The 57671-nt window shown below is 72.9% G+C and carries 53 protein-coding genes and 1 pseudogene (1 of these 54 running past the window's edge); 27 read left to right on the forward strand and 27 right to left on the reverse strand.

Annotated elements, in window-relative coordinates:
* From DY240_RS33135 to DY240_RS00775, 11 genes and pseudogenes are all read left to right on the forward strand, one after another.
* Positions 1–180, forward strand: a 180-nt coding sequence (locus DY240_RS33135; RefSeq protein WP_233552555.1) for a hypothetical protein, incomplete at its 5' end; no start/stop codon positions are given.
* 459 nt (positions 181–639) lie between these two features.
* On the forward strand, positions 640–1287 hold the full coding sequence (locus tag DY240_RS00730) for a DUF4389 domain-containing protein (protein WP_119658065.1): 648 nt from the start codon (positions 640–642) through the stop codon (positions 1285–1287).
* Between the two features lie 45 nt (positions 1288–1332).
* On the forward strand, positions 1333–2013 hold the full coding sequence (locus tag DY240_RS00735; RefSeq protein ID WP_119658066.1) for a response regulator transcription factor: 681 nt from the start codon (positions 1333–1335) through the stop codon (positions 2011–2013).
* The gene (locus DY240_RS00740) at positions 2010–3431 is read left to right on the forward strand and encodes a sensor histidine kinase (RefSeq protein WP_119658067.1); all 1422 of its coding nucleotides are present in this window, start codon (positions 2010–2012) and stop codon (positions 3429–3431) included. The genes DY240_RS00735 and DY240_RS00740 overlap by 4 nt, the downstream gene beginning before the upstream one ends.
* A gap of 76 nt (positions 3432–3507) precedes the next feature.
* Positions 3508–4062 (forward strand): hypothetical protein, encoded by a 555-nt coding sequence (locus tag DY240_RS00745; RefSeq protein ID WP_119658068.1) that lies wholly within the window; start codon positions 3508–3510, stop codon positions 4060–4062.
* Positions 4059–5198 (forward strand): efflux RND transporter periplasmic adaptor subunit, encoded by a 1140-nt coding sequence (locus DY240_RS00750; protein WP_119658069.1) that lies wholly within the window; start codon positions 4059–4061, stop codon positions 5196–5198. The genes DY240_RS00745 and DY240_RS00750 overlap by 4 nt, the downstream gene beginning before the upstream one ends.
* Positions 5195–5899: an ABC transporter ATP-binding protein gene (locus DY240_RS00755; protein WP_119658070.1), complete on the forward strand. Its 705-nt coding sequence runs from the start codon at positions 5195–5197 to the stop codon at positions 5897–5899. Before DY240_RS00750 ends, DY240_RS00755 begins: the two co-directional genes overlap by 4 nt.
* Positions 5896–7089 (forward strand): ABC transporter permease, encoded by a 1194-nt coding sequence (locus DY240_RS00760; RefSeq protein WP_119658071.1) that lies wholly within the window; start codon positions 5896–5898, stop codon positions 7087–7089. Before DY240_RS00755 ends, DY240_RS00760 begins: the two co-directional genes overlap by 4 nt.
* A gap of 89 nt (positions 7090–7178) precedes the next feature.
* Positions 7179–8663, forward strand: a complete 1485-nt coding sequence (locus tag DY240_RS00765) for a carboxypeptidase regulatory-like domain-containing protein (protein ID WP_147375151.1) — start codon at positions 7179–7181, stop codon at positions 8661–8663.
* Between the two features lie 21 nt (positions 8664–8684).
* Positions 8685–9035: pseudogene (locus DY240_RS00770) on the forward strand (DNA polymerase ligase N-terminal domain-containing protein); the annotation flags it as partial.
* A gap of 80 nt (positions 9036–9115) precedes the next feature.
* Positions 9116–9598 (forward strand): VOC family protein, encoded by a 483-nt coding sequence (locus DY240_RS00775; RefSeq protein ID WP_119658074.1) that lies wholly within the window; start codon positions 9116–9118, stop codon positions 9596–9598.
* On the opposite strand, the gene DY240_RS00780 is transcribed toward DY240_RS00775, so the two are convergent.
* From DY240_RS00780 to DY240_RS00850, 15 genes are all read right to left on the reverse strand, one after another.
* Complete coding sequence (locus tag DY240_RS00780) at positions 9595–9930, reverse strand: HipA domain-containing protein (RefSeq protein ID WP_158602682.1); 336 nt, start codon at positions 9928–9930, stop codon at positions 9595–9597. The two genes, DY240_RS00775 and DY240_RS00780, sit on opposite strands and share 4 nt — an antisense overlap.
* A complete protein-coding gene (locus DY240_RS00785) occupies positions 9927–10751 on the reverse strand; it encodes a HipA domain-containing protein (protein WP_119658076.1) in 825 nt (274 codons plus the stop codon). Before DY240_RS00785 ends, DY240_RS00780 begins: the two co-directional genes overlap by 4 nt.
* A complete protein-coding gene (locus DY240_RS00790; protein ID WP_119658077.1) occupies positions 10738–11010 on the reverse strand; it encodes a type II toxin-antitoxin system Y4mF family antitoxin in 273 nt (90 codons plus the stop codon). Before DY240_RS00790 ends, DY240_RS00785 begins: the two co-directional genes overlap by 14 nt.
* 88 nt (positions 11011–11098) lie before the next feature.
* Complete coding sequence (locus tag DY240_RS00795; protein ID WP_119658078.1) at positions 11099–12232, reverse strand: zinc-binding dehydrogenase; 1134 nt, start codon at positions 12230–12232, stop codon at positions 11099–11101.
* 2 nt (positions 12233–12234) lie between these two features.
* Positions 12235–13071, reverse strand: a complete 837-nt coding sequence (locus DY240_RS00800) for an amidohydrolase family protein (protein ID WP_119658079.1) — start codon at positions 13069–13071, stop codon at positions 12235–12237.
* A gap of 138 nt (positions 13072–13209) precedes the next feature.
* Positions 13210–14079 carry an IclR family transcriptional regulator gene (locus tag DY240_RS00805; RefSeq protein ID WP_119658080.1) on the reverse strand — a complete coding sequence of 290 codons (870 nt, stop codon included), beginning with the start codon at positions 14077–14079 and terminating at the stop codon, positions 13210–13212.
* Entirely contained in the window at positions 14076–15680 is a 1605-nt protein-coding gene (locus tag DY240_RS00810) for an N-acyl-D-amino-acid deacylase family protein (protein WP_158602683.1), read from the reverse strand. Before DY240_RS00810 ends, DY240_RS00805 begins: the two co-directional genes overlap by 4 nt.
* A complete protein-coding gene (locus DY240_RS00815; protein WP_119658082.1) occupies positions 15677–16726 on the reverse strand; it encodes an ABC transporter ATP-binding protein in 1050 nt (349 codons plus the stop codon). The genes DY240_RS00810 and DY240_RS00815 overlap by 4 nt, the downstream gene beginning before the upstream one ends.
* Positions 16723–17736: an ABC transporter ATP-binding protein gene (locus tag DY240_RS00820; RefSeq protein WP_119658083.1), complete on the reverse strand. Its 1014-nt coding sequence runs from the start codon at positions 17734–17736 to the stop codon at positions 16723–16725. The genes DY240_RS00815 and DY240_RS00820 overlap by 4 nt, the downstream gene beginning before the upstream one ends.
* The gene (opp4C, locus tag DY240_RS00825) at positions 17736–18686 is read right to left on the reverse strand and encodes an oligopeptide ABC transporter permease (protein WP_199700554.1); all 951 of its coding nucleotides are present in this window, start codon (positions 18684–18686) and stop codon (positions 17736–17738) included. The genes DY240_RS00820 and opp4C overlap by 1 nt, the downstream gene beginning before the upstream one ends.
* Complete coding sequence (locus tag DY240_RS00830; RefSeq protein WP_119658084.1) at positions 18683–19642, reverse strand: ABC transporter permease; 960 nt, start codon at positions 19640–19642, stop codon at positions 18683–18685. The genes opp4C and DY240_RS00830 overlap by 4 nt, the downstream gene beginning before the upstream one ends.
* Positions 19643–19676: 34 nt before the next feature.
* The gene (locus DY240_RS00835; RefSeq protein ID WP_147375152.1) at positions 19677–21332 is read right to left on the reverse strand and encodes an ABC transporter substrate-binding protein; all 1656 of its coding nucleotides are present in this window, start codon (positions 21330–21332) and stop codon (positions 19677–19679) included.
* Between the two features lie 53 nt (positions 21333–21385).
* Positions 21386–22258, reverse strand: a complete 873-nt coding sequence (locus tag DY240_RS00840; RefSeq protein WP_119658086.1) for a fumarylacetoacetate hydrolase family protein — start codon at positions 22256–22258, stop codon at positions 21386–21388.
* A complete protein-coding gene (locus DY240_RS00845; protein WP_119658087.1) occupies positions 22255–23196 on the reverse strand; it encodes a Gfo/Idh/MocA family protein in 942 nt (313 codons plus the stop codon). The genes DY240_RS00840 and DY240_RS00845 overlap by 4 nt, the downstream gene beginning before the upstream one ends.
* Positions 23193–24197 (reverse strand): Gfo/Idh/MocA family protein, encoded by a 1005-nt coding sequence (locus DY240_RS00850; protein ID WP_158602684.1) that lies wholly within the window; start codon positions 24195–24197, stop codon positions 23193–23195. The genes DY240_RS00845 and DY240_RS00850 overlap by 4 nt, the downstream gene beginning before the upstream one ends.
* 228 nt (positions 24198–24425) lie before the next feature.
* On the opposite strand from DY240_RS00850, the gene DY240_RS00855 reads away from it, so the two are divergent.
* Positions 24426–25778: an aspartate aminotransferase family protein gene (locus tag DY240_RS00855; protein ID WP_119658089.1), complete on the forward strand. Its 1353-nt coding sequence runs from the start codon at positions 24426–24428 to the stop codon at positions 25776–25778.
* On the opposite strand, the gene DY240_RS31545 is transcribed toward DY240_RS00855, so the two are convergent.
* From DY240_RS31545 to DY240_RS00875, 4 genes are all read right to left on the reverse strand, one after another.
* On the reverse strand, positions 25775–26560 hold the full coding sequence (locus tag DY240_RS31545) for a helix-turn-helix transcriptional regulator (protein WP_158602685.1): 786 nt from the start codon (positions 26558–26560) through the stop codon (positions 25775–25777). The two genes, DY240_RS00855 and DY240_RS31545, sit on opposite strands and share 4 nt — an antisense overlap.
* A gap of 206 nt (positions 26561–26766) precedes the next feature.
* Positions 26767–29004: a discoidin domain-containing protein gene (locus tag DY240_RS00865; RefSeq protein ID WP_119658090.1), complete on the reverse strand. Its 2238-nt coding sequence runs from the start codon at positions 29002–29004 to the stop codon at positions 26767–26769.
* A 38-nt stretch (positions 29005–29042) separates the two neighbouring features.
* Complete coding sequence (locus tag DY240_RS00870) at positions 29043–31073, reverse strand: glycoside hydrolase family protein (protein WP_119658091.1); 2031 nt, start codon at positions 31071–31073, stop codon at positions 29043–29045.
* Positions 31074–31137: 64 nt separating this feature from the next.
* Positions 31138–33384 (reverse strand): alpha-amylase family protein, encoded by a 2247-nt coding sequence (locus DY240_RS00875; RefSeq protein ID WP_147375153.1) that lies wholly within the window; start codon positions 33382–33384, stop codon positions 31138–31140.
* A gap of 72 nt (positions 33385–33456) precedes the next feature.
* Here DY240_RS00875 and DY240_RS00880 point away from each other — a divergent pair, with 72 nt between their 5' ends.
* From DY240_RS00880 to DY240_RS00905, 6 genes are read left to right on the forward strand one after another with little or no spacing between them, the layout of a single operon-like run.
* Complete coding sequence (locus tag DY240_RS00880; protein ID WP_147375154.1) at positions 33457–35565, forward strand: alpha-galactosidase; 2109 nt, start codon at positions 33457–33459, stop codon at positions 35563–35565.
* 15 nt (positions 35566–35580) lie between these two features.
* Positions 35581–36423: a PIG-L deacetylase family protein gene (locus DY240_RS00885; RefSeq protein WP_119658094.1), complete on the forward strand. Its 843-nt coding sequence runs from the start codon at positions 35581–35583 to the stop codon at positions 36421–36423.
* Positions 36424–36428: 5 nt separating this feature from the next.
* On the forward strand, positions 36429–37583 hold the full coding sequence (locus DY240_RS00890) for an alanine racemase (protein WP_119658095.1): 1155 nt from the start codon (positions 36429–36431) through the stop codon (positions 37581–37583).
* A gap of 18 nt (positions 37584–37601) precedes the next feature.
* Positions 37602–39170 carry a hypothetical protein gene (locus DY240_RS00895; protein ID WP_119658096.1) on the forward strand — a complete coding sequence of 523 codons (1569 nt, stop codon included), beginning with the start codon at positions 37602–37604 and terminating at the stop codon, positions 39168–39170.
* A 39-nt stretch (positions 39171–39209) separates the two neighbouring features.
* Positions 39210–39500: a hypothetical protein gene (locus DY240_RS00900; protein WP_147375155.1), complete on the forward strand. Its 291-nt coding sequence runs from the start codon at positions 39210–39212 to the stop codon at positions 39498–39500.
* A gap of 1 nt (position 39501) precedes the next feature.
* Positions 39502–39915, forward strand: a complete 414-nt coding sequence (locus tag DY240_RS00905) for a type II toxin-antitoxin system VapC family toxin (protein ID WP_119658098.1) — start codon at positions 39502–39504, stop codon at positions 39913–39915.
* 47 nt (positions 39916–39962) lie between these two features.
* Here the strand turns inward: DY240_RS00905 and DY240_RS32670 are convergent, their stop codons facing one another.
* The 7 genes from DY240_RS32670 to DY240_RS00940 all read right to left on the reverse strand — a co-directional run bounded on the left by DY240_RS32670 (position 39963) and on the right by DY240_RS00940 (position 47515).
* Positions 39963–40352 (reverse strand): hypothetical protein, encoded by a 390-nt coding sequence (locus DY240_RS32670; RefSeq protein WP_199700555.1) that lies wholly within the window; start codon positions 40350–40352, stop codon positions 39963–39965.
* Positions 40352–41359 carry an EamA family transporter gene (locus DY240_RS00915; protein WP_199700556.1) on the reverse strand — a complete coding sequence of 336 codons (1008 nt, stop codon included), beginning with the start codon at positions 41357–41359 and terminating at the stop codon, positions 40352–40354. The genes DY240_RS32670 and DY240_RS00915 overlap by 1 nt, the downstream gene beginning before the upstream one ends.
* Positions 41360–41373: 14 nt before the next feature.
* Positions 41374–41985, reverse strand: coding sequence for a mismatch-specific DNA-glycosylase (locus tag DY240_RS00920; protein ID WP_119658099.1), 612 nt, complete (start codon positions 41983–41985; stop codon positions 41374–41376).
* Between the two features lie 66 nt (positions 41986–42051).
* Positions 42052–44703, reverse strand: coding sequence for a M64 family metallopeptidase (locus DY240_RS00925; RefSeq protein WP_119658100.1), 2652 nt, complete (start codon positions 44701–44703; stop codon positions 42052–42054).
* Between the two features lie 165 nt (positions 44704–44868).
* Positions 44869–45273, reverse strand: a complete 405-nt coding sequence (locus DY240_RS00930) for a type II toxin-antitoxin system VapC family toxin (RefSeq protein WP_199700557.1) — start codon at positions 45271–45273, stop codon at positions 44869–44871.
* The gene (locus tag DY240_RS00935) at positions 45270–45503 is read right to left on the reverse strand and encodes a FitA-like ribbon-helix-helix domain-containing protein (protein WP_119658102.1); all 234 of its coding nucleotides are present in this window, start codon (positions 45501–45503) and stop codon (positions 45270–45272) included. The genes DY240_RS00930 and DY240_RS00935 overlap by 4 nt, the downstream gene beginning before the upstream one ends.
* A gap of 35 nt (positions 45504–45538) precedes the next feature.
* A complete protein-coding gene (locus DY240_RS00940) occupies positions 45539–47515 on the reverse strand; it encodes a primary-amine oxidase (protein WP_119658118.1) in 1977 nt (658 codons plus the stop codon).
* Between the two features lie 304 nt (positions 47516–47819).
* On the opposite strand from DY240_RS00940, the gene DY240_RS00945 reads away from it, so the two are divergent.
* The 3 genes from DY240_RS00945 to DY240_RS00955 all read left to right on the forward strand — a co-directional run bounded on the left by DY240_RS00945 (position 47820) and on the right by DY240_RS00955 (position 50299).
* Positions 47820–48443, forward strand: a complete 624-nt coding sequence (locus DY240_RS00945; protein ID WP_158602686.1) for a GOLPH3/VPS74 family protein — start codon at positions 47820–47822, stop codon at positions 48441–48443.
* A gap of 61 nt (positions 48444–48504) precedes the next feature.
* Positions 48505–49995 (forward strand): APC family permease, encoded by a 1491-nt coding sequence (locus tag DY240_RS00950; RefSeq protein ID WP_407659263.1) that lies wholly within the window; start codon positions 48505–48507, stop codon positions 49993–49995.
* A gap of 100 nt (positions 49996–50095) precedes the next feature.
* Positions 50096–50299: a hypothetical protein gene (locus DY240_RS00955; protein ID WP_119658105.1), complete on the forward strand. Its 204-nt coding sequence runs from the start codon at positions 50096–50098 to the stop codon at positions 50297–50299.
* A gap of 6 nt (positions 50300–50305) precedes the next feature.
* On the opposite strand, the gene DY240_RS00960 is transcribed toward DY240_RS00955, so the two are convergent.
* A complete protein-coding gene (locus DY240_RS00960; protein WP_119658106.1) occupies positions 50306–50695 on the reverse strand; it encodes a winged helix-turn-helix transcriptional regulator in 390 nt (129 codons plus the stop codon).
* Between the two features lie 105 nt (positions 50696–50800).
* On the opposite strand from DY240_RS00960, the gene DY240_RS00965 reads away from it, so the two are divergent.
* The 6 genes in view from DY240_RS00965 to DY240_RS00990 are tightly spaced (at most 56 nt apart) and all read left to right on the forward strand, a layout consistent with a single transcriptional unit that may run on beyond the window.
* Positions 50801–51613: an NAD(P)H-binding protein gene (locus DY240_RS00965; RefSeq protein WP_119658107.1), complete on the forward strand. Its 813-nt coding sequence runs from the start codon at positions 50801–50803 to the stop codon at positions 51611–51613.
* Between the two features lie 56 nt (positions 51614–51669).
* A complete protein-coding gene (locus DY240_RS00970; RefSeq protein WP_158602687.1) occupies positions 51670–54081 on the forward strand; it encodes an ATP-binding cassette domain-containing protein in 2412 nt (803 codons plus the stop codon).
* Positions 54074–54775 carry a response regulator transcription factor gene (locus DY240_RS00975; protein WP_119658109.1) on the forward strand — a complete coding sequence of 234 codons (702 nt, stop codon included), beginning with the start codon at positions 54074–54076 and terminating at the stop codon, positions 54773–54775. The genes DY240_RS00970 and DY240_RS00975 overlap by 8 nt, the downstream gene beginning before the upstream one ends.
* A complete protein-coding gene (locus tag DY240_RS00980; RefSeq protein ID WP_119658110.1) occupies positions 54772–55866 on the forward strand; it encodes a substrate-binding domain-containing protein in 1095 nt (364 codons plus the stop codon). The genes DY240_RS00975 and DY240_RS00980 overlap by 4 nt, the downstream gene beginning before the upstream one ends.
* Entirely contained in the window at positions 55863–57014 is a 1152-nt protein-coding gene (locus tag DY240_RS00985) for a sugar ABC transporter permease (protein ID WP_199700558.1), read from the forward strand. The genes DY240_RS00980 and DY240_RS00985 overlap by 4 nt, the downstream gene beginning before the upstream one ends.
* Positions 57015–57056: 42 nt before the next feature.
* On the forward strand, positions 57057–57671 hold the 5' portion of the coding sequence (locus DY240_RS00990; RefSeq protein WP_119658111.1) for an ROK family transcriptional regulator. Its footprint extends 573 nt past the window's final position; 615 of the gene's 1188 nt are visible here — the first part of the coding sequence; it begins with the start codon at positions 57057–57059; the stop codon falls past the right edge of the window.

The following is a 57671-nucleotide window of genomic DNA, read 5'->3' on the forward strand; positions in this document are numbered from 1 at the left end:
GAAGAAACTCAACCCCAGCAACAACGACAACCCCCGGTAAGAGGCCATCGCGTCACCAAAGGAACCCCAAAACCAACACCCCACAAAGAAGATGTCAGCCCGAGGACACAAACAATTGGCATCAACCAAACATCATCAGGCACACTGTTGAGTTCTCAAAAATCGGACGCACCCACTTGATTTCCTCTCGGAAATCTCCGCGAGACGCTGGTGTTACTTTAGGTTTTCCCGGTCTTCCGAGTCAAATTCGCGTCTTTCTCGAATTCGACTGGCTGTCGATCGAACGATCCTCGCCCGGGCAACCCCGCTAGCTTACCTCACCGCTCTCACCGGATCAAGCCGTCAGGCTGATCTGTTTCGCTCGGCTGGGTGGCCAGCACCCCATGCTTGCGGCACCGGCAGTGGACGCGAGTCCACCGCGGTGGCCGTTCGTACGGGGTGACTCCGTGAGTCCGGGCCGCCTTGCGGCGTCCCGCGCTCTCACGAGCCGACGGAGAACTTACAAAGATCGGCGGCGCCGAGTCAAGTCGAACGCCGCCACTCTCTTCGGCCGAACCGGCCGCCCCCTGGCGGGAAGCGGAGTAGACCTGGTGAGAGCCCTGATCACGGGCTCACGACGCCGACTCTGGATGGTGCGCCATGCAGCAGCTGCAGCCAACCGACCCGCCGCCCTACCCCGTCACGTTCTCCGTCGACTACCCCGACCGCCAGTTGGACCGGGTGACCACGTTCTTCCGCCTCATCGTGGCGATCCCGATCCTCATCGTGCTCGGCAGCGTGGCGGGCGGCACGTGGCAGTGGAGCTACGACGACGGTGAGGCCGCCGCCGCGGGCGCCGGCGGCCTGCTGTTCTTCGGCCCGCTGCTGCTGATCGTCGTCCGGCGGAAGTACCCGCGGTGGTGGTTCGACTGGAACCTCGAACTACAGCGCTTCGCCAACCGGGTCGGGTGCTACCTGGCACTGATGAACGACCGCTACCCCTCCACCGACGACCACCAGACCGTCCACCTGGACTATCGCTACCCGGACGTCCCGACCGAGCTCAACCGGTGGCTGCCGCTGGTGAAGTGGCTGCTCGCCGTTCCGCACTACGTCGTGCTGTTCTTCCTCCACCTCGGCGCGATCGTCGCGGTCGTCGTCGCCTGGTTCGCGGTGCTGTTCACCGGGCGCTACCCCCGCGGCTTGTTCGACTACGTCGAGGGCGTCATCCGCTGGCAGAACCGGGTCACGGGCTACGCGGTCACGCTGGTCACCGACCGGTACCCGCCGTTCCGGCTGTCCGCCTGAGCCCTTCTCAGGCTGTTCTTAACCTCGCGCCGCACACTGGCCGTCGTGCGGGTCCTTGTCGTCGACGACGAGCCGGTGCTACGGGAGTCCCTCGCGCGATCGCTGCGCTTCGAGGGCTATGCCGTCACGACCGCGGCCGACGGGGTCGAGGCGCTGCGTCGGTTCCCCGACGTGCGTCCGGACGTGCTGGTCGTGGACGTGGTGATGCCGCACCTGGACGGCATCGAGGTGTGCCGGCGACTGCGCGGCGACGGCGACCGCACCCCCGTCCTCATGCTCACCGCGCGCGACGCCGTCCGCGACCGCGTGCTCGGGCTGGACGCCGGCGCCGACGACTACCTGGTCAAACCGTTCGCCCACGAGGAACTGCTGGCCCGGCTGCGGGCGATGCTGCGGCGCACCGCGGCGACGGGCGACGAGGCGCCGCTCGTGGTGGGCGACCTGCGGCTGGACCCGCAGACCTGGCAGGTCCGCCGCGGCGACCGGGAGATCTCGCTGACCCGGACGGAGTTCGGCCTGCTCGAGCTGCTCATGAGGCATCCCCGCCAGGTGCTCACGCGCGCCCAGCTGTACGAGGGCGTCTGGGGCTGCGACCTGGACGGCTCCACGAACTCCCTCGACGTGTACATCGGCTACCTGCGCAAGAAGCTCGAGGCCGGCGGCGAGCCGCGGATGCTGCACACCGTCCGCGGCGTCGGCTATACGCTGCGCGCCGCCGAGCCGTGACGCTCCGGGCGCGGCTGGCCCTGCTGACGTCGGCCGCGGTGGCGCTGGCGGTGGTCGCGGCCTCCGTCGCCGCCTGGCTGCTGATCCGCTCCAGCCTGCTCGACGAGATCGACCAGCGGCTCCTCGCACGCGTCCCCGACATCGAGGAGATGGCGCAGACCGCCGAGAACCTGCCCGACGGCTCCCGGCAGCGGATCTCGCTGGTGGCGGGCAACGAGCCGCTCGGCCTGCAGACGATCACCCCGGACGGATCGGTCGAGCCGGGGCTGCCGCCTGGTAACGAGCCGGACGCGCTGGTCCTGGACGAGGAGGAGCGGCGCATGCTGGACGGCGAGATCGAGAGTCCGCTGCTGCGCAACGAGGTCGTCGACGGCGTCGACGTCCGGGTGATGACCGCGGCGCTGGAGCGGGGCGGCGCGTTGCGGCTGGTGCAGCCGCTGGACGGGGTGGAGCGGACGCTGACCCGGATCGCCTGGCTGCTGGCCGGCATCACCGGCGTCGGCGTGGCCGCGGCCGCCGCGCTGGGCTGGACGACGGCCCGCACCGGGCTGCGTCCCATCGACCGGCTGGTGGACGCCGCCGAGCAGGTCGCGACGACGAAGGACCTCGCCCACCGCATCGACCCGCCCGGCAACGCGCGCGACGAGGTCGCGCGGCTGGCCGGCTCGGTGAACGCGATGCTGGCCGCGCTCGAGGACGCCCGGACCCAGCAGCGGCAGCTGGTGGAGGACGCCGGTCACGAACTGCGCACCCCGCTGACGACGCTCCGCAACGACCTGGGCGTCCTGTTGCGCAGCGAACAGCACCCGGACCGCACGCTGACCCCGTCCGACCGGGCCGGACTGCTGCGCGACCTGGAGGCCGAGGCGGCCGCGCTGTCGGACATGGTCGGCGAGATCGTCGAGCTGGCGCGCGGCGGCACCGAGCCCGAACCACCGCTGGAGACCGACCTGCGCGCCCTGGTCGAGCGCGCCGTCGCCCGCACCCGCCGGGTCGACCCCGCCGTCACCGTCACCGTCGCGGGACGTCCGTTCGAGGCGGTCGTGCGCCCGGTCGTCCTGGAACGGGCGGTCGCGAACCTGGTCCGCAACGCCGTCCAGGTCAGCCCGCCGGGCGGCGTCGTCGACGTGCTGCTGGACGAGACCGCCCTGGGCGCGCGGATCCGCGTCCTCGACCGCGGGCCGGGCATCTCGGACGCCGACCTGCCACGCATCTTCGACCGGTTCTACCGCGGCCAGGCCGCCCGCGAGCGGCACGGTTCCGGCCTCGGCCTGGCCATCGTCGCTCAGGCCGCCGACCTGCACGGCGGCAGCGTCACGGGGTCGCGACGCAAGGGCGGCGGCGCCGCCTTCACGCTGGTCGTGCCGGTTCGCCAGGCCGAACCCGCGATTCTCAGCCCGCTCTTAGACCGGCCCTAAGGACGTCTCATCCCGCGCCGGGAACGTGGCGGATGCACGGCAGGAACACCGACATCCACTCGTCCCGGAGGACATCATGACCCGATCCACCCGGCGCGGTACCCGACTGCTGCCGGTCATCGCCCTTCTGCTCACCGCGACGCTGACGGCCTGCGGCTCCGACGGCGGCGACGACGACGTGGCCGCGGCCGGCACCGGCGGCGGCGACAGCACGTCGGACAGCGGCGGCGGAGGCGGCACGACCGACCAGGAGCAGGCCGAGCTGGACTTCTACGAGTGCATGCGCGAGAACGGCGTCGACCTGCCCGACCCCGACCCCGGCCAGCCGGGCGTGCAGCTCCAGCTGCCCCCGGGCTCCGAGGCGGCGATGGAGGAGTGCCGGACGCTGCTGCCCAACGGCGGGCAGATGCAGGAGACCTCCCCCGAGGACCTGGAGTCGCTGCGCGCGTTCACCGAGTGCCTGCGCGAGAACGGCATCGACATGCCCGACCCCGCCGCCGACGGCCGGCTGAGCATGCCCGAGGGCGTCGACCCTCAGTCGGCCGAGTTCCAGGCCGCCATGACCGAGTGCCAGCCGATGCTCGACGGCGCACCGATCCGGATCGGTCCGGGCCCGGGTAGTGGCCAGTGACGGCGACGCTGGACCACCAGGACGACCTCGACGCGGAGCTGGACCGGCCGCGACGCCGCCGCACCCGGCTGCTCTGGCTGACGCTCGGCGTGATCGGCGTCGCCGGCGCCGGTGGCGCGTATTGGTACACGACGCAGGACGACGGCGGCCGGCCGGCGGACGCGGCCACCGGACCGGCCGCGACCGCCGAGGTGGTGCGCGACACGATCGCCGCCACCGAGACGTGGTCCGGCACGCTCGGGCACGGCGACGCGCTCGGCATCCCGGCCGCTCAGGGCACGCTCACGCGGGTCGCGGCGGCCGACACCGAGGTCACCCGCGGCACGGAGCTGTTCCGGCTGGACGAGCGGCCGGTGACGGCGCTGCTCGGGGTGATCCCGATGTACCGCGACCTGGGCCCCGGAGACGAGGGGATCGACGTGGAGCAGCTGGAGGCGAACCTGGCCGCGCTCGGCTACACCGGCTTCACGGCCGACGACGAGTACACCGACAACACCGCCGAGGCGGTCGAGGAATGGCAGGAGGACATCGGCGCCGACGAGACCGGCACCGTCGGCCGGTCCGACGTCGTGTTCCTGCCCGAGGGCGGCCGGGTCGGCACCGTCCACGCCGCCGTCGGCAGCACGGTCACCCCGGGGTCGCCGGTGCTCGAGGTGACCGGCACCGACCAGGTCGCGACGCTCGAGGTCGACGTCGCCGACCGCGACCTGCTCGCCGTCGGCACCGCCGTCACCGTCGTCCTGCCCGGCGGGGCCGAGGCGGCCGGGACGGTGACCGCGGCGACGGTGGTCGAGGCGCCCCCGGCCGGCGGCGGCGCGGCCGGCGAGGAGGAGGCGGCCAGCGCCGAGGACGCCGTCGTCGAGGTCGAGGTGACGCTGGCCGACCCGGTCGACCCCGCGCTGGTCGGTTCGCCGGTCGACGTGGTGCGGCCGGTGGACGAGCGGGCCGACGTGCTGGTGGTGCCGGTGACGGCGCTACTGGCGATGTCCGGCGGCGGCTACGGCCTCGAGGTGGTCGCCGGCGACGGTACGACGTCGGTCGTCCCGGTCGAGCTCGGGCTGTTCGCCGACGGCCGGGTCGAGGTGACCGGCGACGGCATCGCGGAGGGCGACGTCGTGGGGGTGGCCGGACGATGAGCGTCACGACGGCGGAGCCGGTGATCCGGCTCCGCGGCGTCCACCGCCGCTATCCCGGGCGGCCGCCGGTGCGGGCGCTCGACGGCGTCAGCCTCAGCGTCGCGCCCGGCGAGCTGGTCGCGATCGTCGGGCCCTCGGGGTCGGGCAAGTCCACGCTGCTCAACATCCTCGGCACCCTGGACCGGGCCGACGCCGGCGAGGTGCGCATCGACGGCCGCGACGTCGGCGCGCTGTCGGACAAGCAGCTGTCGGCGTTGCGGGCGCACCGAATCGGCTTCGTGTTCCAGCAGTTCTTCCTCTCCCCCGGGGTCAGCGCGCTGGACAACGTCGCCGACGGGCTGCTCTACACGGGGCTGTCGCTGCGCGAGCGGCGGCGCCGGGCGGCCCGTACGCTGGCCCGGGTCGGGCTGGCCGACCGGGTGCGGCACCGTCCGAACGAGCTGTCCGGTGGACAGCGGCAGCGGGTCGCGGTCGCCCGGGCGCTGGTCGGGCGGCCGTCGTTCCTGCTGGCCGACGAGCCGACCGGCGCGCTGGACTCCGCGTCCGGCGCGGCGGTGCTCAAGCTGCTGCACGAGCTGCACGACGGCGGCACCACCGTCATCGTCATCACCCACGACCACGGGGTGGCGGCCGAGCTGCCGCGGCAGGTGCACATCCTGGACGGGCGGATCGAGTCCGACGAGACCTTGGAGTTGGTGTGAGCACGCCTCGGTCGCGGCTGCGGCCGCGCGACACCGTCCGGGTGGCGTTCTCGGGACTGCGGGCACGGCCGCTGCGGGCGGTGCTGTCGGCGCTGGGCATCGCCGTCGGGATCGCCGCGATGGTCGCCGTCGTCGGCATCTCCGCGTCCAGTCGCGAGCAGGTGAACCAGCAGCTCGACGCGCTCGGCACCAACCTGCTCACCGTCGCGCCGAGCCAGTCGTTCGTCAGCACGGCACAGCTGCCGGCCGCGTCCGTCGACATGGTGGCCCGCCTCGACGACGTGGAGTCGGTGAGTGCGGTCGGGATCGTCCCGGACGCGGCGGTCTACCGCAGCGACGAGATCGACCCGAACCAGACCAACGCGATCGCCGTGAGCGCGGCCCGGACCGACCTGCTCGACACCGTCAGCGCGACGGTCGCGTCCGGCCGCTGGCTGGACGACGTGCTCAGCGCGTTCCCGGTGGTGGTGCTGGGGTCGGACACCGCGGAGCTGCTCGGGATCTCGCGCACCGAGGGCGACGTGCAGGTCTGGCTGGGCGGCGAGTGGTTCACCGTCGCCGGCGTCCTCGACCCTGTGCCGCTGGCGCCGGAGCTGGACACGTCGGCGCTGATCGGCTGGCCGGCCGCGGAGTCGCTGCTCGGGTTCGACGGCGCCCCGACGACGGTGTACCAGCGGGTGGCCGAGGGCGCGATCGACGAGGTGCGGACGCTGCTCCCGGCCACCGTCGACCCGGCGGCGCCGGAGGAGGTGGCCGTCAGCCGGCCGTCCGACGCGCTGGCCGCTCAGGCGGCGACCGACGAGACGCTGACGACGCTGCTGCTCGCGCTCGGCGGCGTGGCGCTGCTGGTCGGTGGGATCGGGGTGGCCAACACGATGGTGATCGCGGTGCTGGAGCGGCGGTCGGAGGTCGGCCTGCGGCGGGCTCTGGGCGCGACCCGGGCGCACATCCGGCGGCAGTTCCTCGGCGAGTCGGTGCTGCTGGCCGCGCTCGGCGGCGGTGGCGGCGCCCTGCTCGGGGGCGCGGCGACGGCGGCGTTCGCGTCCAGCCGCGACTGGCCGTTCGCGCTGCCGGTGTGGGTGCTGGCCGGCGCGGCCGGCGCCACCATCGTCGTCGGGGCCCTGGCCGGGGCCTATCCCGCGGCCCGGGCGGCCCGGATGCCCCCGACGGCGGCGCTGTCGGCCGTGTGACGCGATTGCGCGAATCGGTGGTGGCGGCCGCCGCCCGCGGGTTCAATGACCCCGTTCACCAGCCACGACGTGGAAGGACAAACGGGGACATGGTACGCGGACCGGTGCGAGCGGCGGCCGTCGCCGCGGTGACAGCCGTGCTGACGCTGGCCGTCGCCGGCACGGCGCAGGCGGAGGCGTCGTACGGCGAGATCACGCTGAGCGGAGGCGGCGGCGCCTACTCCGGCACGGTGACGCTGGCGCCGGGCTTCCCGGCGACGACGTTCACCAGCGACTCGCGGGCGTCGGCGACGGTGCCCAGCGGCGCGTCGAACTGGCTCTCCGCGGCGACGCCGTGGGGCGAGGTGTTCGGCTCCAGTCAGGGCCGGCCCTACCTCAACCTGCGCCCGGCCGCCGACGCCGCCGGGTCGCCGTCGACCACGACCTACGTCTTCGACACGCCCACGCCGGCCGGCGGGTGGGGCTTCGCGCTCGGCGACATCGACTCCGACATCGCCGTCGTGACGGCGACCGACGCCGACGGCGCGCCCGTCTCCGGCGCCGACCTCGGGTTCGAGGGCGCCTTCAACTACTGCGACGCGTCGCCGCGGCCGAGCGGGGTGTGCTCGTCGGGCCCGCCCGCCGGCGGCGACGGATTCGACCTGCCGTCGTCCTCCGTCGGGGCGGCCGACGTGACGCTGACCGGCCACGGCCCCGACACCGGCGGCGCGTCCGGCTGGTTCCGTCCGTCGGTCGCGCTGTCGTCGCTGACCATCGCGTTCGAGTGGCAGACCGGGTTCCCCGTCTACCACACCTGGTTCGCGACCGAGCTGCGCGCCGTCTCCGGCACCGTCACCCTGGACGGCACGACGCCACAGGCCGGCGTGGAGATCACGCTCACCGGCCCGTCCGGCGAGGTCGTCGCGACCGTGACCACCGGCGACGACGGCAGCTACGAGTTCGCCGGCATCGCGCCCGGCGACTACGAGGTCGTTGTGACGGTGCCGGACGGGCTCACCGCCGTCGGCCCCGCGGACCGGCCGGCCGACGTCGTGACCGAGGACGCGACCGGCGTCGACTTCGACCTCACCGCCGGCGAGCCGGAGCCCGAGGTCTTCGACGTGCCCGGGACGGTCACCGACCCGGACGGCGAGCCGGTCCCGGACGCCGACGTCGTGCTCGAGACGCCCGACGGCGGGGAGGTCGCCGAGACCACGACGGACGAGGACGGCGACTTCGTGCTGCCCGACGTCCCGGGCGGCGACTACCAGCTGATCGTCACGCCGCCGGGTGGGTCGCCGACGGAGCTGCCGGTCACCGTGCCGGTCGAGGAGCCGCTGGAGATCACGGCCGACCCCGCACCCACGCCGACGCCCACGCCGTCCCCCACCTCGTCGCCGTCGCCGACGCCCACGTCGTCGCCCACCGCGGAGCCGAGCCCGACCGCGTCGCCGTCGCCGTCCCCGTCGCCCACGGACGAGCCGGGCGAGGAACTGCCCGACACCGGCGCCGGTGCCGCGACGGGCGCCGTCGCCGTCCTGATGGTGGCCGCCGGTGCCGCCGCCTTCGCCGTCCGCCGCCGCGTCACCGGGTGATCGACGGGGTACACCTCCTGCATGGTGGATGACGGGCGGCCGGCCTTCGTCCTGCACGAGCACCGCCGGCCGCGACACCACTTCGACCTGCGCCTGGAGGAGAACGGCGTCCTGCGGTCGTGGGCGGTGCCGCGCGGCCTGCCGGGGACGCCGGGCGAGAACCGGCTGGCCGTCGAGGTGCCCGACCACGACCTCGACCACCTCGACTACGAGGACGCGGACAAGGCGGTCGCCGACACCGGCTGGTGGGAGGAGCACGACCGCACCGGGCGGCGGATGCTGTTCACGCTGCACGGCCGCGACGGCCCCGCCCGGTACGCGCTCATCCGCACCGGCGACGGCTGGCTGCTGCGCCTGACGCTGGACCAGCCGGACGTGTCGAGAAGGGGGCGGCGGCTCCGACCCACTGACGAAGAGCCGGAGACGCCGGCACACGACCCGAGGAGCCCGTCATGACGCAGAAGATCACGCCGTTCCTGTGGTTCGAGGACAACGCCGAGGAAGCGCTGACGCTGTACACGTCGATCTTCGACGACGCCCGCATCACCGCGGTCACCCGCTTCGGCGAGGGCGGCCCGTTCCCCGCCGGCACCCTGCAGTCGGCGACGTTCGAGCTGGCCGGTCAGCAGTTCATGGCGATCAACGGCGGCCCGCACGACGAGTTCAACGACGCCATCTCGTTGTTCGTCAGCTGCGAGACGCAGGAGGAGATCGACCGGTACTGGGACGCGCTGCTGGCCGGCGGCGGCACGCCGACCCAGTGCGGCTGGCTGAAGGACCGCTTCGGCGTCTCGTGGCAGGTGACGCCGGTGCAGTTGCTGCGCTACCTCGCCGACCCCGACCCGGAGAAGGCCGGCCGCACCGCCGCCGCGATGCTGCAGATGGTCAAGCTCGACCTGCCCGCCCTGACAGCGGCCTACGAGGGCACCGCCTAGAGGGCGCGCCCGTGGCGCAGCCCGGCCACCGCGTCGACGACCCACCGGGCTGCGTCTCGCGTGCCGGCATCGACCCGGACCAGATCGTCGCGTGCGGCCTCGAACGCCCCGACGACGTCTCGGCGCATCGTCTCGAGCAGGTCGCCTGCCCAGGATTCGTCCACGCCGAGGGTCCGGGCGGCGTCGAGACACTGCGCCGCGCCGATCCGGGCGAAGTCGTATTCGCCGCCGATCCTCATGGCGGAGTAGACGGGCTGCTCGTCGCGGTACGGCGCGAAGGTGACCAGGTCGTACAGGGGGGCCAGGCGAACGCGGTCGCCGATCAGTATCACCGAGCCACGCGGCCCACCCCTGGTCCTCCGTCGAGCCGCTGATACTTCTTGTCCGGAGGAACCGCCAGCGCCTGGCACAGGTCTTCCTGATGGATCCGGATCCAACGGCCACCCACGTACTGGCGATCGTAACGCGTCGTGACGAACGCGCGGACGTCGCCGAACGTGGCCAGCGAGGTGTCTGCTACGCGGAGCTTGAGCCGGCGTGCGGCCTGCATAGTGAGGTGCTCCACGACGTCCAGTCGTCGATAGCGCCCCTCGACGGGTTTGACGATGTGCGTGGTCGGCGTGCCGGGGTCCGGGCGCGCCCAGCCGTCACCCGCGCGGAAGAGCGCCACCTTCGGCTGTGCCCCGGCCAGGCTGAACCGTTGGGCCGGTCCAAGGTTCGGCATGCCATCGCGGTACTCCGCGATTGTCTCGACCAGCAGTTGTTCGACATCGCGCGAGGTCAGCATGGTGTAGCCATCCCGGCTGACGCCGTCCGTCGGCGGGGTGCCCGGCGGCAGCACCTGCAGGGCGCCGGCGACGTCGGCACCGACGTGGCTGAGCAACGCGAACGGATTTTCAGCGGAGACGCCGTACTCGCGTGCCAGCGCAGCTCGCGCCTGCGGGTTGTCTGTTAACAGGCCGGCGAAGAAGGGCCTGACCACCCGATTGGCATGCGCCGCGATCGCCAGCGGCATCGACAACGAGAGTGGCGTCCGCTGCCGTCCCGCTCGATAAGCGTCGTCGTAGTCGAAGGTGAGATTGCCGCCCGACGACTGCCGCAGGACGCCACAGCGAACCCCATCCAGATACACGATCAACTCAGCCGTTGTCATCGGGCTCTCTTCCGAAGAGTTCGTCGATGAGCTCGTCCGCTCTCTTGTCGCGGGTCAGCGGCGTCAGGTCCAAGGCGAGATCGAGCACCTCGAGGACATCCATCAACTGCGTCATGTTGATGTTGGGCTTGCCACGCTCCAGCGCGTTCACCCATTCACGCGAGACGCCGGCGCGGCGCGCCAGCTCGGCCTGGGTCAACTCGCGTTCGTTCCGGCGAGCGCGTACCGCGGCGCCCAGTTCTCGCGTGCTTCGGAACATCTCGACCCCTCTGGGTTGTGCATGATCATCCACATTAGCGGATGTGGGAGATCGTACACAAGAGGGGATGTGGACGAACGTCCACAGGTTAGGTCGCCGCTGGGCGCAGGAGTTGGCGCACAGCGCGGCCGGCGGCGAGCTCGTCGAACGCGGCGGCGAGGCCGTCGAAGGCGATGTCGCCGGTGCGCAGGCGCCCGACCGGCAGTTTGCCGGCCTCCCACAGCCGGATCAGCCGCGGGATGTCGCGCGCCGGCGCCGCCGAGCCCATGTAGGAGCCGCGCAGCACGCGGCCCTCGCCGGTCAGGGTGACGGCGGGCAGGGCGGTGCGGTGCGCGGGGTCGGGGAGGCCGACGGCGACGGTGGTGCCGCCGCGGGCGGTGGCGGCGAAGGCGGTCTCGAGGACCGCGGCGCTGCCCACGCACTCCAGCGCGTGGTCGGCGCCGCCGCCCGTCGCGTCGCGGACGGCGGCCACGACGTCGTCAGATCGCGCGTCGAGCACCGACGTCGCGCCGAGCGACCGCGCCAGCGACAGCTTCTCCGCCACGGTGTCGACGGCGACGACGGGGTGCGCGCCGGCGAGCGCGGCCGCCATCACCGCGGAGAGCCCGACACCGCCCAGCCCGAACACCACGACCGACTCCCCTGGCCGCACCACGGCCGTGTTCACCACGGCCCCGAAGCCGGTCAGCACCGCGCAGCCGAGCATCGCCGCGACGTCGAACGGCACCGACGGCGGCACCACGACCACCGAGCCCCGCGACACGACGGTCCGCTCGGCGAACGCCGACACGCCCAGGTGGTGCGCGAAGCCGACGCCGTCGCGCCCGAAGCGCGTGCCGCCCGACACCAGCGTGCCCGCGCCGTTGGCCACGGCGCCGACGGTGCACATGGCCGGCCGTCCCGACGCGCACTCGGTGCAGTGCCCGCACGACGGCACGAACGTCATGACGACGTGGTCGCCGGGCGCGACGTCGATGACGCCGGGGCCGGCCGCCTCGACCACGCCGGCCGCCTCGTGGCCCAGCACCATCGGCGTGGGCCGCGGCCGGCTGCCGTTGATCACGGACAGGTCCGAGTGGCACAGCCCGGCCGCCTCGACCCGCACGAGCAGCTCACCGGCGCCCGGATCGGACAACGTCAGCGACTCGACGGTCAGGGCGGAGCCGCCCGCGTACGGCGGCTCCGCGCCGAGCCGCCACAGCACGGCCGCGCGCGTCTCCACGCTCACCGCAGCCCCAGCGCCTCGCGCGGGTCGCCGTCGAGCAGCCACTCGATGGTCGACGGCAGCACGTAGGGCAGCGTCGGCGGGCGCATCGCGGCGATTTCGCGCAGCCCGGCAACGGCCTGGGCCGGCGTCCAGATCGGGAAGTCCGAGCCGAACAGCAGCTTGTCGACGACGCCCCACTCCTGGGCGCGGACCAGCGCGTGGTAGCCGTCGAACGGGCGCGCCCACGAGGCGGAGACGTCGGTGAAGACGCGCCGGTTCTTCCGGCACACCACCATCGCCTCGCGCTGCCACGGATGACCCATGTGCGCCATGACCATGGTGAGGTCCGGGTGCCGGCGGGCCACCTCGTCGACGACCAGCGGCTGGCTGACGACGAGCGAGCCGGCCGGGCTGGGCGTCGCGCCCATGTGCCACAGGATGACCAGCCCGTGGCGCGTCGCCGCCTCGTAGAACGGGTCGAACCGCTCGTCCCGGGCGTCGAACAGCGACAGGACGGGGTACAGCTTGATGCCGCGCAGCCCCCGGGCGACCCCGTCCTCCAGCTGCTCCAGCACGTCGGGATCGGTGGGGTCCAGCGCCATGAACCCGATGGTCTCGGTACTGGTGCTGTTGCAGAACCACTCGACGTACTCGTTCGGCGTCGCGACACCGGCCGCCGTCGCCCGCAGCCCGAAGACGCAGGCGACGGAGACGCCGCCCTCCTTCATCGCCCGGTCGTACTCCTCGGGCGTGAAGGCGTGGGCCTCCTCCTGGCCGTAGACGGGCGCCCAGTTGGCCTTCCACTCCGGGCCCCAGTGCTCCGGCTGGTGACAGTGGGTGTGGACGTCGAACATGCGGCGATCCTCCTGTTTCCTTCGAGTGTCGGCGGGCCGGGCATGGCCGCAAGTACTGTCACCCTGGCTCGTTGTCTTGCACCGACGACGTCGAGGAGGCCTCCGGCCCCCTCTCGTCGCCGGTCCTGCCCGGCCCGCCTAGGGCCGGGCGGAACGGGCGGGACGCAGCGAGCTGTGGACGATGCGCATGGCGGCGGCGGTGTCGGGGTCGCCGGCCAGCTCGGCCGCCGTCTCCGTGAGCCGCTCCAGGTAGAACTGCTGGCGGTCCGGGCCGAACTCACCGGACGGGCCCGAGACGCTCACCGCGGCGAGGCACTCGCCGTCGACCTCGACCGGGACCGCGACGCAGCGCAGCCCGACGCTGCGCTCGTTGTCGTCGAAGGCGTAGCCGCGCCGCTCGATCAGCCGCAGCTCGCGGGTGAGCTCGTCCATCGTCGTGATGGTGGCGTCGGTGAACCGCGTGAACGGCGCCGCGGGGACGTGCTCGGCCACCCGCTCCGCGGGCAGCCGCGACAGCAGCAGCTTGCCCAGGCCCGTGCAGTAGGAGTGGTCGCGCACGCCGGGGCTGGCGTGGAACCGGATCGGCCGGTCCGGCTCGTGCACACCGACGTGGATCACCTGGTCACCGTCGAGCATGCCCAGGTTCGCCGTCTGGCCGGTGCGGTCGGCCAGCGGCGCGAGGTACCGGTCGGCGACGACGGACAGGTCCAGCGACGACATGTACGCGTTGGACAGCCGCAGCACCTTGTGCCCGAGCCGGTACGAGGGCCGCTCGTCGACGCGGACGATGTACTCCATCTCGGCCAGCACGGCCAGCAGCCGCACCAGCGTGCTCTTCGGCAGCCCGGTCGACTCGCTGATCTCGACCAGCGTGTACGGCTCGGCGCCGGTGGACAGCAGCTCCATCAGTGCGAGCCCGCGTGCCAGCGCGTTGGCGTGGTAGTTCGCCGACGCCGGTCGATCGTCGTCGACCGAGGTGCGTCGGGTGGTTCTGGCGACGGGTGTCATGATCGCTGCCCCTTGTCCTTCGTCCCTGCTCTGAGTACGCGGCCGGCGCGCGCGCCGGTGTGCTGCCCGCGGCCGGTCGTCGGCTCGCCGTTGACGATCACGGCGTCGACACCGGCGGGGTACCGCCGCGGGTCGGCGAACGTGGCGCGGTCGGCGAGCCGGCCGACGTCGAGCACCACGATGTCGGCGGCCTGCCCTGCGGTGATGGTGCCACGATCGGTGATCCCCGCCCGGCGCGCCGCACCCGACGTGCACTTGCGGATCGCTTCGGGCAGCGTGAGAGTGCCGTCGGCGACGTGCTCGGAGAGCAGCCGCGGGTAGGTGCCGTACGACCGCGGGTGCGGCATGCCCCGGCCGGTGGGGCCGTCGACGTCCAGCGCCTGGCCGTCGGAGCCGATGACCGACGCGGGGTGGCTCAGGACGGCGCGCAGGTCGCCGGCGTCGCGGCCGCCGGCCACCATCGACACGGCGTTGCCGTGCCTGGCCAGCAGGTCCAGCGCGACGGTGTCGGGGTCGGTGCCGCGCTCGGCGGCCAGCTTGGTGACGGTGTGCCCGACGACGGCCGGGTCGGGCGCGGAGTTGACGGTGATCTCGTCCCAGCCGATGGCGTCGGCCGCCCACGACGCGCGGATGCGGGCCACCGCCTCGGGGTCGGCGAGCCGGGCACGCATCGCGGCGTCGCCACCGGCCTGCGCCCACGCGGGCAGCCGCTGCGCCATCGGCGCGTTGCCGGCGAGGTAGGGGTACATGTCGACGGCGACGTCGAGGCCGTCGGCGCGCGCGGCCTCGACCAGCTCCAGCGCCCTCGCGACGCTGCCCCAGTTGCGGCGGCCGACGGCGGTCAGGTGCGACAGCTGCGTGCGCACCCCGGTGGCCGCGGCGACGTCCAGCGCCTCGCGGACGGCCGGCACGACGTCGTCGGCGTAGTCGCGCAGGTGCCAGGCGAACAGCGCGTCGTGCTCGGCGACCACCCGCGCCAGCGCGACCAGCTCGGCCGGGCGGACGAACGTCAGCGGCGCGTACATCAGCCCGGTGGACAGGCCGGCGGCGCCGGCGTCCAGCGCATCGGCCAGCAGCGACGTCATCTCGTCCAGCTCGCGCGGGGTCGGCTCGCGGTCGTCGAACCCGACGATGCCGGCGTGCAGCGGCAGGTGCCCGACCAGCCCGGCGACGTTGAGGCTGGGCCGGGCGGCGGCGACGGCGTCAAGGTACTCGCCGTAGGACCGCCAGCTCCAGTCGACGCCGGGGTCGAGGTCGAGGTAGCCGACCGCGGCGCGCACACCGTCGACGTCGGCACCGGCGGCCAGCGGCGCGACGCCGAGCCCGCAGTTGCCGATCACCGTCGTCGTGATGCCCTGGTGGACGGCGCTGCGGGCCTGCGGCGCGGACAGTAGCGTGAGGTCGGAGTGGGTGTGCAGGTCGACGAAGCCGGGGCAGACGACCTTCCCGGTGGCGTCGAGGACCCGGGCGGCGTCGGTCTCGACCGGGTACTGGCCCACGGCCACGATCACCCCGCCGGCGACCGCGACGTCGGCCTGGACGCCGTCGGCGCCGGTGCCGTCGACGACCGTCCCGCCGGTGATCAGCAGATCGAGGGTCACGAAGCGGCTCCTGACGTCGGCAGCACGGGCAGCAGCTCCGGGAAGTGGCACGCGCTCGGGTGGCCGGTGCCCAGCCGGTCCTCCAGAGCGGGCACCTCTTCGGCGCACTTGGCCTGCGCCTTCCAGCAGCGGGTGCGGAACCGGCAGCCCGACGGCGGGTTCGCCGGGTTCGGGACGTCGCCGGTGAGGGTGATCCGCTCGCGGGCGCCGCGCAGCCGCGGGTCGGGCACCGGCACCGCGGACAGCAGCGCCTGCGTGTACGGGTGGGTCGGGGCGCTGAAGATCTGGTCGCGGGTGCCGGTCTCGACGATGACGCCGAGGTACATGACGGCGATGCGGTGCGACACGTGCCGCACGATCGACAGGTCGTGGGAGATGAACAGGTACGCCAGCCCCAGCCGCTGCTGCAGCTCGCGCAGCTTGTTCACCACCTGCGCCTGGATCGACACGTCCAGGGCGCTGACCGGCTCGTCGAGCACCAGCAGCTCGGGGTCCAGCGCGAGCGCGCGGGCGATGCCGATGCGCTGGCGCTGGCCGCCGGAGAACTCGTGCGCGTACCGGTTGGCGTGCTCGGGCTGCAGCCCGACCAGGTCCAGCAGCTCCGACACCCGGTCGGCGCCGCCCTGGCGGTAGCGGCCCTGCACCCGCAGCGGCTCGGCGATGATGTCGTGCACCGTCATCCGCGGCGACAGCGAGGCGTACGGGTCCTGGAACACGATCTGGGTCTTGCTGCGCCAGGGCCGCAGCTCGTCCTCGCTCATCGTCGCGAGGTCGTGGCCGCGGTAGAGGATGCGCCCGGAGGTCGGCTCCAGCAGCCGCACCACCATGCGCCCGGTGGTGGACTTGCCGCAGCCGGACTCGCCGACCAGGCTCAGCGTCTCGCCCTGGTCGATCGCGAACGAGACGCCGTCGACGGCCCGCACCGCACCGACCGCTCGGCGGAACACCCCGCCGCGGATCGGGAAGTGCATCGCCAGGTCGTCGACGCGCAGGACCTCCTCGCCCAGGTGCTCCAGCCGCTGCGCGGCCGCCGTCTCGACGGTCATCGGGTCACCTCCGTGGGGACGGCCGCGAGTTCCTCGGCGAAGTGGCAGGCGGTGCGGTGGACCGCGGTGCCGTTGCCGACGACGCGCAGCTCGGGCCGCTCGGTGCGGCAGCGGTCGCGGGCCAGCGGGCACCGCGGGTGGAACGGGCAGCCCGGCGGCGGCGCGAGCAGGCTCGGCGGGCTGCCCGGGATCGGGTGCAGCTCGTCGACGTCGCGGTCCAGCCGCGGCAGGCTCTCGAGCAGCCCGACGGTGTACGGGTGCCGCGGCGCGGTGAACACGGTGGTGACGTCGCCCTGCTCGACCACCCGCCCGGCGTACATGACGACGACGCGGTCGGCCAGCTCGGCCACCACGCCCAGATCGTGCGTGATCAGCAGTGTCGCCGCCTGCGTCTCCTGCTGCGCCACCCGCAGCAGGTCCAGCACCTGCGCCTGGATGGTGACGTCCAGCGCCGTCGTCGGCTCGTCGGCGATGAGCAGGCTGGGCCCGTTGGCGATCGCCATCGCGATCATCGCGCGCTGGCGCATACCGCCGGAGAACTCGTGCGGGTACTGCTTGAACCGCGCCGCGGCGTCGGGCATGCCCACCAGCGCGAGCAGCTCGATCGCGCGGTCGCGGGCGGCGTCCTTGGACAGCTTCCTGTCGTGCAGCCGCAGCGCCTCGACGATCTGCTTGCCGACGGTGACGACCGGGTTGAGCGCCGTCATCGGGTCCTGGAAGATCATCGCGATCTCAGCGCCGCGGATGGTCCGCAGCTCCTTCCCCGCCAGCTCGCCGAGATCGCGGCCGCGGAACCGGATCGTCCCGCCGGCCCGCCGGCCCGACTTCACCAGCCCGAGGATCGACATCGCGGTGACGCTCTTGCCGGAGCCGGACTCGCCGACGACGCCGACGATCTCGCCCCGGTCGATGGTGAACGAGGCGCCGTCGACGGCCTTGACGACGCCCTCGTCGGTGCGGAACTCGACGGCCAGTTCGTCGATCACCAGCAGCGGCTCGGTGTTCTCCACTACGACCTCCCCGACTGCCGCGGGTCGACGGCGTCGCGCAGGCCGTCGCCGACGAAGTTGACCGACAGTACCGTCGCGGCGATGGCCAGGCCCGGCGGGAGCCACAGCCACGGCATCGACTGGATGACCGTCAGGCTCTGCGCGTCGTTGAGCATGTTGCCCCAGCTGGCCTGCGGCGGCTGGACGCCTAGGCCGAGGAAGGACAGCACCGCCTCGGACAGGATCGCGCCGGCCACGGCGATGGTGCCGACCACGACGATCTGCCCCATCGCGGCGGGCACGATGTGCTTGCGCAGCAGCCAGCCGCGCGACGCGCCCGCCACCCTCGCGGCGTGCAGGTACTCACGTTCGCGCACCGCTAGCGTGACGCCGCGGACCAGCCGCGCCGTCGTCGGCCAGGTGGTGACCGCGATCGACAGGATGAGGATCGGGATGCTCGGCCCCAGGATGCCGGCCAGCACGATGATGATCACGATCGGCGGGAACGACAGCATCATGTCCGCCGTGCGCATGAGTACGGTGTCCAGCCAGCCGCCGAACAGCCCGGCCACCGCGCCGACGATCGTGCCGAACAGCACCGCGAGCAGCGCGGCGACGATGCCGACCAGCAGCGACACCCGGGCCGCGTAGACGACCCGGGCGAACACGTCGCGCCCGGACGCGTCGGTGCCGAGCCAGTGCTCGCTCGACGGTGGCTGCCGGATCTCCCCGAGGTCGACGGCTGTCGGCGACTGCTGCGCGATCAGCGGCGCGAACACCGCCAGCAGCACGATGAGGAGCAGGACCACGGCGCCGAAGACCGCGATCTTGTTGCGCCGGAACCGGCGCACGGCCATCGCCGCCGGCGACCGCCGGCGCGACCGGGGTGCCGTGCCGGTGGTCTCGGCGGCCACCACCTCCTCGGCGGCGGCCACCTCGGGAGTGTCGAGGGACGGTCGCAGGTCGCTCATGTCACCTTCACTCTCGGGTCGACGACGGCGTAGGCGATGTCGGCGAGCAGGTTGCAGATCAGCACCAGCGCCGCCACGTACAACGCGAAGCCCACGATCACCGGGTAGTCCTGCTGGCTCACCGCGCGGACGGCCAGCTGGCCCATCCCCGGCCAGGCGAACACCTGCTCCAGGACGACGGCACCGGCCAGCATCTGCGGGATGTTGATCATCACGATGGTGATCAGCGGGATCAGCGAGTTGCGCAGCGCGTGCCGGGCCACGACCCGGCCCGGCGCGGCGCCCTTCGCCTCCGCCGTCCGCACGTAGTCGGCGGACAGCTCGTCGATCAGGCTGCCGCGGACGTACCGGGTCAGCGGCCCCGCGCTGGCCAGCCCCAGGATCGCCGCCGGCATGATCAGATGTCGCAGGATGTCCCCGCCGGTGCCGTCGCCGGGCGAGGACATGCCCGCCGACGGCAGCCAGCCCAGCTGCAGGGAGAAGATGTAGATCGCCACGATGCCGAGGAAGAACGACGGCACCGAGATGACGCCCAGGCTGAGGGCGGCGGCCGCGTAGTCGACGCCGGTGTTGCGGCGCACCGCCGCGACGATGCCCAGCGGGATGGCGATCAGCAGCGAGATCGCCAGCGCCGTCGACATCAGCAGGACGGTCGGGCCGAGCCGCTCGATCAGCAGCTCGCTGACCGGGGCCCGGCTGATGAACGACGAGCCCAGGTCGCCGGTGACGGCGTCGAGGAACCACCGGCCGTACTGCACGAGGACCGGGTCGTCGAGGCCCAGCTCCGCGCGACGGCTCTCGATGAACGCCTCGCTGCCCTCCTGCAGGTCCGCCGGCGGGATCATCATCCGCACCGGGTCGCCTGGTGCGGCGCGGACCAGCAGGAACACGCCGATCCCGATCAGGATGAACACCACGATGTTCACCAGGATCCGTCTGACGACGAACGCCGTCACCGTTCACCTCCTCCTCGTCCGCACCCTCGGCCCGTCAGCGGTTCAGCGACCACTCCTGGACGTTCCAGAACGGGTTGGTGAAGTCGCCGTTCGGCACGAAGCCCTCGATCGCCTCGGTGTAGGCCCAGATGGTGTCAGGGTTGTACAGGTAGATCATCGGGACCTCGGCGTTCTCGATGCGGGCGGCCTGCTGGTAGAGGTCGTACCGCGCGGCCTCGTCGACCGTCGCGTTGGCCTCCAGCATCAGCTGGTCGAACTCCTCGTTGCACCAGTACGACAGGTTGCCACCGGCCGGGAAGTGCGTGCTGCAGGCGTTGATGCCGAAGACCGCGAACGGTTCGGTGGCGTAGTTGCCGCCACCGTAGAGCGTCATGTCGTAGGACTGCTCGTTCATCATGTCCGTCAGCTGGCCCGGCTGCACCTGGTTGAGCTGCAGCTTGATGCCGACCTCGTTGAGCTGGCTCTCGAGGATGGTGGCCGCCGTGTCGCGGTCGCGCTGGCCGGGGATCCACGAGAGCGTGATCACCTGGTTGGGGTCCCAGTTCATCTCGGCCAGCAGCTCGCGCGCCCGGTCCGGGTCGTAGTCGTAGGTCTCCAGGTCGTCGGGCAGCGCGTCGTTCATGAAGCTGGCGTTCACCGGCTGCGCGTAGCCGCCGAGCGCCTGGTCGATGAGCTGCTGGCGGTCGACGGCGTACAGCATGGCCTGGCGTAGCCGGACGTCCTGCAGGTACGGCTTCTTCTCGTTGACGGAGGTCCGGATGTAGCCGGCGCCGGGACCGGTGCCGATCTCGATGCCGTCCATCGCCTCGACGGTCTCGAGGTCGGCCGGCGAGATCTGCACCAGGTCCATCTCGCCGGTGCCCAGCTGCGCGGTCGCGACGTCGGAGGTCACCGGGCGCAGGTAGATCTCGTCGATCTCGGGCTCGCCGTCGCGGAAGGACGGGTTCTTCACCAGGTGGATGTACTGGTCGGTGGCGTACTCCTGGAAGACGTACGGCCCCATGCCCACGTTCGGGCTCTGCGTGAAGAACTCGGTCGTGTCCATCTCGTCGACCGGCACGTCCGCCAGCACGTGCTGCGGGACGATCATGATGTTGCCGGTCAGGCCGACCAGGCCGACGTTGGGCTTGGTCAGCTGGATCTGGAAGGTGGTCTCGTCCGGCGCGGTGAAGCCGCTGACGGTGTCGGCGGTGCCCGCCGCCACCTCGGGAGCGCCGACGACGTCGCTGAACCGGCCCGTCGCGGTGCTGCCGGTGTCGGGGTCGGCCATGAGGTTGTAGGTGAAGACGACGTCCTCGGCCGTGAACGGCTCACCGTCGCTCCACGTCAGCCCCTCCTTGAGGTGGTACGTGATGGTGAGGCCGTCCTCGGAGATCTCCGGCAGATCGGTCGCCAGCCGCGGGTAGAGCTTGTAGTCGGGGTCCACGCCCAGCAGCGAGTCGTAGATGAGGTTCATGACGACCTGGTCGGGACCGCTGGCCGGAGCCATCGGGCTCCAGTTCGACGCCGGCGGCTGGTACAGGTACGCGTTGAGCGTGGTGTCCTCGGAGCCGCCGGAGTCGCCGGTGGCGCCCTCCCCGCCGGACTCGCTGGTGTCGTCCTGGGTCGGGTCCGAACAGGCCGCGAGGGCCAGGACCATGGACAGGCCGGCGGAGATCAGGGCTGCGCGTTGCGCTCGGGAACGTCTCACAGCTACCTCTCAGGGATCTGGTCTGGCCGGGACCGGCCCGGCGATGGGGTGGTTCAGACGACGCGGTTGGTGAGGGTGCCGAGACCGGCGATGCGCACCGTCATCCGGTCGCCCGACGCGAGATAGGTCCCCGACGCCGCACCGACCCCGGCCGGCGTCCCGGTCATGATGATGTCGGTGGGCTCGAGGGTCATCAGCCGCGAGGCGAACGCGACCAGCTCGGCGACGGTGAAGATCATCTCGGCGGTGCTCCCCTGCTGCCGGAGCGTGCCGTTGACCTCGAGCTCGATGTCGAGGCCCTGCGGATCGGGTACCTCGTCGGCGGTGACGAGGTAGGGGCCGTACGGGGCGAACCCGTCGGGCCATTTGCCGGCCAGCCAGTCGAAGTAGCCGACCGCGGCCGAGGAGGTGTCGCGCTCGTAGCCGTAGTCGACCGACCGGGCCGACACGTCGTTGCCCACGGCGTAGCCGGCCACGTGGTCCAGGGCCTTCTCCACCGGGATGTCGCGGCCGCCCCGGCCCACGACCACGACCAGCTCGGCCTCCCAGTCGACCTGGGTGCTGACCGACGGCAGGGCGATGTCGGCGCCCGGGTCGGTGACGGACGTGCCGGGCTTGAGGAACAGCCGCGGCGCCAGGGTGCTCTTGTCGAGGGGCTCCCCGCCGCCCTCGGCGACGTGGTCCTGGTAGTTCGCCGCCACCGCCAGCACCTTCGTGGGGCGCGCGATCGGGGCGCGGACGGCGAGGTCGGCCAGCCGGTGGGTGGCCGACGGTTCACCCGGCCGCCAGCCGGCGTCGGTGCCGGCGCCGGCGGCGACCGCCGCGGCGAGGTCGCCGTCGCCGAGCTCGGCCACCGTGCCGGCGGCCTCGTCGGCGACGTACCCGTGCCGGGTGCGGCCGTCGCGGGTGTAGCTGACCAGCTTCATCGGCTGCCTTCCTTCTCTGTGGACAGGTCGACGGGGTGTCCGGACGCGGCCGACGCCCGGGCCGCGTCGACGATCTCGGCGATGTGGACGGCGTCGGCGGCGGACGGGCTGCTGGGGCGGCCCGCGGTGACGGCCGCGTGCAGCTCGTCGAGCAGCCGGTCGACCGTGCCGGGGCCGTGCCACACCTGGCTCGACGCCTCGGCCCGGCGTAGGACGACAGCCGGGCGCGAGGCGTCGATGTCGAGGACGCCGTGCGAGCCGCTGACGCGGTAGCGGTGCACGGCGAGCCCGGCCGGCCGGGTGTCGGCCAGCGACCGGGTGCGGCCGACGCTGATGGTGCTGGTCAGGCCGTTCTCGTGGGTGAGGAGGAGCAGCGCGAAGTCGTCGGCGTCGCCGTCGCTCCAGTGCGTGCCGAGGCGGGCGAACACCCGGCGGGCCCGCAGCCCGGTCAGGGCGAGCACCACGTCGAGCGGATACACGGCGAAGTTCGCCAGCTCGCCGGCCGGCGACGGCGTGCCGCCGGCGACCAGGAAGTCGGCCTGCACGTTCCACGGCAGCCCCACCTTCCCGCCGGCGACGGCGCCGCGGGCGGCCGCGATCATCGGGTGGAAGCGCTGGTGGTGCGCCGGCAGGCAGACCTTCCCGGTCTCCGCGGCGACGGTGGCGACCTTGGCCGCGTCGGCGGCGGTCAGCGCCAGCGGCTTGTCGACCAGCACGTGCTTGCCGGCCTGCAGGGCGGCGATGACGGCGTCGGCTCGGCGCTCGGGCTCGACACAGACGCTGACGACGTCGACGGCGGGGTCGTCGAGAGCGGCGTCGACGATCTCGAAGCCTGGGTGTGCCTCGAACGCCGGCTGGTACATGGCCCGCTGGTGGTCCTGGTCCGGCCCGAGGCCGGCGAAGCCGAGCAGCAGCACGCCGAGGGTCGCGTCACTCATGAGCGGACCCCTTCCATGACCTCGTCGAGCGTGACCGGCTCGCCGCGCTCGATGGACAGCTCGGTGGCGACCCCCAGCGCGACCGCGCGGACGGCGTCGGCCGGCGTCATCGCCCGCTCGGCGGCCCGGTCGGCGATCGCGTCGAGCCAGGCGTCGAGCTGGACGGCGAACCCGTTGGCGGCCTGAGGGTGCAGCAGGCTCGTCCCGGATTCCGTCACGACCGTCGACCCCCAGCCGTCGGCCGGCAGCTGCAGCACGCCGTCGGTGCCCGCGACCAGCACGTCGCGGCGGTCCAGCGTGGACGGGCGGTGGCCGCGGCTCATCTCGCACACCGCGTCGGCGCCCCCGGCGTACTCCACGTGCATCTCCAGGTAGTCGTAGATGCGCAGTTCGGCGGCGGTCTGGGCCCGGCCGCGCGCGTAGACCGAGACCGGCTCGTCGCGCAGCCACCAGCTGACCAGGTCGAGCAGGTGGACGCCGTTGTGCAGCGCGTGCCCGCCGGACTTGGCCGGGTCCAGCACCCAGGCCCGCCAGTCCGGCCAGATCCATCCGCCGAGCAGCGCCAGCCGGGCGAACACCGGCCGGCCCACGGCACCGCCGGCGATCGCGTCGTCCACGGCCCGGGCGTAGTCGTAGAACCGGTGGGTGTGCGCGGCCATCACCACCGTCCCGGCGGCGTCGAACGCCTCGACGACGGCGCGCGCGGACGGGACGGTGATCGTCAGCGGCTTCTCCATCAGCAGGTGCTTGCCCGCAGCGGCGATCTGCTGTGCGATGGGCTCATGCGTCATGTTCGGCGTGCACACGATCGCCGCGTCGACGCCGGGCCGGGCCAGCGCCTCGGCCAGGTCGGTGGTCCACGGCACGCCACCGGCGGCGGTCGCGGCGGCGCTCGCGCGACCGGCGTCGACGTCGACGATGCCGGCCAGCCGGGCGCGCGAGCTGGCGCGCAGCGCGGCGCCGTGGTGGTCGGCGATGAACCCGGCGCCAACGATCACCACGCCCAGCGGCCCTGTGTCGTCAATCACGGAATGGCGTGCCATGCCGAGTCATCTTTGGGTCGGGATCGCGCGCTGTCAAGGGCCGCTGCTGTGACGATCGCGTAACGCGACCACAAATGGAACGTCTTGCCATGCTTGGCGATGCCACCTACGCTTCCGGACAACGACACCACCGAGAGGCGTCGCGCACGGCCGTGTGCCGGGCCGCGACGCGGGAACAGGAGTCCGATGTCCCCGGGGATCGGCACGGCAGCCTCCGACCACGACCCACGCAGCTCGTCCACCAAGGGCTGGGCGTTGCACCAAGCCGCGGCTGAGGTGCTGCCCGGCGGCGTGAACTCCGCGACACGGTACGTGGGGCACCCGTACGCGTTCGCCGGCGGCGACGGCGCCTACGTCGTCGACCTCGACGGCAACCGGTACCTGGACTACCACGCCGCGTTCGGCGCGATCCTGCTCGGCCACAACGCCGCCGTCGTCGACGACCCGGTGCGCGCCGCCGTCGGCAAGGTCGACCTGTTCGGCCTGGGCGTCACCGAGCTCGAGGTCGAGCTGGCCACCAAGGTGACCGAGGTGATCCCGTCCGCGGAGATGATGATCGCCACGATGAGCGGGTCCGAGGCCACCGCGCAGGCGGTCCGGCTGGCCCGCGCCGCCACCGGCCGGCAGCTGCTGGTGAAGTTCCAGGGCGGCTTCCACGGCTGGCACGACGCCGTCGCCCGCAACGTCATCTCCCGCCCCGAGCTGGCCTACGGCCGCGACCCGCTGTCCGCCGGCATCCTCGACACCGCCCTCGACTCCACCCTCATCGCCGAGTTCAACGACCTCGACTCCGTGCGGGCACTGTTCGAGCAGTTCCCGGAGCGGATCGCCGCGGTCATCATGGAGCCGATCCCGCACAACGTCGGCGCCCTGGTGCCCACCCAGGAGTTCGTCGAGGGGCTGCGAGCGCTGACGTCCGCCGAAGGCGCCCTGCTGATCTTCGACGAGGTCATCACCGGCTTCCGGCACGCCCTCGGCGGCTACCAGGAGGTCGTCGGCGTCCAGCCCGACCTCACGACGTTCGGCAAGGGCATGGCCAACGGCTACCCCATCGGCGGGCTGGCCGGGCCGCGCTCGCTGATGGAACGCTTCGACGGCCAGAAGGGCGACGTGCTGCTGGCCGGCACGTTCAACGGCTACGGCATCGGCGCCACCGCGGCCATCGCCACCATCGACCACCTGCGCACCCACCCCGACTTCTACACCCGCACCCACGCGCTGGGCGAGCGGATGCGCTCGGGCCTCTCGTCGATCGTGGCCGAGCTGGGCCTCGACGCCACGGTGGCCGGCTTCGGCGGCGTGTTCTCCCTGTACTTCGCCGCCGGCCCGATCCGCGGCTACCGCGACCTCATGCGCAACGACGACCAGGCCTACGCCGCCTTCCACCGCCGCATGACCGACAAGGGCTTCCTCATGATCCCCATGTCGCTCAAGCGCAACCACGTCTCCGGCTCGCACACCGAACAGGACATCGACCGCACCCTCGAAGCGGCCCGCGACGTCCTCGCCGGCATGAAGGCCGACGGCACGGCCCGCTAGCCCGGCCCCTCGGCGGCGCCGGCGGGGTCCCCGGCCGGCGCCGCGGTCTCGCGCAGCACCCGCAGCACCCGCGCCACGCGCGGGTCGGTGCTCTCGATCTCGTGCAGCGGCGCCACGCGGATCGTTCCGTGGGCCGTGACCACCTCGACGAACCGCTCGACCTCGGCCGGCGACACCAGCCGCACCCGGGCCCTGCCCCGCCCTGACGCCATCCAGAAGACGCCGTCCGGGCACTGATCTCGCAACAGGGCGCGCAACCGCAGACCCACCTCGGCGACTCGGCCTTCCTCATCAGCCGCCTTCGCCCTCGGCCAGTCGAACGGCCAGGTGTCGCGCCGCACCGACAGCGACGGCCAGCGCCAGCCGTCAGGCCGCACGAGGGCGGCGTAGGTCTCGGGCGCATCGACGAGCGCGAGGTCGAGTTGGCCCACCGGCACCGGCGCACCCAGCAGCTCCGCCGCGGCGACGCCCTCGACCCGATGCTCCGGCCCGACGAACGCACGGAACCGCTCCCAGTGCACCGCCGCGTCGCGCTCCTCGATCGGCAGAGCGGCGAGCCGGGCGATCTCCGCCCTGACGTCGGCATCCAGCGGTTCCAACTCCGCATGCAGCTGCTTGCCCGCGGCAGCGAGGATGGCCCGGAGTCCGGGGATCGACGGCAGCCGCCGGCCGCTCTCGTAGTGGGAGATGGCGAACCTGGTCATCCCCGCGCGCTCGGCCAGCTCGCTCTGCGAGAGCCTCGCCTCGTATCGGGCCTTCTTGATCAGCGCGCCGACGTCCATACCCGCGATCGTGGTAGCGCCGGGTCCGCCGGCGCCACCGCGATCGGCCCGATTGTGGACAACTCGCGCCTGATCAGCGGCCTGTGGACGCACCGGACCGGCGTGTCTGGGCCCAGCGGAGGAGTTCGATATCGACGTGTTGACGCTCAGGCCAATTGTTGGCCTGAGCGTCAACATGCCGGAACAGGACCTCCCCACCCCCAGCGTCAGGACTGCTCGACGTCGTCGATGAGGAAATGGTCGTACTGGCTGGACGTGCCGCTGGAGGAGAACTGGTGGCCGCTCAGCGCGGTCAGGCCGGGCGTCGACGGGCGGACGGTGCCGACGGAGGCACCGCCGACGAAGACCTCGGCGCCATCGAGCGTGGCCTCGACCCGGACCTCGTGCCAGACCCGCTGCGGCGCGGTCGCCGCGGGCGCGATCTTCGTCCAGGTCTTCGTCTCGTACGAGTACCAGCCGATGCTGCCGTCGGCGCCGATGTTGAGGTGGTACGCGGGCACGCCGGTCGCGTCGGCCGTCGAGCCCAGCGTGGTGAACGCGAACCCGCGGGCGTAGCCGATCGAGTTCACCCGGAACGCCAGTGTCTGCTCCGAGGCCGGCTCGGACTCCCAGCGTGCGGTCGCGATCTTGTCGGTCCAGGCATCGGCCAGGCGCATGACGTGGCGGGAGTCGTCGACGTCGAAGTCGGTGACGGCGGCGCCGATCGCGCCGGTGTAGCCGCGCGGCACCTGGCCGACCGGGTCGTTCTCGAACGAGTCGACCGTGGAGTATAGCTCGAGCTCGCCGAGGAACTCCGGGCCCTGCGGGTCGGTGTCGGCGACGGTGACCCGCACGTGCCGCGCCCGCACGTCCGGCACCGGGTAGTACGTCTGGGTGTACGACGTGATCGTGCCGGTGTCGACGACCTCGGTCCAGGTGGTGCCGTCCGTCGACACCTCGACGCGGGCGGCGCCGGGCGCGCCGTGCTGCAGCGCCAGGCCGATCTGGTTCAGCGTGTACTCGCGGTCCAGGTTCACGGTGTAGACGCCCTCGCCACGGACGGACCGGAAGACCGCGGCCGAGGCCCAGTCGGTGCTGCCGTCGATGGCGCCGAGCGGGCTCGTCTCGGGCAGCCGCGGCGTCGTGTGCGTCATGGTCGTGTCGACGGTGACGGTGCCGGCCTCGACCTTGCCGAGCAGGTCGATCTTGCCGACGTTGGGGCCGACGACGTCGACGAACTTCTTCCACACGCGGTACTCGCCGTCGATGGTGAATCCGGCGTCGGTCTCGGGGCAGCCCCAGCTGGGCGCGCAGTTGTCGCCGACCACCAGCACCCGGTTGGCGGCCACCACCGCGTGGGCGCCGTTGCCGGACGAGCCGTGGTTGCGCTGGAACGCTTGGTTGACCCGCGGGTGGTTGACGTAGGTCCGCTGCGCCTGCTCGAACCGGTGGCCGAGACCGTCGGGCGAGATCGCGATCCAGTTGTCCGGCCGCCCGAACGTCAGCGTCATGATGCCGTTGGGCAGCAGCCGCAGCACCGGCATCACACCGGTCGTCGGGGCGGGCTCGCCGGAGGCGGTCGTGAGCCGCAGCGGCTCCGGACGCGTCCAGGTGCGGCCGTCGTCGGTCGAGCGGTTCGTGTACAGCGGGCCGAGGCTCACGCCCGGGCCGCCGGTGCGGTGGACGGCGACGAGGTCGCCGTTGGCGGCCCGCTCGATGCCGGACTCCCCCATCCACAGCCCGTCGGTGAACGAGGCAACCGTCGCGTAGCGGTGCCACGTCGCCCCGCCGTCGGTGCTGCGGGCCAGCTCCGTGCGGTAGCCGGGGTCGCCCTCGTACGTCGTGTAGTACGTCATCAGCAGCGCGCCGTCGGCGGCGTAGAAGATGTCGCGGTGCACGCGGATGCCGCGGTCGAACTTCGTGGGATCGAAGGTCAGGTCCGTGGTGAACGTGGACGGCAGGTCCCGCCACGTGCTGCCGTTGTCCGTCGAGCGGCGGGCGATCAGCTCGACACTGTGCTCGTCGATCACCCGCTTCGGGATGAACTCCACGCCGAGGATCGACCCGTCGCGCAGCTTGGAGAACCACCCGGCGCCGGTCTCGGCGTTGACGCCGCTGGGGAAGGTGTAGCCGCCGTCGTCGGAGAGGACCATCGACGCCTCGCTGTCGGCGGCCGCGACGTCCTCGTTGGACTGCCAGGTCATCTGCACGCGGCGGACCGGCAGGCCGTCGCCGCCGACGGCGTCGAACGCCTCGGCGGTGGCGTTGCCGCCGATCACGCCGGGCGGCGGCTCGAACACGGTGGTGTGGTCGTGCTGGGCGATGACGTAGCCGTTCGGGTCGGCGCCGTCGGTGGGGACGTCGATGTCGCCCGCCGACGGCGCGGTGGCCGGGATCAGCGATGCGACGCCGGCGAGCGCGACACCAGCGGCGAGCGCGACGGACCGGGACCGGGACACGCGCATGGGCAGCCTCCGAGGGTCGGTGGAATGTCGTTCGGGACTCAGCCGGCTACCCAGTAGGAGTAGAGGTCGGCGTTGACCAGGTGGAAGCGGAACTTGACCTGCTGCCCGGCGAGGCCGGCCAGCGAGGCGTTGCCCTTCCACTTCACCTGGGCGGACAGCTGGTCGCCCTTGATCGCCACCGCGTCGGCGGCGGTGAAGCCCGGGATGGGCGTCCCCTCGGCGTCGAGGACCTCGACCACCAGGCTGCCGCCCTCGTGCACGACGGCGTTGACGTGGAGCTGTCCGCCGTCGAAGACGACCGGCTTGGTGGTGATCTCACCCGGGTCGCCCAGGCCGGGCAGCGACGCGTTGGTCATCGACGCGAAGCCGTCGCGGCGCCAAGTCGCCAGGCCGACCTGCCCGAAGTGCTGATCGCGGTTCGGGTCGGCGGGGTCGGCGCCGCCGTGGCCGTTCTGGAAGCCGGCGTAGTACATCGAGATCTTCTCGTCGTCGACCAGGATGTTCGACGCGGTGTACAGCGCGCCGTCGTCCCACGCGCCGCCCCGGCTGGGCTCGAGCAGCGGGTCGCGCTCCGGCCGCTCCCAGCGCAGCAGGTCGCGCGACGTCGCCAGCTGCGGCAGCACCGGGCCGTCGGCGGCGCTGGCGTACTGGCCGGAGGTGTAGTCGGTGGTCAGGAACACCCACGGGACACCGATGTAGGTGCTCTCGTACGGCAACACCGGCATACCGTAGATCTGCCCCTCGACCCCGCCGATGGCCTCGGCGGCGCCGTCGTCGGCGGAGTCGCCCATGACCGCGAGCTGCGGCGTCGTCCAGTTCACGAGGTCGGGGCTGGTGGAGACGAACGCCGACCGCTCGTAGGTGCCCGGCGTGCGCGAGGTGAACATCCGCTTCTTGATCGTCGCGATGTACAGCTGCGCGTCCGGGTCCCAGGTGGTCTGGGCGACGTCGCCGTCGTTGAGCAGGTGCGCCGCCTGCAGCGGCGTCCAGTTGTAGCCGTCGGGCGACTTCCAGCCGTAGTAGCCGTTGCCGCCCGGAACGCCCGGCGCCGGCTGCGACTTCATGAGGAAGTACTTCCGGTCCGCGGGAGCGTCGGGGTTGTACGTGACGTGCGCTCCGCTGCCGGCCAGCACGATGTTCGTCTCAGAGGCCGGGATGTCCTTGTAGCCGACGCCCGAGACCGTCGAGCGGCCCACGGGCTTGTCCCAGGTCAGGCCGTCGGAGCTCTCGGCGTAGCAGGTGTGGTAGTGCGGCGCCTGGTCGTTGTAGCACGTGTACCACATGCGGTAGAGGCCGTCGATGACGTAGACCGAGCCGTAGGTGTAGGCGCTGGCCTCCCACGGCCGGTCCGGCCGCAGCACCGGGCGCTCCAGCTTGTCACCCGGGTGCACCACGCGCTCGACGTCGTGGGCGGACTCGATCCGGTAGTCGTCGAGGAACAGTTCGCGCTCGGAGCCCAGCTCCGGGTCGTACGGCGGCGGCGCGCTGGTGAGCACGGCCTCGTCCCAGTACGAGATGCCCGCGGCGGCCTGCGAGCCGTAGATGTGCGCCGTCACGTGGGCGGTGTTCGGCGGGGCGACACCGGTGACGGTGACCTCCTGCCAGTCCGTGCTGAAGGCCGGTTCGACGTGGGTGACGCCGATGCGGTTGCGGTCGAAGTCCCAGAACTCCAGGTAGAGCCAGGCCGGCGTGCCGCTGCGGCCCTTGACGTTGGCCGTGAGCGTGTACTCGTCGCCCGCGGTGGCGACGATGCGCTCGCTGCGCACCGACACCGCCGTGCCCGCGACGTCGTTGATCTCCAGCGAGCCCAGGCCGGCGGTCCGGTAGGCCTGCAGGTTGACGATGTTGGCGCCGTCGGCGTTGCCCTCGACGCCCCACCCGATCGGGTGGCCGCTGCGGTTGCCCACGTCGAAGGCGCCGTTCTGCAGGAGCAGGCCGGGGGCGCCGACGACGGGCTGCGGCAGCGGCTGGGCGGACACGAGCACGACGGAGGACAGGGCGACGGCGGCGGTGACGGCGCCGGCGAGGGCGGTGCCGCGGACGAGACGGCGACGGGGACGGCGATTCATGGGCGACTCCCGGTTCGACGGTGCGGGATGCGTCGTCGAACGATGCGCAGAACGCCGTTCCATGTCAAGATTCGCCCGGTTCGCGGACGAGCTCCACCCACGTGACGGGCGCGCCGTCGACGGCCGTCGACAGCGGGAGGACGAGCCGGCCGCCCCGGGCCGCGCGGGACGTCTCGTGCCGGTCACCGTCGAGCGTGTGTACGACGACGTCGACCCGTTCTCCGTCGGGCAGGAAGGTCAGGACGAGCTCGCCGTCGCCGCGGGGCACCACGCCGATCCGCCGGGCCGCCGCCAGTCCGCCGCCGTCGACGGAGCCCACGGCCACGGCCACATCCGTGCTGAGCAGGTCGCCGAACTCGCGCACGCCCGGCGCCCCCAGGAACCCGCCCGGCCGCAGTACGACCAGCACCGGCTCGCCGTCCTCGATCCGCACCCACGACGACGACCGCGCGCCGGTGACCGGCCCGAGCCCGGACGCGCCGATCGCGTCGACCCGGAACCGGGCCCGCCGGCGCGACAGCCGGGTCAGTCCGTTGTGCAGCGCCACCAGCTCGGGCGGGCACGTGCTGTCGGAGAGGTCGCCCGTGAAGCTGCCCAGCATGCCGAGCGGGCCGCAGGCGACCGAGTCGAACCAGATGTCGGCCTGGTGCACCCAGTCGTATCCGCCGGAGCCGTAGCCGGCGACGCCGAGCTCCGCGAGCAGCCGGCTGAAGAACAGCCGCCGGTTGACCTCGGCGTGGTACTCCGGCGCGTTCATCCAGAGGTCGTCGACGCTGTGCAGGTCGACATACGGCGCGAACAGCGGGGAGAGCGCGTAGTACATGACGACGACGTCCGGATCGGCCGCCCGCAGCGCACCGACGACGACCTCGAGCGCGAGGCCGAGCAGCCGCTCGCCCGCGTACTCCAGGTCGGCCGGTGCGCACAGCGTCAGGTCCGGGATCTCGTAGCCGAAGTCGAACTTCACCAGGGCGGGCCGGTACCGCGCGACGAACGCGGCGATCCGCTCGCGCAGCACCGCCCGCACGCCGGCGCGGGTGACGTCGAACAGGAAGTACGGCGCGTCGGCGGGGCCGAGCACGACCGGCTCGCCGTCGCGCCCACGCAGCAGGTCCGCGCTGGTCAGCCCGTGCGTCGCCGGGTCGTCGCAGCGCAGGAACGCCGCCCACAGGCCGACGCGGCGCCCGTGACCGCGGATGCGCTCCAGCGTCCGCTCGAACTCGGGAAAGCGATCCTCGGCGTGTTCGAGCTTGCCGTACTCGCCCTCCCACTTGTCGTCGACGACGACCATGCCGACGTCGAGCCCGGAGTCGACGAGCTGCGTGTGGATCGCATCGAGACTCGCCTGGTCGAACCGCTGCGACGCGGTGCCCGCGGCGAGCTGGGCGCCCCACGTGTTGAACTGCGACGCCGTCGCCGCCGCCAGCTTCGCCGGTGACGGCGCCGGCACCGTGACGATCCCGCTCTCGGCCAGCGCCCGCTGGTAGGCGCGGATCGCCTCGGGGTAGTCGGCCCCGAACGTCCACACCAGGGGTGCGCCGAGCTCGAAGCGCCCCGGGCCGCGCAGGTGGCCCCACAGGTCGCCACGCAGCTGGAGCACCGGCGCGAACCGCTCGTCGTGCAGCCGGAGCAGCAGGTCGCCGGCCGGCAGCTCGCCCAGGCCGAGGCAGAACGCGTCGCTCAGCTTCGACGTCATCGCACCCACCTCGACGGGGTGGGGCGAGGAGTCCAGGCCGGCGACGTAGTGGGCCGGCAGGCCCCATTGCTGGCGCACCCGGACCTCGCCGCCCCCGCCGCGGCCGAGCCAGGTGGTGGTGTCGAGCTTGGCCTGGGTCTGGATCACCGGGCTCACGACCGCCGAGCCGGACACACCGGGGTGGATGAGATACCGGCACCGGAGTCCGGGGGCCGGCCGGCCGTCGTCGGTGCCGGTCTCGCGGGCGAACCAGTGCAGCGAGATGACGTCGGCGGCGCCGGCCATCGTGTAGCCGACCGGTTCGAGCCAGCAGCGCTCGGGCTCGAACCGCCAGCGCAACTCCAGCTCGTCGGCTCCGTTCACGCCCGCGTAGCGCACAGTGACCCGGTGGGCGGCGAGGACGACGTCGTCGACGCGGCCGGGCGCCCAGGCCGGCGGCGCTTCGCCCCGGACGGCGCACGTCAGCACGGCCGGCTGCATCGGCCCGGCCACGACCGTCCGCCCGTGCGGATCGGCCAGAACGAACACGTCGTCGGATTCGGACCAGGTCCAGGTATAGGTCGCCGCGACCACCCGCACGGTGTCGGCGTCGCGGACCGGCTGCGGACTCGGCATGGTGTCGTCTCCTGTCGTCGACGGCGAGACGAAACCTTGACATGGAACATCGTCCCACGTCTAGGGTTGCGGGTGGCCGATCCTCCGTCGATCCTGCATCTGCCCGACGACGCCTTCCTGCTGCGCGGCGACGGGTTCGCCTACGCGCTGGCCGTCACCCCCGGCGGCGACCTCCGGCACCTGCACTGGGGCGGCCCGATCGAGCCCGCCGACGTCGGCGTGCTGCTGACCGACGACGCGCGCGAGTTCGGCTCGAACACGTGGTCCAGCCCGCGGGCGCACACCGAGGAGCTGGTCGCGCACGGCGGCCGGCGTCTGGACGAGTCCGCACTCAAGGTCGAGTTCGCCGACGGCGTCCGCGCGCTGGACCTCGCCGCCGAGTCGACGGCCGTGAGCGGCGACGAGCTGACCGTCCGGCTCGCCGACCGGCACTACCCGTTCGCCGCCGAGCTGCACTACCGGGTCCGCGGCGGCGCGCTGGAGCGGTGGACGACGCTGGTCAACGACGGTGACGCGCCGATCGTGCTGGACCGGGCGTACTCCGCCGGCTGGGCGCTGCCGTGGCAGCCGCGCTGGGTGGCCACCTGGCTGGCGGGTGCGTATGCGGCCGAGACGCAGCTGACCCGGCGGGAGCTCGGTCCGGGCCGGCTGGTGCTGGAGTCGCGCCGCGGCATCCCCGGGCATGCCGCGCAGCCCTGGCTCGCGCTCGACGCCGGCGACGAGGCGCGGGCCAGCGACGAGGCCGGCGCGGTCTGGAGCGTCGCGCTGGCGTGGAGCGGCTCCTGGCGGCTGACCGCCGAACTCGCGGCCGACGGCCGGCTGCACGTCACCGCCGGCGTCAACGACTTCGACCTGCGGCACCCACTGCCGCCCGGCACGTCGTGGACGACCCCCGTCACCGTCGGCGTGTTCGCCGCCGCCGGGCACGACGAGCTCACCGACCGCTGGCACGCCTACGAGCGCACGCACGTGGTGCCGCGCCCGGACGCCGTCCGGCCGGTGCTCTACAACAGCTGGGAGGCGACCTTCTTCGACGTCCGGCCGGAGTCGCAGCTGGAGCTGGCCCGCCGGGCCGCCGCGCTGGGCGCGGAGCTGTTCGTCGTCGACGACGGCTGGTTCGCCGGCCGCGAGGACGAGAGCGCCGGCGTCGGCGACTGGACGCCGGACCGGTCGGCCTTCCCCGACGGCTTGAAGCCGCTGGCCGACGAGGTCCAAGCGCTGGGCATGCGGTTCGGCGTGTGGGTCGAGCCGGAGGCCGTCAGCCCGGACAGCGACCTGTTCCGTGCCCACCCGGACTGGATCTACCAGTGGCCGACGCGCCCGCGCACGCTCGCCCGCCAGACCCACCTGCTGGCGCTGAGCCGGCCGGACGTCCGCGCGCATCTGGTCCAGGCGCTGGACGCGCTGCTGTCGTCGGCGCCGATCGACGCGCTGAAGTGGGACCTCAACCGGCCGCTCACCGAGGCGTCGTCCGGCCTCGAGGGCGCCGGCTCGGTCTGGGTCGAGCACGTCGAGGGGTTCTACGAGGTCCTGGACCGGGTGCGCGAGCGGCACCCGGGTGTCTGGATCGAGAGCTGCGCGTCCGGCGGCGGCCGGGCCGACCTCGGCGTGCTGTCGCGTGCCGAATGGGTCTGGCCCAGCGACAACACCGACGCACTGGAGCGGCTGGCGATCCAGCACGGGTACGCGTACGCCCACTCGCCGCACACGATGATGGCGTGGGTCACCGACTCCCCGACGTACCTCACCAAGCGGGAGATCCCGTTGCGGTTCCGGTTCCACTCGGCGATGACCGGGCTGCTGGGGGTCGGCGGCAACCTGGCCGAGTGGTCCGACGCCGACCTGGCCGCCGCCGCGGAGTACGTCGCCCAGTACAAGCGGATCCGCGCGACGGTGCAGTTCGGCACGCTGCGGCGGCTGTCCGGGGCGCCGGACGACGTGACGGCGCTGAGCTACCTCGCGCCGGACGGCGCCCAGGTCGCGGTGTTCGCGTTCGCGCCGTCGGTGCGGCGGCTGCGCCGGACGGTGCTGCTGCGGCTGCGCGGCCTCGACCCCGCCGCGGTGTACGCCGACGCCGCGACGGGAACCCGGTACAGCGGCGCACTGCTCCACCACCACGGCCTGCGGGTCGCCCTGACCGGCGACTACGCCAGCGAGCTCGTCGTCCTCGACCGCATCTGACCCCCGGAGACTGCCATGAAGATCATGACGATCTACGCCCACCCGGCCGACACCATCACCAACTGCGGCGGCACGCTCGCGCTGCACGCACAGCGCGGCGACGACATCGTCGCGCTCATTCTCAGTCACGGCGGGCGCATCCACGCCAACAAGTACGCCGAGGAGTGGCGCAAGGACCACCCCGACGACGACATCGCGACCGCGGGGCTCGACGACATCGTCGCGAACAAGAAGAGCGAGCTCGAGCGTGCCGCGGACATCATCGGGATCGGCAAGGTCATCACGCTGGACCACGAGGACACCTACGCCACGGTCGACGAGGACGTCGTCGAGGAGATCGCCGAGCACATCGCCGTCGAGCAGCCGGAGATCGTGATCTGCGACCACCCGAAGAACCCCGCCTACTTCGACCCGCACTCCGTCGCCACCGGCATGGCGCTCGCCGCGTTGTCCCGCGCCGGCACCTACCTGCGCAACCTCGACGGCCGCGACGAGGTCCCGGTGCGGCAGGTGTTCCTCGGCGGGCTGCCGGTGTACAACCTGGACGCGCTCAGCCTCGGCGGCGTGCGCAACGACTGCTACATCGACATCACCGACGTCGTCGGGACGAAGCTGGCCGCGATGGACCAGTTCGTCAGCCAGGGCTACCACGGCGTGTTCGCCCGCAAGCTGGTCGAGTCGTACAACGGCGAGTCCGGCCGGGCCGCCGGGGTCAACTTCGCCGAGGCCTTCGTGCGGCTGTACAACGAGACGCACTCCCACCTGCCGATCACCGAGGCCGCGCTCGCCGCCGACCCGCTGACCAGGCACATCGCCTACTCCTCGGTGAACCTGCGGGGCACCTACCCGGTACCGTGACGCCCGTGACCCCTTCGATCGCCGGCCGGTCCGTCCACGAGCTGCCCACCCCGTTCGCCGTCCTCGACGACGCCGCGCTGGAGCACAACCTCGCCACGATGGCGGCGTGGTGCCGCGAGCACGGCGTCGAGCTGCAGCCGCACGGCAAGACGACGATGGCGCCGGCGCTGTTCCGCCGCCAACTGGCCGCCGGCGCCACCGGCATCACCGCCGCGACGCCGGCCCAGGTGCGGGTGATGCGCGAGCACGGCGTGCCGTCGGTGCAGCTGGCCAACGAGCTGGCGCAGCCGGGCGAGGCGGCGTGGGTGGCCGGCGAGGTGGCCGGCGGCGGCTTCGGGTTCCGCTGCTGGGTCGACTCCCCCGACGGCGTCGAGATCCTGCAGGCGGCCGCCGCGGCCGGCGGCGCCGTCGTCGACGTGCTGCTCGAGGTCGGGTCGCCGGGCGGGCGCAGCGGCACCCGCACGAAGGCCGATCGCGACGCCGTCCGGTCCGCGATCGACCGGGCGCCGAACGTCCGGCTCACCGGTGTGGCGGGCTACGAGGGCTCGGTGGCCGGCGACCGCACGGCGCCGTCGCTGGCCGCCGTCCGTTCCTACCTCGAGACGCTGCGCGCGGCGGGCGAGGAGGTGGCCGGCGACGTGGACGGCGCGCTCGTGCTGTCGGCCGGCGGGAGCATGTTCTACGACGTCGTCGCCGACGTGCTGACCGGCGGCGGCGCCCGGGTCATCGTGCGCAGCGGCTGCTACGTCACCCACGACTCCGGTATGTTCCATCGCAACTCCCCGCTCGACGGCCCCGATGCCCCGGCCCGGCTGCGCGCCGCGCTCACCGTCTGGGGCACCGTCGTGTCGGCGCCGGAGCTTGGGCGCGCCTTCCTCGACGTCGGCCGGCGCGACGCCTCGTTCGACCAGGGGCTGCCGATCCCCCTCGCCGTGCTCCCCCGCGGGTCGGCGGAGGTCGTGCCCCTCGACGGCGCCGAGGTCACCGCGCTGAACGACCAGCACGCGTTCGTGGCCCTGCCGGACGGCACCGCACTGGCCGTGGGCGACCGCGTCCAGCTCGGCATCTCGCACCCCTGCACCACGTTCGACAAGTGGCGGCGGATCCCGCTGGCCGGCCCGGACGGCGTCGTCACCGACGTCGTCGAGACCTGGTTCTGAGCCCCGGAGGGCAGCCGCATGAGTGACTGGGTCGACCAGTCGCGCGTGATCCGGTTCGAGGGCCCGTCGGCGTTCTCGCCGCGGTTCGTGGGACCACCGGTGCTGCGATGGGCTCCGGTGCCGGCGGCCACGCGGTTCGAGGTCGCCGTCGCCGGCCGCGAGCGGGTCGTCTGGACCGGCTCGGTCGCATCCGAGGCCGCCGACCTCGCCGAGGCGTGGCCGCTGCTGCCCCTCGGCCCCGTCGACGTGCTGGTCCGCGGCTTCGACGGCGACCGCGAGGTGGCCGTCCGCAAGCACCGCCGGTTCTGGAAGGTCCCCGGGTTCGACGGCGTCCGGCCCGGCCCCGCGGACTGGATCGGCGCCGTCCATCGCGCCGTCGGCCACCTGCTCCAGCCGGCCCGCGACGAGGTCCTCGACTACGAGGGCGGCTATCCGCGCAGCGCGTGGAGCTCGTTCGAGGACAGCGTGACGGGGCTGCGCGGCCGGCTGGCGTTCCCGGCGCAGCACCACGCCAGCTACATCCACGCCTACCTCACCTACGCCGACCGTTTCCCGGACCACCCGCAGGCCGCCGAGGCCGAACGGCAGGCGCTGGCGTACGGACGCTGGCTGCTGGAGCACCACCTTCCCGATGACTGGCGCCTGGGCGGGCTGTCGCCGTCGACGGTTCTCGAGGGCCGGTTCGGCGGCTGGGTCGAGGGCGACCACGTCACCGTCTTCCGGGCCGCGCGCGTCGGCGAGGTCATGCTGCGGCTGTTCTCGCGCACCGGCGATGCGCGCTACCTCGAGCGGGCGGCCCGCATCGGCGACATCATGGTCGACCTACAGAACCCGGACGGCTCCTGGCCCTTCCGCGTCGACCCGCGCACGGGCGAGCCCAGCATCGGCTACACCTCCGCCGTCGTGACGCCGGTGTGGCTGCTCACGCTGCTCGGCGAGGTGCCCGAGGCCCCCGGGACGTCGTCGCAGCGTGCCGCGCGGGCGGCGGCCGCGGCGAAGGGCGAGGCGTGGCTGCTGGCCGGCCCGGTGGCCGACGGCCGTTGGGAGGGGATGTACGAGGACATCCCCGAGACGCCGCCGTGGAGCAACCTGCAGCACTGGGACACCAACGAGACCATCCGCTACCTGCTCTCCGGCCGCTGCGACGTGCCGTCGCGGGTGGAGCTGGCGGCGAGGCTCAACGCCTACATCGAGGACCAGTTCGTCGTCTGGGCGCCGGAGGAGTCGCCCGTGCCGGTGCGCTGCCCCACCCCGACGGTGCTGGAGCAGTACCGCTGCTACTGGCCCATGGAGGTGCACACCGGGCACTGGCTGGCCTCGTTGCTCGCCCTGCACCGCGCCACCGGCGAGGAGCACTACCTGGCCAAGGCGATCGCGGCGGCCAACGCCATCGTCGCCGCCCAGGATCCGCGCGGCTCGCTGTCGACCTGGGGTCTGGACACCCGGTTCGGCACGCCGCTGGTGACGATGGACTGGCCCGGCTGCAACGCGGTCGCGGTCAGCGCCCTGCTGCACTGGTCGGCCTATCACGAGGCCCTCGTGAACCACGCCGTGGAGCCCGCCGCCCAGAGCTTCGACAGCCTCTGACCGGTACCGTCTCGGTACCGAGCGCGGTACCATTGCTGCGTGGCGATGAACCTGCGGCTCCGCCCGGACGCGGAACAGGCGCTGCGGGCCGAGGCCGAGCGCAGCGGCCGGTCGCAGCAGGAGGTGCTGCGCGCCGCGGTCGACACCTATCTCGGCATCGTCCCGGTCGACCGTGCCGACGCGCCCGAGGGCGCCGGCGAGCTGGATCGGCTGGTCGCCGCGCGCATGGTCCGCCCGCCGCGCTCGCCGTACCGGCGGCCCGCCCGGCGGCTCACGCTGCCGCCCGACATGACGACGGCCGATCTGCTCGACCGCGACGACCGGCTCTGACGTGCGGGTCTACGTCGACAGCAGCGCGCTGCTCAAGCGCGCGGTCCGCGAGGCCGAGTCCGACGCGCTGGAGCAGGCACTCGAGGACCACGTGGAGAACGGCGACGCCATCGTCACGTCGACGCTGGCCGGCCTCGAGATCGGCCGGGCGCTGCTGCGCGTCGCCGAGGGTCCGGCCGTGCAGAACGGGGTCGACGACGCGCTCGCCGGCATCGCCGAGCGGCACATCACCGAGGACGTGGTCGGGCTTGCCCGCCGGCTCCGCCCGCCCGTGCTGCGCTCGCTCGACGCGATCCACCTGGCGACCGCGCTGGTGCTCGACGCCGATCTCATGATCACCTACGACCACCGGCTCGCCGACGCATGCCGGCACCACACCCTGCGCGTCGCCGCCCCGGGCCGTCCTACGTCCTGAGCAGGGCGGGGAAGACGTGGTCGCGCAGCAGCGGCGCGACCACGCGCTCAGCCACGCGACACCACCCAGAACGCCACCGACCCGCCCACCGCGACCACGACGTTCAGCGCCGTCAGCCAGAGCCGGGCCCGCCGGCGGCGACCGTACCGGCCGATGCGGACGCCGAGTCCGGCGACCGCCCACGCCACCGCGAGCAGCACGAGCGCGACCACGGCGATCATCGGGTACTGCGGGCCGTCGCAGGCGACGGAGTCGGCGGTGCAGGCGCGGAACGGACCGCCGCGCCCACTCGCGTCGTACCGGCCGGCCGCCAGCACGGCGACGGCGACCAGGAAGGCGTGGACGGGCACGAGCAGCAGGGTGACGGCCGCCGCGACGACGGCGCTGCGGACGGGCCGGCCGGCGTTCGTCCGCTCCTCGGTGAGTACGGACGCCATCAGTGCGGTGCCGCCGCGGCCTCGGGCGACAGCGGGACGGCGGCAGGCGCCGGCGCCGCCTCCGGCTCGGGCTCCGGTTCCGGCGGCGTCCCCGTCCCGCCGACCTCGGCCAGCGCGATGCCGGCCAGCACCACCAGTCCGCCGGCCACCTGGGCGGCGGTGAGGCTCTGCCCCAGCCACACCCACGCCACGACGGCGGACCCGACCGGCTCGGACATGCCGATGACGCCGCAGGCCGTCGGCGAGATGTGCCGCAGCGCCGCGAGGTTCAGCCCGTACGCCACGATGGTCCCGAACACGATGATCCACAGCACCGTCGACCACGCGGGCACCGACACCGCGTCGAGCGCGCCCAGCAGCGACGTCTCGCGGCCCAGCGGCGCGAGGTCGACCGTCCACCACGGCTGCGCGACGGCCCAGAACAGCGCCGCGAACGCGAACATCCAGAACGTCAGCGACAGCGAGTCGCGGTGCCCCGACATCCGCGAGCCGACCAGGTAGTAGCTGGCCAGGCAGGCGGCCGCGCCGAAGCCGGCCAGCACGCCGACGGCGTCGAGCCCGATGTCCGTCCACACCTGCGCGACGAGCGCCAGCCCGAGCAGCGCGACGCCGATGCCCAGCCAGGTCTGGCGACGGATGCGCTGCCGCAGCACCGCCCAGCTGAACAGCGCCACCATGGCCGGCGCGGTGAACTCCAGCAGCAGCGCGATGCCGACCGGCAGCCGGTCGATGGCCATGAAGTACAGCCACTGCACCAGCGCGCCGCCGGCGACGCCGAGCACAACCAGGAACGGCAGCTCGCGCAGCCCGATGCGCAACCGGCCGGGCGCGACCGCGACCACGGCGACCAGCAGGACCAGCGCGGCTCCGGTCGAGCGCAGCGCCGCGAGCACCGACGGCTCCACCCCCGCCTCGAGCGCGACCTTCGACATCGACGCGTTGACGGAGAAGAACACCGCGGCGAGGACGACGTAGGCGACACCGCGCGCCGGGCTCTGACGACTCACCCAGGCGACAGTAGTCAACCGCCCGTTTGCTCCTCAAGCACTTTCTCACCTGGTGGTATGCCGAGGACGACACCGGCCGCGACCGCAGCCTCCCGATAAGCCGCGGCCAGGCTGTCCGGCGTCTCGTGCGCGTTGAGCCCGCTCGGGTTCGGCAGCACCCACAGCTGCGCGCCGGCGAGGTCCTCGGGCTGGCGTCCGGCCAGCGCCCGGGGCCGCCGGAACGCGGTGCGGTACGCGGTGATGCCGAGCACCGCCACGACCTTCGGCGCCAGGCGCGCCGCCTTCTCCGTCAGGACGGCGGCGCCGGCCACCAGCTCCGCCGCGGTCAGCTCGTCCGCCCGCGCCGTTCCCCGGGCGACCAGGTTCGTGATGCCCAGACCGCGGCCGGTCAGGTACGCGTCGTCCTCCGCGGACGTCCCACCGGCGACGTCGATCGGCCGGTCGATGATGCCGGCCCGCAGCAGCGCCGGGTAGAACCGGTTACCCGGCCGGCCGAAGTGCGTCTGCACCGCCACCGTCAGCAGGCCCGGGTTGATGCCGACGAACAGCAGCCGCAGGCCGGGCCCGAGCAGGTCCGGCAGCGTGCCGTCGCGGAACGCCTCCAGCTCCGCTCGCGTGAACCCCACGCCGGGCAGCCTAAGCGCTCGCCGGCCCGGGCACGAATGCCCGGGCCGGCGGTCAGGAGCCTCTGGTCAGAGGCCGGAGCACTCCCCAGTCGCGACGCCGCGCAGCTCGTTCGCCGCGCCGAAGTCGCGCACCGGCGCGCTGCTGCCGGAGCAGCTGAGGCGGCCGGCGAAGGAGTTGCCGGCGAGGATCGGCCCGTAGGCCTCGCCGTACTGCGTGTACCGCTCCTCCGACGCGTTGCCGGGGACCCGCCCGTTGCCGGTCAGCGCGACCGCGCCGCTGAACGTCGACCCGGCGGCGGTGACGCCGTTCACGGTGCCGGTGATGCGCACCTGGCCGGCGACGGTCGAGCCGAGCACCTGGACCTCGGTGGCGCCGTCGGCCAGCAGGCTGCCGGCGACGGTGCTGTCCTTCACCACCAGCGACGCACCGGAGCGGACGGTGACGGTGCCGGCCACCGCCGCGTCCTCGACGCACGTGACACCGCTGGTCACCAGCAGCGACCCGGCGTGCGACCCGGTGACCGTCCTGGTGCACTCCAGCTCCGCGCCGGGCAGCACCGTCGCGGTGTACGACTCCGCCTCGCCGATGTTGCCGGCGGGGTCGACGGCGCGGTGCTCGACGGTGTGCGTGCCGTAGCCGGGCACGAACGGGCCGTTGGGGTCGTCGGGGCCGTAGTTCTGCTCGAACGCGGCCTTCGACAGCCCGCCGGTGCCCAGGTTGCCGTACGTGAGCGCCTTGACGACCTGGCCGGAGTGGCGGAACTCGTACGGCGACTCCGGCATCGGCTGCTCCGGGAACCCGAAGTAGTTGAACCAGCCGTCGCCGTTGAGCCGGAACTCACCGACGACGTACGGCTCGCCGTCGTAGCCGGTGCGGTCGTCCTGCGGCTCCAGCCACATGTCCCAGCCGTCGAAGTAGATGCCGTGCTCGCCGTCGGACGTCGCCGTCGTGAGCGGCTCGGACAGCGTCCGCGGGGCGGTCGGCAGGGCGTTGTCGACCGTCCAGGTGACGGCGTCGGAGGCGCCTGGCGCGGCCGGGTCGGTCACCGTCGCCGTCAGCTCGTGCGTGCCGGCCGGCAGGTCCAGCGCGCCGAGGTCGAGCGTCCGGGCGTCGCCGCTGCTCGCCACGGGCGCGCCGTTGAGCGTCCACGCGACGTCGAAGACACGGTCGGCGGCGTGGGTGGTCTCGACGAAGACCACCTCGTCGCCGGCCACCGGGCGGGTCGTCGGCGTCGAGCCGGTGATCTCCGGCGCGACGGTGTCGGCCGCCGCCGTCTCTCCGCCGACGGTCCAGCTGCGGGTCTGCACGAACCGCGGCCCGTTGTAGCCGGAGTCGGTGGCGGTGTTGTTCGTCGACGGGTTGCGCACCCAGTCGATGCCGTCGGGTCCGACCGGGTCGCGGACCTCGACGTGCACGACGGTGCCGGGCGCGAGGTCGAGCTCGGCGAGGTCGAGGTTGCGCGTGCCGGTGGCGAGCACCGGGCCGTCGGGGCCGCCGCTGCGCCAGGTGATCTGCAGGTCGTGGAAGCGCGGGTGCGTGGTCTCCAGCCAGAGGACGCCGTCGGACGCGACGGTGCCCGTCGGCGTGTGCAGCAGGCTCATCTGGCCCTTGTCGCGCTGGCCCGTGACGCGGGCGACCATGTGCTCGAGGCCGACCTGGTCGAAGTAGAACCCGATCCACCGCATCATCGAGTGCGAGCTGGGCCGCCAGACGTTGGAGCCGTTGTAGGTGCCACTCTCGTAGCCGTCGGGGTCGGCGCCGCGGATGATGCCGCCGGACAGGCTCTCCTCGCCCAGCCACCGCCACCACTTGTGCTGGTTGGCGATCATCTGCTCCGACGTCTGCCGCGTGTGGTGGAACGAGCTGGGCTCGTTCGGCCCGTGCGGCGGGCCCGGGTTCGGCCGGTCGGAGTACGGGTACTCGTCGGCCAGCGTGCCCAGCGAGTGGCCGAGCTCGTGCAGCGAGATCAGCGGCGACTGCGGGCTGCCACCCGACGCCGTCGCGTCGCGGCCGCCGATGCCGCCGTAGGTGAACGTGTTCGAGATGGCCAGCGTCTGCACGTTCTGCGGGCCGGAGGTGTTCCCGCCGGTCGGCCGGAACACGCCCGGCTGCAGGCCCAGGACGGGCGCGACGTACGAGTTCAGGTACATCGCCCGCTGCTGGTTGCCGTTGCAGCGCAGGTCGCCCAGGATCCCCGGCGCCAGCGGGTAGGACGGGTTCGCATTCCCCGACGGGTGGCCGGGGCAGCCGCCCGGGTCCAGCGCCTGGCCGTAGGTGATGCCGCGAGCCAGCGGGTTCGTCAGGCCGTCGGAGTACCACAGCCGCAGCGGCGTGTTCTTGCGGTCCTTGACCTCGTTCGGCGCGTCCTCCTCGGGGTCGCGGCGCACGCCGGAGTCGGCCGACACGATCTGCAGCAGGTAGACGTTGATGTAGTCGCGGTAGGTGCGGAACGGCTCCACACCCCATTGGATGGCCTGGTTGCGGTCGACGTCCTCCTCGCACTTGTCCATCTCGTCGGCCTGGTAGCCGTCGCAGATGACGATCAGGTTCAGCCGTTCGTTCGGCGACCCGGTCTCCTGGAGCGGGACGACCCGCGCGCTGCCCACCTCCGGCCACTGCGGCAGGGCCTCGTTGGCCGACGGGACGCCCGCCATGGGCACCGTCAGCAGCCCTGCTCCCAATGCCACCGGCGCGAGCGCGGCGACGATCTTCTTCATACGGTCTCCGTCTCACCGTGCGCGTGCCTCACCGCGACCCAGGCGGGAGAGCCGGGCCGTGATGAGAATGGTGCTCAGCGACGGTACCGGGCGCACGGTGACATTGCACCCATCAGATGACGGAAGCTCGGCGGTCCCGATCCGTCCTCCGTAGAACCGGCCTCGTCAGGCCGGATAGAGCTGATTCTCCGCCCGGTGCGCGGACCTCGGCGCCCGGGCGAACTTCGCGGCGCAGGTCAGGAGCGGCCCGCCGAGGGCCTCGGCCAGCGCCAGATACGCGGCGTCGTACGCCGTGAAGTTGTGGCGGAGTTCCAGCAGCCGCCGGCCGAACGGCGCCACCGCATGGCGGGTGATGCGCAGGGAGGCCAGCTGATCGGCCATCCGGCCGGCCCTGTCCTCGGTGATCTTGCCGCCCTTGGCCAGGCCGGTGACGGCCGAGAACACCTCGATGTCCAGATGCGCCGGCGCGTGCAGGCCTCGACCGGCCCCGGCGACTGGCTGCCGCAGCAGCTCGTCGGATGGACGAGCCTGGAGCAGCCGCACGATGACCGATGCGTCGACCACCGTCACCAAGAGCGTTCGGCCTCGATGTAGCGGCGCACGTCCTCGTCGTCGACCTCGATCGGCTCCTCGGCCGCGATGCGCGCCACCACCTCGGCGTTGGTCGGTGACGCCGCCTCGTCGTGCAGCAGGTCGCGCACATACGCCGACAGCGACTTCCCGTCGCGGGCAGCGCGTTCACGCAGGACGGCGAGGTCGGCACTGTCGACGTCGCGCACCTGCAGGATCTCACCAGCCATGGAGCGAATGTACTGCAACGTGCATGCGGTGGTCGTCAGTCGTGGTGCTGCTCCTCGTGGTGGCCGCCGTGGCCGCCGTGCGCGCCGTGGTCCTCACCGTGCTGGTGGCCGTGGTGCCCGCAGTGCGCGGCAGGAGTGGACGGCACGTCCAGCGTCGGGTTGCGGTCGAAGAAGCCGACCGGGCGAAGCGTGAAGCCGCAGTACTCGACCGGCATGACCGGCCAGTCCTCGGGCCGCGGGTAGTGCACGGCGCCGAAGGTGTGCCACAGGACGATGTCCTGGTCCTCGATGGCGCGGTCGGCGGTGACGTACGCCGGCAGTCCGGCGCCGCCCGGGTGCTGGTTGATCAGGTCGCCCGCCGGGAACCGCTCGGCGGGGTCGTAGCGGGTGACCCAGAGCGACTTGGTCGCGAACGCGGCGCGGTGCGCCGTCGCCGATGCCGGGTCGGCCAGCAGCAGCGGCCGGCCCTCGGGGCGCAGCTCGTAGGCGACCGGCCGGCCGAGCCGGTTCGTCGAGTCGGAGCTGGAGATGCGCCAGCTGCGCCCGGCCATCGGGTCGGCGGTCCGCGCACCCTCGGCCTCGGAGCGCAGCCGCGTGGTCCTGCGGGTGAACGCGTTGCCGTTGGGGTTGGCCGGCCCGATGGGCAGCGGCTGGACGTCGAGCTCGTCGACGGCGTTGTCGAGGCCGTCGACCATCATGTCGAGCCGGGCGCAGTAGAGGTGCTGGTGGAACGGCGCGCCCAGGCCGGGCGCCACCTCGGCCGCGTAGGCGCTGTCGGGCTTGTAGGACGACGTGGCCACGACGCCGGTGGCCTTGACCTCCAGCTGGATGGTGCCGTCGAGGTACAGGTACCAGTAGAAGCCGTAGTCGTAGTTGCCGACGGTGACGAAGAACGAGATGACCAGCCGCCGCTGCCGCCGCGTCTCGGCCGACTCGGTGAAGATGTCGGTGTGCTTCCAGAGCACGCCGTAGTCCTCTTCGTGCAGGCAGACGGCGTTGCGGACCTCACGCGGCTCACCGTTGGCGTCGGCCAGGACGGCGTCGAAGTAGTGGATCTCGCCGAGGCAGTCGCAGCCCAGCTCCAGCGAGTTGACCTGCTGGCCGAGCAGGTACTCGCCGGCGTCGAAATAGCTGATCCAGAACCGCACCGGGCTGGGGTCGGCGTACGGGACCACCATCTCGGCCAGCGAGGCGCGGTAGATCACCGGCCGGACGCGGTCGCCGTCGCGCCAGCCGAGCTGGTGCAGCACCAGACCCTCACGCGGGTCGAAGCCCACGCGGAAGGTCCAGTTCTCCCACGTGACGACGTCGTCGTCGACGGTGAAACTCGGCCCCTCCGGCTGGGTGATCTCGATCGGCCTCAGCGTGGTGCGCGGCGGGCCGGTGTAGGCGACGTCGTCGTGGTTGGCCTCCTCCTCCGGGATCGGGAGGACGGCGTCGTCGATGAGTTCGATGACCTTCTTCTCGATGGTGTCGACGTAGGCGACCACGCCGTCGATCGGGTGCGCCCACGCGTGGTCGTCGGGCCGGTGCTGCAGGAACGACAGCACGTGCAGCACCCGGCGGCCGCGCTCGCTGGGGATGCCGAAGTTGCCGGCCGCGAGCGGGCACGGCCGGACGAGATCGAGGTCGGTGATGCCGCGGCGGGCCATCGCCTCGCGCCAGCCGGCGTCGGCCTTCACGATCTCGTCGACCGTGATCAGCTCCTCCAGCAGGATCGGCGGCTGGCCGTCGGTGACGGGGTCGATGTCCTCGATCGAGTCGATCGCGTTGCGGGTCAGCGACGCGATGACGGTGCGCGCGGCGCCGGTGGCGAGATCGAGCAGAACGGCCCGTACGCGACGGTCGACCGGGTCGCCGGCGCGGTGCCCGAGCACCGTCAGTTTGTCCGGTTCTTCCAGGCCGAGCAGCGCGAACCTCGTCGTCGCCGACACCAGGCCGTGGTCGTCGAGGAGCGCGCGGGCCGCGCGGATCTCGTCCGCGGACAGGCGCTGGAGCGGGTGCGTGCGCACGGGCGTGACCGTCACAACGCCATAGACTCCCGGCCCGGTACCGATGTCGTCAAGACATTGCGGGCGCAAAGCGACTATGTAAGGCGTCAAGGACGTTCAGCGCATTACCGATGAAATTGCCTCTTGTCTTGGCGGACAAAGGCCGACAAACTACCGGGCGTGAATCGGAACGCGGCATCGCGAGCACCGCTAACGGTCCGAAACGCGCGTCTCAAGGGTGGGAGCGCGCACGTCCCTGTCCCGTATGGCCCCGGCCGTCCCGTCTCATCCCGGTACTCGCGCCCGGGGTGGAGGTGCAGGCGGAGTGCTGCTGGCCAATGACTTCTTCCACATCGTCCACGACGTCGGCAGCGGCAAGCTCCGGCTGAACGCGCGAGCCGCCGGGCTCGGGCTCGCCGGTGCGCTGCTCGGCGAACTGATCCTCAACAACAACCTGCACGTCGCGTCGGGAACCCTGTCACTGACCGGCGCCCAGCCGCCGGCCGACGACCTGGGGTACCGGATCGTCCGCCAGCTCACGGCCGACCAGCAGAACCGGTCGCTGCGCACCTGGCTGGCGTTCCTCTCCCAGAGCGCGCTCGAGCGGGTCGCCGTGCGGCTGACCCGCGAGGGCGAGATCGAGCCGGTGAAGACCCGCAAGCTGTTCGGCACCTCGGTCCGGTACCTGCCGGTCGACCCGAAGGTCGCCGCCTGGCCCACCGACCGCCTGTACGGGCTGGTCAACCGCGGTGATCCGCTCGACTTCCACGACGCCATGCTGGCCGGGCTGGTCGCGGTCACCGGCTTCACGAAAGGCGTGTGGTGGGACGGCGACGCCGTCACGCTGCGCCACATCGCCGCCGCGGTCGGATCGATGCCCATGTCGATGCGCGAGGTCCTGGCCCATACCGAAGCAGCTGTGGGTGACGCCACCCTCAGCCCCCGATAGCGCACATCCCCCTCACTGAGGAGTATCCGTGTCCCATTCGAGCCGCCTGGGCGCCGACCGCGTGTCGCGGACGCTCGCCAGCAACAGGCTCGGCGTCCCCGCCGTCGTGTTCTTCGTCCTCAGCGCCGCGACCCCGCTCACCGTCGTCGCCGGCGTGGTGACCACCGGCTTCGCGGTCACCGGCATCATCGGCCTGCCCATCGCGTTCGTCGCGATCGCCGCGCTGCTGGCGCTGTTCAGCGTCGGCTACGTCGCGATGTCGCGGCACATCACCAACGCGGGCGCCTTCTACACCTACGTCACGCACGGCCTCGGGCGGCCGGCCGGCGTCGCGGCGGCCTACATGGCGCTGCTGGCGTACAACCTGCTGCAGGTCGGGCTCTACGGCATCATCGGCGTCGCCGCCGCGCCGCAGCTGGACCAGTGGTTCGGTATCACCGTCGACTGGTGGGTGGTCGCGCTGATCGCCTGGGCGATCGTCGGCATCCTCGGTGTGCTGCGCATCGACGTCAACGGCACGGTGCTCGCGGTGCTGCTGCTCGCCGAGATGGCGATCATCATCATCTACGCGCTGGCCAGCCTGCTGAACCCGGCGAACGACGAGGTCTCGTTCGAGGCGCTGCAGGTCGGGAACCTGTTCGAGTCCGGCGCCGGCGCGATCCTGGTGCTCGCGGTGCTCGGCTTCGTGGGCTTCGAGGCGTCGGTCGTGTACTCGGAGGAGTCGCGCGACCCGAAGCGGACCATCGCGCTGGCCACGTACATCTCGATCGCGGTGGTCGCCGCGGTCTACGTGCTGGCGTCGTGGGCGATGACGGTGGCGGCCGGCCCGGACGACATCGTCGGGTTCGCGCAGGAGTTCCAGAACGGGGTGATCTTCGTCCAGGCCGACGAGTTCCTCGGCGGCACCTGGGTGGACATCGGCGAGACGCTGTTCGTCACGTCGGTGTTCGCGGCGATGATCTCGTTCCACAACACGGTCGCCCGGTACGTCTTCGCGCTCGGCCGCGAGCGGGTGCTGCCCAGCGCACTCGGCCGCACCTCCGCGTCGTCGGGCGCTCCGGTGGCGGCATCGATCGTGCAGAGCGTCATCGGCCTGGTCGTCATCCTGATCTACGCCTTCTTCGATCTCGACCCGCTCGTGCAGCTGTTCTTCAACCTCGGCACGACGGGCGGGTTCGGGGTGCTGACGCTGGTGACGCTCACCTCGGTGGCGGTCATCGCGTTCTTCGCCCGGCACCCGTCCGGCGAGAACGCGTGGCGGAGGGTGATCGCGCCGGTGCTGGCGATGATCCTGCTGGTGGTCGTCGTGGTCCTGGCGATCGCGAACTACGACATCCTCATCGGCGTCGCGCCTGACGCTCCGGAGCGGTGGATCCTGCCCGGCCTGTTCCTCGTCGCCGCCCTCATCGGCCTGCTCTGGGCGCGGTTCCTCAAGTCGACGCGCCCCGAGGTGTACGACGCGATCGGCCGCGGCGCGAACGCGGCCACCGGCATCTCTGTCCTCGACCTGTCCACCGAGGAGGAGGAGCCCGGCCAGCCGTCGCTGCGCTGACGGCGTCGCGCTCTCGTGGCCCGTGCGGCGCCGGCTCGTCGTTTCAGCCGGCGCCGTGCGGGTACCCGATCGTCAGGCACTGACGGGAGGGAGCACTCCCATGAACCACCACGAAGGCGCACAATCGCCGGGCAATCCGACGGTCCCGCCGGACGAGCCGGACCCCGCGTCGCCGGGCAACCCCGCGACGACGCCCAGCGGGCCGGGCACTCAGTCGCCCGGCAACCCGACGACCCCGCCGATCGAGCCGGAGACGCCGTCGCCCGGCAACCCGCCGGCCGAGGACGACGACGAGGACCGCTGACGGCCGCTAGCGGGTCGCCGGCTCCACGTCGCGAGCGGCGAGGATGGCGGGCAGGTTCTGCTCGATCCAGCCGACCAGCCCGACGACGTGGACGGCGACCTGCTCGCCCGTCGCCGTCAGCCGGTAGCTGACCTGTGGCGGCGCGGCCGGGATGACCGTGCGGTCGACGAACCCGTCGGCCGCGAGTGCGCGCAGCGTCTGGGCGAGCATCTTCTGGCTCACCCCGCCGATGCGCCGGTGCAGTTCGCCGAAACGCAGCTCCCGCTCCCCCAGCGCGGCCAGGACCAGCACGCCCCACCGGCTGGTGACGTGCTCGAGCACGCCGCGCGACGGGCAGTTGGTGTCGAACACGTCACCTTCCAGTGCCTGCAGCCCGCTGCTGACCTCGGTGCTCACGTCCGCCTCCGATGGTTACCTCAAGGTACGTACTTTCACTGGGTGAGTCTCCAGCGTAACGTCGTGATCGTTGCGAGAACAGACCCCCAGTGAACGGAGACAGTCATGATCGTGCTGACCGGGGCGACCGGCCGGTTCGGACCCGTCGTGGTCGAGGACCTCATCGCGAGAGTGCCGGCCGGCGAGGTCGCCGTCGTCGCGCGCGACCCGGAGAAGGCACGGCGGTTCGCCGAGCGCGGCGTCGACGTGCGGCGGGCCGACTACGACGACCCGGCCGGCCTGGAGCGGGCCTTCAAGGGCGCCGACCGGCTGCTCTTCGTGTCGGCGTCGGACACCACGCCGGGCGTCCGGGCGCGTCAGCACGCCAACGTCGTCGAGGCCGCGGCCGCCGCCGGCGTCGGGCACGTCGTCTACACCAGCGCCATCACGGCCGAGGACGGGCAGAGCTTCCTGGCCGACCACACCACCACCGAGCGGGCGATCCGCGACGCCGGGCTCACCCACACGTTCCTGCGCAACACGTTCTACACCGAGGAACTGGTGCCGGCGCAGCTGGTCGCGGCGGCGGTGGAGTCCGGCGAACTGGCCGCGCCACGCATCGCCCATCCGCTGGTCACCGCGCCGATCGCGGACCTCGCGCTGGCCGCCGGCGCGGTGCTGACCGGCGACGGCCACGAGAACGCCGTCTACGAGCTGCGCGGCCCGGGCTGGACCTACCCGGAGCTGGCGCGGATCCTGAGCGAGCGGTCCGGCACTCAGGTGACCTACCGCGAGATCGCCGACGACGACGCCGGCGGCATGGCGTTCATCCTCCCGCTGCTGCGCCTGCCGCAGTTCGGCACGCCGGCACCCGACCTGGAGCGGCTCCTCGGCCGCCCGGCCACCCCGCTCGAGGAGTTCGTCCGTACCGTGCGATGACGCGCCCGTGGCACGCCGGCCGCGAGATCTCGCGCCAGCGGGGGGATGATGGTGCGATGACCGACGGCGACGGCCGCCGCGGCAGTGCCGCGCCGATCCTCGAGCTGCGCGGCGTCACCAAGCGCTACGGACGCCTCCGAGCGCTCGACGGGGTGTCGCTCAGCGTGCGCGGCGGCGAGATCGTCGCCGTGGTCGGCGAGAACGGGGCCGGCAAGTCGACCCTCGTGCGGTGCATCGCCGGCGACACCGACGTCGACGAGGGACAGGTCGAGGTCGTGCCCGGCACCGACCGCGCGAGCGGCGGCGCCCGGCCGCCGGTCGCGGTGGTCTGGCAGGACCTCGGGCTCTGCGACGATCTCGACGTCGTCGCCAACATCTTCCTCGGCCGCGAGCACTCCCGGCTGCTGCTGGCCGAGGGACGGATGGCCGCCGACGCCCGGCACGCGCTGGAGCGGTTCGGCTCGCAGCTCACCGACGTCCGTGCCCGGGTCGACACGCTGTCGCGCGGCCAACGTCAGGAAGTGGCGCTGGCCCGGGCGCTCTCCACCGGCGCCGACCTGCTCGTCCTCGACGAGCCGACGGCCTCGCTGAGCGTGCTGCGCCGCGCCGAGATCATGCGCGTGCTGGCCGACCTCCGCGACGCCGGCCGGGCGATCCTGCTGGTCAGCCACGACCTCGACGAGGTGTTCGCGCTGGCCGACCGCATCGTGGTGTTGCGGCACGGCCGCGTCGTCGCCGCGGTGTCGCCGGCCGAGGTCCACTCCGACGACGTCGCGGCGCTCATGTCGGGCATCGAGACCGAGTCGGCGGCGCGCCGGCAGCTCAACCGGCTCAAGAGCCTCGTCGAGCAGCTCTCGGCCGCCGACCCCGCCGCGTCGCTCCCGCTCGTGGTGTCCGCCACGGCGGCCGCCCTCGACCAGGACATGCTCTGCGTCCACCTGCTCGACCGCGGACCGCGCGGGCCGCTGCTGCGCCGCACCGCGGCCATCGGCGTGCCGCCGGCCCTGGCCGAGGACGCCGCGCTCGTCCCCGTCGGCACCGCCGGAGGGCTGGTCGGGACGGCCGCGGCGCTCGGCCAGCTCGTGGTCATGGACGACATCGGCGACGAGGCGTCCTGGACCGGATACCTGGAGCAGGCCTCCGCCGCGGGGGTGCGCAGCGCGTGGTCGGCCCCGATCGTCGGCTCGGCCGGCGTCCTGGGCACCATCACCGGGTTCGGCACGTCCGCCGGCCGGCTCGACGCCGACCGCCGCGAGCTGGTCTCGCTGTACGCGGGCCACGCCGCCAGCGCGATCGAGCGGGAGCGCCTGATCGAGGAGGTGAGCCGGCGCAACGAGATCCTCGAGTCGCTGCGGGCCATGCTCGAGACGCTGGCCGGTCCCGACCGCGTCGACGGCGGGCTGTCCGCCGCACTACTCGCGCTCTGCCGCGGCCTGGGCGCCCGCTCGGCCGGCATGCTGCTCACCGGCGTCACCGGGATCACCGGCGGCGAGCCGCGGTGGGTGCACATCGACCTCGACGAGCCCGGCGGACCCGACCTGCGCGAGCTCGCCGAGACGGCGCCCGCCGGCGTCGACCGCCCGCAGCGCCTCGGCGACGGACTCGCGATCGCCGGGCTGCCCATCCCCGGCGGCACCGGCCTGCTGCTCGCCCGCTGGGACGACCCCGCCGAGCCTGGCCGCGACGCCGTCGAGCTCCTCGACGACGCGCGCCGGTCGCTGGCCCTCGCCCTGGAGCGGGAGATGCTCGAGCGCGCCCGTCAGGAGGCGGCCGCCGCGCGCCGCTCGCAGCAGCTGCAGCGCGAGGTGCTCCAGCACCTGAGCCACGAGCTGCGCACGCCGCTCACCGCGATCCACGGGTACGCCTCCACGCTGCAGCAGCGCGACCTCGTCTGGGACCCCGAGTCCATCGACCGGTTCCTCGCCGCCATCACGACCGAGTCCGCGCGCATGGAGCGCCTCGTCGGCGACCTCCTCGACTCCTCGGCCATCGAGTCCGGCCTGCTGCGCCTGCGCCCTGACTGGACCGACGTGCGGCTCGTCCTCGAGGCGGCCAGGAGCTGCGTGCCGCAGCACGAACGCATCGAGGTCGACGTCGCCGCGGGCCTGCCGCCCATCTGGGCCGACCACGACCGTCTCGAGCAGGTGTTCGTCAACCTCCTCGAGAACGCGGTCCGCCACGGCGGGCCCGACGGCGCGGTCCGGGTCAGCGCGGCCGCCGTCGATCATGGGACGGCGGTCGAGGTGGTGGTCAGCGACGACGGCGACGGGATCCCGCCCGACGTCGCGGAGCGGATCTTCCAGCCGCGCGTGCGCGGCGAGGGCAGCACGGGCGCCGGCCTGGGTCTGGCCATCGTCCGGGGCATCGCCGAGGCGCACGGCGGCCGGGTCGAGCTGGTGGCCGGCCCGGAGTCGAGCTTCCGCGTGCGGCTGCCCGTCGAGCCCGCCGACGAGGTGAGCCATGACTGACGCGCCCGGGGTCCTCATCGTCGAGGACGACCGCATCATCGTCGACCTGCTGCGGTCGAACCTCACCGCCCGGGGCTACCGGGTCGTCGTGTCCACCGACGGCTCCGACGTCCTCCGCCTGCTCGACGAGGCCGCGCCCGACGTCGTGCTGCTCGACCTGATGCTGCCCGGACGCGACGGGTTCGACCTGTGCTGGGCGGTGCGCGACCGGTCCGACGTCGGGATCATCGTCCTGTCCGCGCGGCGCGGCGAGACCGACAAGGTGCGGGCGCTGAACCTGGGCGCCGACGACTACCTCACCAAGCCGTTCGGCATCGAGGAGCTGCTCGCCCGCATCCACGCCATGCTGCGCCGCGCCCGCCCCGCCGCCGAGCCGCGTCAGGCGGCGCCGCAGGTGCGGGTCGGCGACGTGCGCATCGACTTCGACGCCCAGCTCGTGACGAAGGGCGGCAAGCGCGTCCATCTCACCCGCACCGAGTACGCGCTGCTGCGGGAGCTGGCCATGAACCCCGGACGGCTGCTCTCGCACGCCGAGCTGCTGCGCCGGGTCTGGGGACCCGGCTACGAGACGCAGACGGAGTACACCCGGGTGTACGTCGGCCGGCTGCGCGCCAAGCTCGAGGGACCCGACGGCGCGGAGCTGATCGTCACCGAGCCGCGCGCGGGCTACCGGTTCACGACGGACGGCGGATGAGCCGCCGGCGTCTGCTCGCCGCCGCCCTGCCCGCGGCGCTCGCCCTGGCGCTGGGGGCGTCGGCCTGCGGCTCGGCCGGGGCGGACGGCGACGGCGAGCTGCAGATCGCGCTACTGCTGCCCGAGAACAAGACCGCCCGCTACGAGTCGCACGACCGCCCGGCGTTCGTCGACCGCGTCCACGAGGTGTGCGCGGAGTGCGAGACGCTCGTCAGCAACGCCGACCAGGACGCCGCCCACCAGCAGGCGCAGGCCGAGGCCGCGCTCACCAACGGCGCCGACGTGCTCGTGCTCGATCCGGTCGACTCCCGGTCCGCGGCGGTCATCGTCCGCCAGGCGCACGCCGCCGGCGTCCCGGTGGTCAGCTACGACCGGCAGGTGCTCGGCGTCCCGGTCGACTTCCACGTCACGTTCGACAACGAGCAGGTCGGTGCGCTGCAGGCCGAGGTGCTGCTGGCCGCCGTCGGCGACACCGGCGGCGAGCTGGTGGTGCTGAACGGATCGCCCACCGACGACAACTCCGCGCTGTTCCGCCGCGGCGCGCACAGCGTGCTGGACGGCGCCGGCGTGGTCGTCGGAGCCGAGGTCGACGTACCGGACTGGTCGCCGGACCAGGCGCAGGAGGCGATGGAGCGGGCCCTGACGACGCTGGGCCGCGACCGCGTCGCCGGCGTCTACGCCGCCAACGACGGCATGGCCGGCGGCGCCATCGCCGCGATGAAGGCGGCCGGCCTCGATCCGCTGCCGCCGGTGACGGGGCAGGACGCCGAGCTGGCGGCTGTGCGCCGCATCCTCACCGGAGAGCAGTACATGACGGTCTACAAGGCGGTGCGGACGCAGGCGCGCATGGCCGCCGACGTCGCCGTCAGCCTCGCGCGGACCGGCGAGCCGCCCGAGGGCCTGCGCAACAGCTGGGTCGGCGACGGGGACGAACGGGTCCCGGCGCTGATGCTCGAGCCGGTCGCCGTCACCCGCGAGACGATCGCCGCCACCGTCGTCGCCGACGGCTTCTGGCCGGCGGAGGAGATCTGCGAGGGACTGGCGCGCGAGTGCGCCGCCGCCGGGCTCGCCGTGAGCGAGGCGGCCCCGTGAGCGGGTCGGTGTCGCCGGCGCGGCTCGGGCGGTGGGCGCCACCGGCGGCACTCGCCGCCATCTGGCTGGTGATGAGCCTGAGCAATCCGCGCTTCCTCTCGGCGGTGAACCTCACCAACCTCATGCTGCAGATCGTGGCCGTGGGCGCCGTCGCCATGGCCGTCGTGCTCGTGCTGCTGATCGGCGAGATCGACCTCTCGGTCGGCGCCGTGTCGGGGTTCGGCGCCGCCGTCACCGCGGTGCTGAGCGTGAAGCAGGACTGGCCCGCCGTGCTGGCCATCCTCGCCGGGCTGCTGACCGGCGCCGTGGTCGGCCTCCTGCACGCCGCCATGGTGACGCGCGTCGGGGTCCCGTCGTTCGTGGTGACGCTCGCGGGGCTGCTGACCTGGCAGGGTGCGCTGCTGCTGGTGCTCGGCGACACCGGCACGGTCAACATCGACGACCCGCAGCTGGTGGCCATCGCGGGGACGTTCCTGCCGCCGGCGTTCGGGTGGCTGATCGCCGCGGCGGTGACCGCCGGCGCCGTCGTCGCGATCGTCGGGTACCTGCGCGGTGAGCGGCCGCGACCGGCCCGGCGGGTGTGGCCGTGGGTCGTCGCCGCGGCCGGCGCGCCGGTGGCCGTCGCGGTGTTCAACGCCGACCGCGGCGTCCCGCTCGCCGTGCTGGTGTTCCTGCTGCTGCTCGCCGGCGGCGACCTCATGGTGCGCCGCACCAAGCTCGGCCGCCACGCCGTCGCGACCGGAAGCAACGCGTCGGGGGCGCGCCGGGCCGGCATACGGGTCGACCGGATCCGTCTGCTGGTGTTCACGCTGGCCTCCGTGCTGGCCGTCACCGGCGGCATCCTCGCGGCATCGCGGCTGCTGGCGGTGAACCAGTCGTCCGGCAGCACCGACCTGATGCTCACCGCGGTGGCCGCCGCCGCCATCGGCGGGACCAGCCTCTTCGGCGGCCGTGGCACGGTGTGGTCGGCGCTGCTGGGCAGTCTGGTGGTCGGCTCGCTGGCCAACGGCCTGGACCTGCTCGGCGCGTCGTCGCCGATCCGCCTGATCGCGACGGGGCTCGTCCTCGCCGTCGCCGTCGGCCTGGACACCCTGGCGCACCGTGCGGAGGTCACGGTTCACCGCGAGCATTCGCGGCCCGGCCGCTAGTCCCCTGTGACCGCTCGTGAGGAGCGGTGTAGCGTTCACGCTATGACGCCAAGGGGTCCGGGGTCGCTGTCGGCGTTGCGCCTGGCGAACCGGCAGCGGCTGCTGCTGGCGCTGACCGGCGCCGAGGCGGTCAGCCAGGCGGAGCTGGCCCGCCTCACCGGGCTGGCCCCCGCGACGATCTCCGGGCTGGTCCGCGACCTCGTCGACGAGGGCGAGCTGGTCGTCAGGCAGGGCGTCGCCAACGGCCGGCGCAGCCGCATGGTCGAGCGCGCCCCGGTGCCGCAGCGGTACGGCATGGGCATCGACCTCGGCCGCACGCACGTCAAGGTGGTCGCCGGCGCCGACCCCGGCGAGGTGCTCACCGAGTCCTCGGCCGGCCTCGCCGGCGGGCTGCGCCCGGACTCGGTGATGGAGGTCATCGACGCGCTCGCCGCCACCGTCCGCGAGCGGGCCGGCTTGACGGCCGACCAGGTGGCGGGCGTCGCGATGGGTGTCCCGGCGCCGATCGACATCGCGACGGGCAGCGTGACGGAGACGGCGATCCTGCCCGAGCTCGTGGGCTTCCCGCTGCGCGACGAGGTGTCGCGCCTCCTGGGACGGCCGGTCGTGGTCGAGAACGACGCGAACCTCGGCGCGCTCGCGCTCGGGCGCCGGGCC

Source organism: Jiangella rhizosphaerae (assembly GCF_003579925.1).
Classification (GTDB): domain Bacteria; phylum Actinomycetota; class Actinomycetes; order Jiangellales; family Jiangellaceae; genus Jiangella; species Jiangella rhizosphaerae.

What these genes read in the sequence shown, in the direction of transcription:
- DY240_RS00845 (WP_119658087.1), bottom strand. Translation starts at nt 23,196, where the DNA reads ATGAGTGACGCGACCCTCGGCGTGCTGCTGCTCGGCTTCGCCGGCCTC.
- DY240_RS00785 (WP_119658076.1), bottom strand. Translation starts at nt 10,751, where the DNA reads ATGACAACGGCTGAGTTGATCGTGTATCTGGATGGGGTTCGCTGTGGC.
- DY240_RS00775 (WP_119658074.1), top strand. Translation starts at nt 9,116, where the DNA reads ATGACGCAGAAGATCACGCCGTTCCTGTGGTTCGAGGACAACGCCGAG.
- DY240_RS00935 (WP_119658102.1), bottom strand. Translation starts at nt 45,503, where the DNA reads ATGGCTGGTGAGATCCTGCAGGTGCGCGACGTCGACAGTGCCGACCTC.
- DY240_RS00980 (WP_119658110.1), top strand. Translation starts at nt 54,772, where the DNA reads ATGAGCCGCCGGCGTCTGCTCGCCGCCGCCCTGCCCGCGGCGCTCGCC.
- DY240_RS00895 (WP_119658096.1), top strand. Translation starts at nt 37,602, where the DNA reads ATGAGTGACTGGGTCGACCAGTCGCGCGTGATCCGGTTCGAGGGCCCG.
- DY240_RS00885 (WP_119658094.1), top strand. Translation starts at nt 35,581, where the DNA reads ATGAAGATCATGACGATCTACGCCCACCCGGCCGACACCATCACCAAC.
- DY240_RS00840 (WP_119658086.1), bottom strand. Translation starts at nt 22,258, where the DNA reads ATGAAGCTGGTCAGCTACACCCGCGACGGCCGCACCCGGCACGGGTAC.
- DY240_RS00925 (WP_119658100.1), bottom strand. Translation starts at nt 44,703, where the DNA reads ATGAAGAAGATCGTCGCCGCGCTCGCGCCGGTGGCATTGGGAGCAGGG.
- DY240_RS00755 (WP_119658070.1), top strand. Translation starts at nt 5,195, where the DNA reads ATGAGCGTCACGACGGCGGAGCCGGTGATCCGGCTCCGCGGCGTCCAC.
- DY240_RS00815 (WP_119658082.1), bottom strand. Translation starts at nt 16,726, where the DNA reads ATGACCGTCGAGACGGCGGCCGCGCAGCGGCTGGAGCACCTGGGCGAG.
- DY240_RS00855 (WP_119658089.1), top strand. Translation starts at nt 24,426, where the DNA reads ATGTCCCCGGGGATCGGCACGGCAGCCTCCGACCACGACCCACGCAGC.
- DY240_RS00790 (WP_119658077.1), bottom strand. Translation starts at nt 11,010, where the DNA reads ATGTTCCGAAGCACGCGAGAACTGGGCGCCGCGGTACGCGCTCGCCGG.
- DY240_RS00965 (WP_119658107.1), top strand. Translation starts at nt 50,801, where the DNA reads ATGATCGTGCTGACCGGGGCGACCGGCCGGTTCGGACCCGTCGTGGTC.
- DY240_RS32670 (WP_199700555.1), bottom strand. Translation starts at nt 40,352, where the DNA reads ATGGCGTCCGTACTCACCGAGGAGCGGACGAACGCCGGCCGGCCCGTC.
- DY240_RS00805 (WP_119658080.1), bottom strand. Translation starts at nt 14,079, where the DNA reads ATGACACCCGTCGCCAGAACCACCCGACGCACCTCGGTCGACGACGAT.
- DY240_RS00865 (WP_119658090.1), bottom strand. Translation starts at nt 29,004, where the DNA reads ATGCGCGTGTCCCGGTCCCGGTCCGTCGCGCTCGCCGCTGGTGTCGCG.
- DY240_RS00875 (WP_147375153.1), bottom strand. Translation starts at nt 33,384, where the DNA reads ATGCCGAGTCCGCAGCCGGTCCGCGACGCCGACACCGTGCGGGTGGTC.
- DY240_RS31545 (WP_158602685.1), bottom strand. Translation starts at nt 26,560, where the DNA reads ATGGACGTCGGCGCGCTGATCAAGAAGGCCCGATACGAGGCGAGGCTC.
- DY240_RS00730 (WP_119658065.1), top strand. Translation starts at nt 640, where the DNA reads ATGCAGCAGCTGCAGCCAACCGACCCGCCGCCCTACCCCGTCACGTTC.
- DY240_RS00745 (WP_119658068.1), top strand. Translation starts at nt 3,508, where the DNA reads ATGACCCGATCCACCCGGCGCGGTACCCGACTGCTGCCGGTCATCGCC.
- DY240_RS00800 (WP_119658079.1), bottom strand. Translation starts at nt 13,071, where the DNA reads ATGTTCGACGTCCACACCCACTGTCACCAGCCGGAGCACTGGGGCCCG.
- DY240_RS00955 (WP_119658105.1), top strand. Translation starts at nt 50,096, where the DNA reads ATGAACCACCACGAAGGCGCACAATCGCCGGGCAATCCGACGGTCCCG.
- opp4C (WP_199700554.1), bottom strand. Translation starts at nt 18,686, where the DNA reads ATGAGCGACCTGCGACCGTCCCTCGACACTCCCGAGGTGGCCGCCGCC.
- DY240_RS00870 (WP_119658091.1), bottom strand. Translation starts at nt 31,073, where the DNA reads ATGAATCGCCGTCCCCGTCGCCGTCTCGTCCGCGGCACCGCCCTCGCC.
- DY240_RS00975 (WP_119658109.1), top strand. Translation starts at nt 54,074, where the DNA reads ATGACTGACGCGCCCGGGGTCCTCATCGTCGAGGACGACCGCATCATC.
- DY240_RS00970 (WP_158602687.1), top strand. Translation starts at nt 51,670, where the DNA reads ATGACCGACGGCGACGGCCGCCGCGGCAGTGCCGCGCCGATCCTCGAG.
- DY240_RS00765 (WP_147375151.1), top strand. Translation starts at nt 7,179, where the DNA reads ATGGTACGCGGACCGGTGCGAGCGGCGGCCGTCGCCGCGGTGACAGCC.